This window comes from Cryobacterium cheniae (genome assembly GCF_004403395.1).
Classification (GTDB): domain Bacteria; phylum Actinomycetota; class Actinomycetes; order Actinomycetales; family Microbacteriaceae; genus Cryobacterium; species Cryobacterium cheniae.
Genome location: NZ_SOGN01000035.1, coordinates 1 through 55390 on the forward strand (window position 1 = coordinate 1; position 55390 = coordinate 55390).

The window sequence follows — 55390 nt, forward strand, 5'->3', positions numbered from 1 at the left end:
GCCGGACCGCATCGGGGTGCGCGAGGCGCGCGCCCGGTTCCGCGGCGGGCGCGGCTACCTGGCCGCCTGCACGCTCGGGCTGCCGACCCGGGAAACGGAGGCTGCCCTGCGCGCGGACGCCGACGCGTGGGCGCTGGGAACCGCGTCGGTGGCGGGGTACGCCGCCGTGGTCGAACGGGTTCGGCACGCGTATGCCGGGCTCGTCATGGTGCCGGCGAGCCGGGTCGCGATCGGGTCGCAGGCATCCGTGCTGGCCGGCCTGGTCGCGGCAAGCGTGCCCGACGGCGCCGAGGTGCTCTGCGTCGACGGCGACTTCAGCTCGATGGTGTTCCCGTTCCTCAGCCAGGCGCACCGAGGGGTCACCGTGCGCCACCTGCCTCTGACCGAGCTGGCCACCGGGATCACCGCCGACACCTGGCTCGTGGCGTTCTCGCTCGTGCAGTCCGCCACCGGTGCCGTCGCCGACACCGCGGGGATTGTGGCCGCCGCCCACGCTCACGGGAGCTTCACGCTCTGCGACACGACGCAGGCCGCCGGGTGGATGCCGGTGGACGCATCCGTCTTCGACGCCACCATCTGCCACAGCTACAAGTGGCTCTGCGCCCCGCGCGGCGTGGCCTTTCTGACCGTGGCGGAACGGCTGGGCGCCCTGCTGCACCCGGTGCAGGCCGGCTGGTATGCCGGCCGAGACCCGTGGGCATCCTGCTACGGACCGGGCATGGATCTCGCGCTCGACGCGCGCCGCTTCGACGTCTCCCCGGCCTGGAATGCCTGGGTGGGCGCCGAGCCGGCACTGCACCTGTTCGGCCGACTCGACCTGGCGGAGGTGCGCGACCACGCGGTGGCCCTGGGCGACGCGCTCTGCGCCGGCCTCGGCCTTGCCCCGGCCGGTCAGTCGATCGTGACCTGGCCGGATGCCGGCGGCACTGACCTCGACCGCCTCACCCGGGCGGGCCTGACCGCGTCGGGCCGGGCCGGACGGGCGCGCGTCGCCTTTCACCTCTGGAACGACGAGGACGACGTCGCCGACGCCCTGCGCGCCCTCCGCCCGTAGCCGTACGCACCGCATCCCGACACGGACAACCACCGACGGAGACCCCTCACAACCTCGCCGAACCGTGAGCAACGCCCCTGAACGAGAAGGAAACAGGGGCGAACTCACTGCTCGGCGAGGTTTGGGTGGGTTTGAGGGCGACTACTTCTTCGCGGTGACGGCGGCGATGATCTCGCCGGCGAGAGCGGCGGAGGAGGCCGGGTTCTGGCCGGTGTAGAGGTTGCGGTCGATTTCGGTGTGCTCCCCCCACGCCTCGCCGGCGACGAAGACGGCGCCCAGCTCGACCAGGCGGCTCTGCACGAGCCACTTCGCCTTCGGGGCAAGTCCGCCGAGGGTCTCCTCCTCGTCGGTGAAGCCGGTCATCCGGTAGCCGGTGAAGGGCCAGCTGCCGTCAGCGCGCTTAGCGGCGAGCATCGCGGCCGGGGCATGGCAGACCACGCCGAGGATGAGACCGGAGTCGAGGGTCTCGGTCATGATGGCTCCGGAGACGGCGTCGACGGCCAGGTCTTCCATCGGCCCGTGGCCGCCGGGGTAGAAGACCACGTCGTAGTCGGCGACCGTGATGTCCGCGATCGAGCGCGGCTCGTCGAGTTCACTGCCGATGGTGTCGAGGTAGGCCACGATGGCCGCGGCGCGGTCTTCTCCGCCGGCCGCCTCGGGCGCCAGGCTTCCCGCGTCGATGGTGGGGGCGACGCCGTCCGGCGTTGCGATGGTGATCTGCCAGCCGGCCTCGGTGAACAGACGGTGCGGCTCGGCGAGCTCTTCGGCCCAGTAGCCGGTCGGGTGCAGAGAGCCGTCGTTGAGGGTCCAGTGGTCAGCGGCGCTGACGACGAAAAGTACGGAATTCATGGGTTCTCCAGAGTTTGTGATCGTGTGAAATGGATGATGTCGAAAAAAGTCAGACGTTCGTGCTGACGACCATCTTGCCGGTGTTCTCGCCGCGCATGAGGCCGAGGAAGGCGTCGACCGCGTGGTCGATCCCGTCGACCACGGTCTCGTCGAAGACGACCTCACCCGAGGCCAGCCAGCCCGCCATGTCGGCCGAGAACGCGGGGAAGTGCTGCACATAGTTCCCCACGATGAAGCCCTGGAGGGTCAGCCCGCGGCCGATCATGTTGGCCAGGTTGCGGGGGCCGGGGGCCGCCTCGGTGTTGTTGTATACGGAGATCGCGCCGCAAAGGGCCGCGCGTCCGCCGTCGTTGAAGTTGGCGAGTGCCGCCTCGAGGTGCTCCCCGCCGACGTTGTCGAAGTAGACGTCGATGCCGCCCGGAGCCGCGGCGGCGAGCTGCTCGGCGATGTCGCCGTCCTTGTAGTTGAAGGCGGCATCGAAGCCGTACTTCTCGGTCAAAACGGCGACCTTCTCGGCCGACCCGGCGGAACCGATCACGCGCTTCGCGCCCTTGAGACGGGCGATCTGCCCGACCATGCTGCCCACGGCGCCCGCGGCGCCGGACACGAAGACGGTGTCGCCTTCCTTGAGGCCGGCGACCTCGAGCAGGCCGACGTAGGCGGTGAGGGCGGTCATACCCAGAACGCCGAGGTAGGCGGATAGCGGCACGCCGGGCAGCTCCGGCACAACCCGGAAGCCGGCCGCGTCTTCCTGCACCAGGTCACGCCAGCCGAACTGGTGCACCACGACGTCGCCGACGGCGACCGCGTCAGTGGCGGATGCGACGACGCGGCCGACGGCGCCGCCGGTCATGGTCTCCCCCAGCGCGTAGGGGGCGGAGTAGGACTTGACATCGTTCATCCGGCCACGCATATAAGGATCGACCGAAATGAATTCGTTGGCAACGCGAACCTGGCCCGGGGTCAGCTCGGGCAGGTCGATGCGGATGGTGCCGAAGTCGGCATCCGTCGGCCAGCCGGCGGGGCGGGCGACGAGCTGGACCTGGGTACTGGTGGTGGGCGAGGCCATGGGGGGCTCCTCTGCTATTTCGTAACGGATGGTCTAATATATTGTGTACTGAGCGATACACAAAACTACTCACAGCGAAAACGGAGGAATCACGATGGGACGGCTGCGGACTTTCGAGCGCCAGACCGTGGTGCAGGCGGCCAGGGACCTGTTCTGGGACCGGGGCTTCGACCTGGTGTCACTCTCCGACCTCGAGCTCGTCACCGGGCTCAAACGGTCCAGCCTCTACCACGCCTTCGGCAGCAAACGCGGGCTCTTCGACGCCGCCGTCGAGGACTACCAGGACGCGGTCATCCGCCCGCGGCTGCGTATTCTGACCGGGCCGGGCATCGGCAGGGGGTCGCTGCTCGCCTACTTCGACAATCTCCGGTCGTCGGTCGCCGCCCTGCCGGAGGACTCCCCGCGGCGCGGCTGCCTGCTGGTGAATTGCGCTGCGGGTCTCGCCGGGCACGACGACCCGGCCCGCCGGGTGGTCGAGGGCTACCGAGCCGAGCTCACAAGCACCCTGCAGGACGCCCTTCGCGCGGCCGCAGTCCACGAATCCGGGCCGGACCGCTCCCCCGAGCGCGCGCGCACCCTCGCCTCGCTCGGGATGAGCGCCATGCTGCTCGCCCGGGTCAACGCAAGCGAGTCGGTGTCGCTGCTCGACACGGCGACGGAGCAGATCCGGTCGTGGTTCCCCGAGGGCACCGAACCCGGACCCGCCGCCTGACAGCAGCCGCGCAGTCTGACAGTCAGGCGCGCCGCACCGGGTTCGCCAGCACGCCGATGCCGGCGATCTCGACCTGCACGGCGTCGCCGTCCACGACGGACGCGGACCGGCCGGGGGCGCCCGTCAGGATGACATCGCCCGGCAGCAGGGTGAACACTCCGGAAAGGAAGGAGATCATCTCCGCGACGGTGTGCTTGAGCAGCGTCGCGGTGCCCGTCTGGAAGACCTCACCGTTGATGCGGGACTCGATGGTCAGCCCGGTCCAGTCGTATTCGGTGTCGATGACGGGCCCCAGCGGGCAAAACGAATCGAAGCTCTTGGCCCGCGTGAGGTGGCCGTCGCGCTCCTGCAGGTCCCGGGCGGTGACGTCGTTGGCGACCGTGTAGCCCCAGATGGAGTCCTCGGCATCGGCGACGGACACGTTGCGGGTGATCTTGCCGATCACGATCGCGAGCTCGCCCTCGACGTGCACGTCGTGCGACGGCGCCGGGAGCGTGATCGAGTCGCCGGGGCCGACGACGCAGGTGTTCGGCTTGAGGAAGAACCGGGGCTCGCCCGGTGCGACGGCGGACTGCTCGGCCGCGTCGGCGAAGAAGGACCACGCCATGCCCACGATCTTCGACCGCGGGATCACCGGGGCGAGCAGCTTCACGTCGCGCAGGGCCTCGCGCTGCCCGGTCGGGTCGAAGCCCGCGAACATCGGGTCGCCCTTCAGCACCACGATCTCGTCGTCGTCGATGATGCCGAACGAGATGAGTCCCTCGTGGCTGAAACGTGCGATCTTCACGCTTGTCCCGCCGGGGCGTCGAGTCGGGTGAGCCAGCCGTGGCGGTCGGGCAGACGCCCGTACTGGATGTCGGTCAGCTCCTGGCGGAGCGCCATCGTGATCTCCCCGGCCGGGGCATCCGGGTCGCCGATGGAGAGGTTCGGGCCCTTGAGCTGAGAGATCGGGGTGACGACGGCGGCCGTGCCGCAGGCGAACACCTCGGTAATGGCACCGGATGCAACTCCGTCCTGCCATTCGCCGAGCGTCACGTCGCGCTCCTCCACGGTCAGGCCGCGGTCCCGTGCCAGCTGCAGGATGCTGTCGCGGGTGACGCCCTCGAGGATCGAGCCGGTCAGGCGCGGGGTGACGAGCGTGTCGGTGCCGTGGACGAAGAAGACGTTCATGCCGCCGAGCTCGTCGATGCGACTGCTCGTCTCCCCGTCGAGGAAGAGCACCTGGGCGCAGCCGTTGTCGTAGGCCTGCATCTGAGGCAGCAGGCTGGCGGCGTAGTTGCCGCCGCACTTGGCCGCCCCGGTGCCGCCGCGCCCGGCGCGGGAGTACTCGGTCGAGAGCCAGATCTTGATCGGCGCCACCCCGTCGGAGAAGTAGGCGCCGGCCGGGCTGGCGATCACGTAGTAGCCGACCTGGTGTGCGGCCCGCACACCGAGGAAGCTCTCGTTCGCGATCATGAACGGCCGCAGGTAGAGGCTGGTCTCCGGGGCGGAGGGCACCCAGTCGCCGTCAACGGCGACGATCTGCCGGATCGATTCGATGAAGTCGGCCTCGGAGAGCTCCGGCAGGGCGAGACGGCGCGCCGAGCGCTGCAGACGCTCGGCGTTCTTCTCCGGGCGGAAGGTCCAGATCGACCCGTCGGCGTGGCGGTAGGCCTTCAGCCCCTCGAAGATCTCCTGGCCGTAGTGCAGCACCGAGGAGGCCGGGTCGAGTTGCAGCGGCCCGTAGGGCATGACCCGGGCGTTGTGCCAGCCCTCGTCGAGGGTCCAGTCGATGGCGACCATGTGGTCGGTGAACTTCTTGCCGAAGCCGGGGTCGGCGAGGATCTCCTCCCGCTCGATCTCCGTTCGGGCCGCCGTGGACGGCGTCAGGCTGAACTTCAGCGGGAACGTGGTGGTGCCGGATGTCGTCGCGGGCGCTGCCTGGGTCATTGGATTCCCTTGTCTGTCAGTCGAGTCACGATGGCATCGCCCACGGCGCTGGTGCTCCGGGGGGTGCCGAGAGCCGCACGGGCCACGATGTCGGCGGTCACGGCGGCACTCACCCGGGCCGCGGCATCCGTCAGTCCGAGGTGCTCCAGGAGGAGCACCACCGAGAGGATGGCCGCCGTGGGGTCAGCCAATTGCTTTCCCGCGATGTCCGGTGCCGAACCGTGTACCGGCTCGAACATGCTGGGGAACCTGCCTTCGGGGTTAATGTTCCCGGAGGCCGCAAGACCGATGCCGCCGCTGATTGCCGCCGCGAGATCGGTGAGGATGTCGCCGAAGAGGTTGTCCGTGACGATGACGTCAAATCTACTCGGATCCGAGACCAGGAAAATCGTGGCCGCGTCCACGTGCAGGTAGTCGACCGTCACATCCGGGTACTCGGCCGCGACGGCGATGACGATCCGCTGCCACAGGCTACCGGCGAAGACGAGCACATTGGTCTTGTGCACGAGGGTGAGGTGGCGGCGGGGCCGACCCTGGGCCTGGGCGAAGGCGTAGCGCACCACACGCTCGACGCCAAAGGCCGTGTTGACGGAGACCTCGTTGGCCACCTCGTGCGCGGTGCCCTGCCGGATCGCTCCGCCGTTTCCCACGTACGGGCCCTCCGTGCCCTCCCGAACGACGACGAAGTCGACGTTGCCGGGTGCCGCCAGCGGGCTCTGCACGCCGGGGAAGAGCACGCTCGGGCGCAGGTTCACGTAGTGGTCGAGCGAGAAGCGCAGCTTGAGCAGCAGTCCGCGCTCGATGTTCGCGTTGGCGAGGCGGGGATCCCCCGGCACGCCGCCGACGGCACCGAGCAGGATGGCGTCGTGGCCGGCGATCGCCGCGAGGTCGTCGTCGGTGAGCACATCGCCGGTCTCGAGGAACCGGGCCGCGCCCAGGGAGAACCAGGTGGCGTCGAAAGTGACGTCGTCGGCCGCCGTCACCGCTTCGAGAACCTTGACCGCTTCGGCGACGACTTCGGGGCCGATCCCGTCACCGGGAATGACAGCAAGCTTGATGAGAGGGGACATTCGACTCCGTATGTCTGGAAGTTGGCTGTAGATAAACCCTACTGCGACGCATCGAGTGTCTAAGCTGGACAACTCCTGATAACCAAAAGAAAGCAGTCAGCATGAGTATCGGATTCGGAATCTTCCTCCTCGTCGTCGGCGCCGTCATGGTGTTCGCCCTGAACATCTCCGTGGATTGGATGGACATCGAGCTGGTCGGCTACATCCTGATGGCCGCCGGCGCCGTCATCACCGTCCTCGGCATCGTGCTGCTGACCCGCAAGCGCAGCAGCATCACCACGACCCGCAGTGCCGTCGACCCCGCCAGCGGCGAACAGGTCACGTCTCGGAAGAGCTCCGTCGACGATAACCCGACGAACGGTATCTAGCAGACCGGCGGCTGGCGGCGGCTCACGTGGCCTTGCGCAGGGTGACCAGCGCCACGAACGCCGCCGCCAGCACCAGAATGGTGCCGATCCAGGCCGTGGGCCCGATGCCGCTGGTGAAGGCGTCCCGGGCCGACGCGAGCAGCACCTCGGCCAGACCCGCCGGCAGCCCCTCGGCCACCGCCACCGCCCCGCCCAGAGTCTCCGCCGCCGCCGCGCTCTGCGCCGCGGTGAGCGCCTCCGGCAGCTCGACCGCGCTGCGGTATGACGCCGTCAGGATGGTGCCGAGCACGGTCGTGCCGAGCACGGCGCCCAGCTCGTACGCCGTTTCGCCGACGGCGGATGCCGCCCCCATCTTGTCTGCCGGGGCGTTCGCCACGATCAGTTCGTTCGAAACCGTCTCGGCCGCGCCGATCCCGACACCGAGGGCCACGAAGACCAGGGCGATGCCGGCGGCGTCGAGGTCTGCCCCGCCCAGGGCAGCGGCCGCATAGCCTGCGGCCGAGATCAGTAACGCCACCGGCACGACGAGCGCAGGGCGCACGCGCCGGGCGATAGGCACGATCACCAGACCCGACACGATCATCGCCGCCAGTCCCGGCACGAGCACCAGTCCGGCTTCCAGGGGCGAGAGGGCCAGCACGAGCTGCAGGTACTGGGAGACGAAGAACAGGCCGCCCACGAGGGCCACCACGCTCAGGAGGTTGACGCCGATCGCCCCGCTGAAGGCACCCTGCCGAAACAGCCCGAGGTCGATCATCGGGTGCGTCAGACGAGGCTGGCGGCGCGCGAAGAGGATGCCGGCGGCGAGTCCGAGCACAATCGGTCCGACCGAGAAGGGCGTGGGTCCGTGTTCGGCCAGGGCTTTGATCCCATAGACGATCGGCAGCATGGTTGCCAGCGAGAGCGCGATGCTCGGGGCGTCGATGCGGCCGGGGTTCGGGTCGCGGGACTCGGGCACGACCAGCGGCCCGAGCACCAGCAGCGGCACGAGCAGCGGCACGGCGAGCAGGAAGACGGAGCCCCAGGCGAAGTGTTCCAACAACACGCCGCCCACCACGGGGCCGAGCGCGCTGCCGGCGGCGAACCCGCTCGCCCAGATCGCGATCGCCAGTCGGCGCTGGTTGCGGTCGGTGAAGACGGATCGCAACAGGGACAGGGTCGGCGGCATCAGCATCGCGCCGAAGAAGCCCAGCACGGCACGGTCGACGATGAGCCACTCGACGCTCGGAGCGAAGGCCGCCACCACGGAGACGGCGCCGAAGCCGGCCGACCCGATCAACAACAGCCGGCGGCGCCCGATGCGGTCACCGAGGCTGCCCATGGCCACCAGGAGGCCGGCGAGCATGAGCGGGTAGATGTCGATCACCCAGAGCAGCTGCGTGCCGGTCGGGCGGAGGTCCTCTGAAATGGCCGGCAGGGCGAGGTTGAGCACCGTGTTGTCGATCGAGACCAGGAGCACGGGCAACATCAGCACGACAAGCGCCCACCAGCGGCGGCGGGGGCTGATCGCCCGGCCGACGGCGGCGACGGTGATGGTCTCTCGGACGGAATTCGACACGGCAACGACTGCTTTCGGCTTAAGGAACGGATACTGTACCGTCCAGACGGTAAAGTAAACCGTCCAGACGGTACAGTAGCACCATGAGCTCTGATACCGCAGCCCCGGCCGGGAACGTGCCACACCCCTCCCCCACGCGCGATCGCATCCTGAATGCGTTCGCGCACCTCCTGATCGACCAGGGCGAACGGGCGACCACACTCGAGGCGGTTGCGGCGGCGGCCGGCCTGTCCAAGGGCGGCCTGCTCTACCACTTCGGGGCGAAGGACGCGCTCGTGGAGGGGCTCCTGGCCCGGCTCGACGCGCTCGTCGCCGACGATGTCGAACAGATTCGAGCGGCCCCGGCCGGAGCCGTCGACTACCTGATCCGAACCTCGATGAGCGAGGGAACGGTGCTCGACCAGTCGATCGGCGCGGCCGTCCGGCTGGCGCAGGGGGCACATCCGCTGGCCAATGCGGCCCTGGCCTCTACTCGGCGCCAATGGCTGAGCGTCATCGAGGAGGCGGTGGGAGACCCGGACGTGGCGGAGGTGATCATGCTCGTCAGTGACGGGCTGTACTACGAATCCACGCTCGCGAGCCCCGGCCAGCCTGCCGTCGATGACGCATCGACGACGAGGCTGGACCGGTTGCTCGCGGTGATCGGCCGAATGACCGACGGAACGGCTATTCGGTGATGGAGATTTCGATCATGGCCTCGGCCTCGATCGCGTCGCGCACCTTGGCCAGCAGGCTCGCCGGAACGGGCGAGTCGACCGTCAGCACGCTGAGTGCCTTGCCGCCGGCCACGTGGCGGGCGATCTGCATGCCGGCGATGTTGATCTCGGCGTCGCCGAACTCGCGACCGTAGACGGCCACGATTCCCGGACGGTCCGTGTACAGCATCACGATCAGGTGGTCATCGAAGGGAACCTCGACGTCGTAGCCGTTGATCTCGACGATCTTCTCGATCTGCTTGGTGCCGGTCAGAGTGCCGGACACCGAGACCTGCGAGCCGTCCGCGAGGGCGCCACGCAGCGTGATGACGTTGCGGTACTCCGGCGACTGCTTGTCGGTGATCAGTCGCACGGCGACGCCGCGCTGCTCGGCGAGCAGCGGCGCGTTGACGTAGGACACCGTTTCGCTGACCACGTTGGTGAAGATGCCCTTGAGCGCGGCCAGCCGGAGCACGCTCACGTCGTAGTCGGCGAGCTCTCCGCGCACCTCGACGTCGACGCTGGTCAACGGGCTGTGGGCGCCGAGGCCGGAGAAGACCTGGCCGAGCTTCTCCACCAACGGGATGCCGGGGCGCACGTAGGGGTCGATGACGCCGCCGGCGACGTTGACCGCGTCGGGCACGAGCTCTCCCGACAGGGCGAGGCGAACCGACTTGGCGACGGAGACGCCGGCCTTCTCCTGCGCCTCGTCCGTGGAGGCGCCGAGGTGGGGCGTGGTGATGATGTTGTCGAGGCCGAGCAGCTTCGAACCGGTCGGCGGCTCGCTGACGAACACGTCGAGGCCGGCGCCGGCGATCGTGCCGGCCGTCAGGGCGTCGTAGAGGTCGTCCTCGTTGATGAGGCCGCCGCGGGCCACGTTCACGACGAACGCGGTGGGCTTCATCAGTTTGAACTGCTCGGCGCCGATCATGCCGTTGGTCTCGGGCGTCTTGGGCATGTGAATGGTGATGAAGTCCGACTGCGCGAGGAGCTCGTCGAGGCTGACCGGCACCACGCCGAGCTGCTGGGCGCGGGCGGAAGTGATGTAGGGGTCGTAGGCGATGATGTTCGTGCCGAAGGCCTGCATTCGCGCCGCGATGAGCGCACCGATGCGGCCGAGCCCGATGATGCCGATGGTCTTTTCGTAGAGCTCGACGCCGGTGTACTTGGAGCGCTTCCACTGGCCCTGCGCCAACGCGCCGTGGGCGGCCGGGATGTGACGGGCCAGGCTGATGATGTGCCCGACGGTCAGTTCCGCTGCGGAGATAATGTTGGAGGTCGGGGCATTGACGACCATGACGCCCGCGGCCGTGGCCGCTTTAATGTCGACGTTGTCGAGGCCGACGCCCGCGCGGGCGATGACCTTCAGCAGCGGTGCGGCGGCGATCGCCTCGGCGTCCACCTTGGTGGCGGAGCGCACCAGCACGGCATGCGCCGTGGCCAGTTCGGCGAGCAGAGCGACCCGATCGGTGCCGTCTACGGAGCGAACCTCGAAGTCGGGCCCGAGGGCGTCGACGGTGGCAGGCGATAATTCTTCAGCGATTAGGACAACAGGTTTTGACACGAAAACGGATCCTCCGATTGCAGCAGAAAAGCATGGCTTGCGCCGCGACCGTGGGGCGCCAGATATGAAAACACTCTATCGGCAGGAGAATGGGGCCATGAGCAGCGTTACAGTCACCGACCTTCAGTTCGCCCTCCGCATCGTGCTGGCGGTGATCTTCATCGGTGCCGGAATCACACATTTCGTGCCGCCCGTGGCGCGCACGATGCGGGCGATGATCCCGCCACGACTGCGAACGACGGGGGTGCTGCGCCCCGGCAACCTCGTCATCCTCACCGGGGTCTGCGAGATCGCGGGCGGACTCGGGCTGCTCTACCCACCCACGATTGTGACGTCGGGCGTCTGCCTGATCGTGTTCCTCGCGGCGGTCTTCCCGGCCAACGCCTTCGCCGCAACCTACCCGGACCGCTTCGGCCTGGCCGCGATTCCCCTCGTGCCGCGGCTGGTTGGGCAGCTCGTGCTGATGGGGCTGATCGCCGTCGCGATCGTCTGAGCGCTAGGCGAGCAGGCTGCCCGCGCCGAGCGTGAAGATGTTGGCGGCCATCGCGGCGTTCAGGCAGAGGCCCGCCAGGAACAGCGCAGCCTGGGCGGCGGCGGCGCGGGAACGCCCGAGCCACGCGGCGAGCACGAAGACGAGGAGCGGGCCCAGGATGCCGACGAACAGCACGACGATGCCGAGCCCGCTCAGCTGGGTGTCGAGGCTCTGAGCCAGGAGGTTCAGGCCGACAAGGTTGCCGACGCCCTCCCAGATGTCGTAGGCGTAGAAGAGGCCGAACAGGATCGCGATGCCCGTCGACAGCCAGCGCGGGGCGCGGCGTCGGGACGAGGAGACGGCCGGGGACGAGGTGACGGGTGCGTCGCTCATGCGATGACCCCCGGTCCGGCGATGAATGGCAGCGGCGCGAGCAACACGACTCCGAGGAGCAGCCAGCCGATCCGGGCTCGGGGATGCGTTCTGGTCAGCCAGAATGTCACCGCGAACCAGACCGCGGGTGCGGCCACGGCCAGCCAGAGGCCGAGGGAGAACATGAACTCGGACAACACGTCGGCCTGTGGATTCTGGATGCGCGCCACGCCGATGAACCAGCCGATCGTGTAGAGCAGGTAGATGCCGCCGAAGATGCCGAGCGAGACGAGTGCCAGGGAAGTCGTCGCCGTGCGGGTCAGGGCGGCGTCGGCCGCGTTCTGCGCCTCGACAGCGGATGCCGGACCGGCCACGGTCCATCCCTCGGGCGGTTCGAGGGCGCCGGTGCCGGCATCCGCCGCGGTGCCCGTGGAGGTGCCGGTCTCGCCTCCTTCGTCCCCGGAGACGAGCGTGGGGTCGTCGTCGCCGGCCCAGCCCAGGGCGTCGTCCCGGTTGTCACCGTCGGAGTATCCAGAAGTCATCTCCCCAGCGTACCGAGCCGCCGCGGATATCCCCGCCAGCGAAACTGTTGCCCAAGCGGACGAATGTCGCCGGTGTGCCGGCAACAAATGTCCGACCGGGCAACAGTTGCGCCTGCCGGTGGACCGCTACCGGCTGATCACGACTTTCAGCGCCTTCGTCTCCGCGGCCCGGGAGAAGGTGTCGTACGCCTCCAGGATCTGGTCGAGTCGGAAACGATGCGTGGCCAGCTTGTCGGCGGGAATCTTCTTCTGCGCCACCAGCTTGAGCAGCATCGGTGTGGTGTTGGTGTTGACGAGCCCCATGCTGATGTTGATGTTCTGGATCCACAGGTTCTCCAGGTGCAACTCCACCGGCTTACCGTGCACGCCCACATTGGCCACGTTGCCGCCGGGGCGCACCACCTCGATCGCGATGCCGAAGGTCTCCGGGATGCCGACCGCCTCGATGGCGACGTCGACGCCCGCTCCGTCGGTCAACGCCAGCACCTGCTTCTTCCAATCGGGGCTGCCGGAGACGACGACATCCGTCGCCCCGAACACCCGAGCCTGCTCCAGCCGGTTCAGATCGGTGTCGATGGCGATGACGATTCCGGCGCCGTAGAGCCCGGCCGTCGCGATGGCGGCGAGGCCCACCGGCCCGGCGCCGATCACGGCCACCACGTCGCCCGGCTTGACCCGGCCGTACTGCACGCCGATTTCGAACCCGGTCGGCAGGATGTCGGAGAGCATGACGGCCTCCTCGTCGGTAACCCCGGGAGGCAACAGGTGCAGCGAGTTCTCCGCATAGGGCACCCGCACGTATTCGGCCTGGGTGCCGTCGATGAGGTGGCCGAAGACCCAGCCGGTTCCGGATGCCCCTTCGTCGCCGAGGCAGTGCGAGTACAGTCCGATCTTGCAGTTGGCGCAGTGCCCGCAGGACTTGATGCAGGAGACGATGACCCGGTCGCCCACCGCGAGGGTCTGCACGGCGCTGCCGATCTCCACGATCGTGCCCACTGCCTCATGCCCGAGGATGCGGCCCTCCTGCACGGCCGGCACGTCGCCCTTGAGGATATGCAGGTCCGTGCCGCAGATCGTGGTCGTGTCCACGCGCACGATCGCGTCGCCCGCCCCGACGATCGTCGGGTCGGGCACGTCCTCCCACGCCTTCTGGCCCGGACCGTGATAAACCAGTGCCTTCATGGTGACTCCTTCGTCGGGGATCCGGGTGTTCACCCGGCGCGGAACACGGTACTCCCCTAGCTGTCGTCGAGGCCCGGCGCCGCCTGCGTCTGTCGTCAGGACCGGAACGCCGCGGCCCTCTCGGTACCGTCATAGCCGCCCGTCGGCGGGGCCAGCCCGAACAGCGCACCAACGGTGGGTGCGACGTCGATCGTGCGCGCCGGCTCGGACAGCACTGCGCCGCGAATGACCCGCGGGCTGCCACCGCTGATGAAGAACGGTATCGGCTCCGTGGCAGGGTGCCCGTGATTGCCGGGGATGGGGTTGGACGCGACCCACGGATCAGAGAAACGCCAGCCGGCCCGGCAGAATGCGACGAGATCGCCGGCCTCCGGACCCAGGACCAGCTCGGCCGGGTTGCTGATTGACAAGACGCCGGGATGCGCCGCCACGAGAGAGCGGACCTCTGCCAGCCCGGCATCACGGGCGGCCGCCGGTCCGGTCCAGTAGAGCAGGTCGGCTCCGCCGTTCTGCGCGATCTGGATCTGCCCCCGCAGCTCCGGTCGGGCACTGAGAACCTGGTCGACGGAGATGACGTTCGACGGAATGGACCAGTCCATGGAATGGTCCGCCAGAACGATCAGCACGCTGCTCTCCCATCGGCCGGTGGCCGACAGGTGGTCCACAAAGCGGCCGACCTGGCCATCGGTGCTCCGCAGCGCAGCGCTCCGTGCGGCCTGGACGGTGGTTCCGGTGACATCCGAATGCCCCACCCGGTCGACGTCACCGAGGTTGGTGAACACGAAGTCGGGATCCACGCCGTCGACCATGGCGATCAGGGCATCCATCGTGAAGTTGTCCGGTGCGTGCCCGGTCACCGGGAGGAGCGGGGACGGCTCCCAACGGTAGCTGGCGCGCTCGCCGAAGATACCGAAAAGATACCTCTTGCTGAGTACCGAGCCGGTCGTGAAGCCAGTGTCCCGGAGCCGGTCCAAGAGGGTGGGGAAGCGCAGATCTGTCGGGCGGTCGAGGTCGCGCACGGCGGCGGCGGCACGGTCGTAGACAGCATTGGCCGGTACGCCGGAGCGAGCCGGTCGCACGCCGGTCATCATCATCACGTGGTTGGGGATGGTCTCCATCACCGGCAGCGACCGGGCTCCCGGGAAGTTGGTCCCGGCCGCGCGCAGCGCCGCCAGCCGAGGGGTCAGCCGCGGCGTCATCTCGTCGGGCCGGCATCCGTCCACCACCATGACGTACACCCGAGTGCGGGTCGACGGGTCAGGGCCGACGGCCGCCCGTGCGGAGGCCGGGAAGGCGGTCCCGGCTGCGGCGGACAGGAGGACGGAGGCGCCGCCGACCGCGGCGAGTCGGAGGAATTGGCGTCGGTCCGCCGCAGGGTGGGCGGCATCGGTCGGCAGGCCGTTCACTGGGCGCGCCGGACGGACTGGGTGCCGGCGTCAACCTGCCACGACGTGGCCAGCCTGCTGGTCGCGGCTCTGTCGGTGCGTTCCGACAGCACGTACCAGTCCATCCGCAGGGCTCCCGGCGTGACCTCGAGCACTGAGAATCCGTGGGAGTCGAAATCCAGGTACTTCACGTGCGGGTTCGCGGCCTTGAACGCTTCCTCGACGACGAGGGATGTTGTGCGTGGCGGTGACCCCAGGATGTCGTCCAGGTTGTCGCTGGTCACCGATGTACAGACGAGTTCCGCGGCCACGGACGCGCCGTTGAACGGATAGGTCAGCGGATCCGCCGGCACGTCGCAGGCCCAGCCGGAGTGGATGTCCCCGGTGAGGAAGACCGCATCCGTGATGGCGTTGTCACGCAGGTGGCCGATCACCCGGCTGCGGTCGGCCGTGTAGCCGTCCCACTGGTCCACGTTGTACGGCACGCCGTCGATCGTGGTGGTTCCGAGGAGTTGTTCGACCGCGCCGACTTCCCGCGCGCTGAGCGTCGAAGGGAAGCGCACCGGAGCGATCATGACCGGATTGCCGATCAGTTTCCACTGCGTCGCCGGCGACGAGAAGCCGTTCAGCAGCCACTCCATCTGGGCGTCACCGGTCAGGGTGCGCGCCGGGCTCCCGATTGCGGGATCGACGACGCTGGCCGCCTGTTGGCTTCGGTACGTGCGCAAATCCAGCATGGAGATGCTGGCCAGGGATCCGAACGCGAAGCGCCGGTAGATGTGGCCGCCGGGTTCGAAGCGCACCGGCATCCACTCGGCGTACGCCTGCTTGGATGCGTCGCGTCGGGTCGCCCAGGCGCCTTCCGCACCTTCCGTGTGGTTCTCGGCTCCGCCCGACCAGGCATCGTTGGCGAATTCATGGTCGTCCCAGGTCACCACGAACGGGACCGCGGCATGCAAAGCCTGCAGGTCGAGGTCCGTCTTGTACTGGGCATGCCGACGCCGGTAGTGCGCCAGCGTCGTCATCTCGACCGCCGGATCATGTGGGCGCACCACGACATCGCGCGCCTGGTACTCCCCTGGGGCGTACTCGTACAGGTAGTCGCCGAGGTGCAGGACGATGTCCAGGTCGCCGCGGTCCGCGAGGTAGCGGTAGGCGGAGAAGTAGCCGGCCTGCCAGTTGGCGCAGGACACGACGCCCATGCGCAGCCGGTCTACGGCAGCGCCTGCGGCGGGTGCCGTGCGCGTGCGGCCCGTCGCCGAGGTTGCCCCGGCCGCGTTGAAGCGGTACCAGTAGGTTGTGCCGGGCCGCAGCCCCGTCGGGACCACCTTGACCGTGTGGTCGCGCTGGATTCCGGTTCGGACGGAGCCCCGGGCCGCCACCCGAAGGAAGCCGGAGTCCTCGGCCACCTCCCAGTGCACCTGGACATCGGGGCCGACCCCGGAGCCGGGCTGCGCCTCGGGCGTCGGGGTGACGCGCGTCCACAGCAGTACGCTGTCCGGCATGGGGTCACCCGAGGCAACGCCGTGTGCGAAGCCGGGCCGGGCGGCTGCGGCCCGGGCGGGCTGGGTGTGCGCGGTCGTCGCGGCGGCACCGGCAAAGGCGATGACGCCCGCTGAGCGCAGCAGGTCACGTCTATTGAAAGGACTCATCCCCCCAGTCTGGGGGTGCCTGCCGGCGGCATCCCGCGCTTGTGTCATTGTTCACCTCCTGTTCCGCGAGGGTTCTCCGGAGGTCCCTTGCCCGCCTCGGCTGAGCATCCGACCGCATCCTCCAGTCCACCAAAGGTTTAAACGCGGCAGCGGGGCCAATCGGATGGATTGGCCCCGCTGGTGATACGCGCTGGGGTGTTAGCGCGCGGCTTCGCCGTCGGTGTAGTCGTCGTCAGCGGACGCGTTCCAGGCGAACAGCTTGCGCAGCTCACGGCCGGTGGCTTCGATCGGGTGCTCTTCGCCCTTCTTGCGCAGCGCGAGGAATTCGGGTGCTCCGGCGTCCTGGTCCGCGATGAAGCGGGCCGCGAAGGCGCCGTTCTGGATGTCGGCGAGAACGGCCTTCATGTTCTCCTTGACGTGGGCGTCGATGACGCGCGGGCCGGAGACATAGTCGCCGTACTCGGCGGTGTCGGAGACACTCCAACGCTGCTTGGCGATGCCGCCCTCCCACATCAGGTCGACGATGAGCTTGAGCTCGTGCAGCACCTCGAAGTAGGCGACCTGCGGCTGGTATCCGGCCTCGGTGAGAACCTCGAAGCCGTACTGGATCAGCTGTGACGCGCCACCGCAGAGCACGGCCTGCTCGCCGAACAGGTCGGTTTCGGTCTCTTCGGTGAAGGTGGTCTTGATTCCGGCGGCGCGCAGCCCACCGATCGCCTTCGCGTAGCTGAGGGTGAGCGGCCAGGCGGCGCCCGACGCATCCTTCTCGACGGCGACGATCACGGGAACGCCGCGGCCGGCCTCGTACTCGCGGCGCACGGTGTGGCCCGGTCCCTTCGGGGCGACCATGACGACGTCGATGCCCTCGGGGGCCTTGATGTAACCGAAGCGGATGTTGAAGCCGTGACCGAAGACGAGGGCCTTGCCCTCGGCGAGGTTCGGCAGCACGTCGTCGGCGAACAAGTGACGCTGCACCTGGTCGGGCGCCAGGATGACGATGACGTCGGCCCAGGCGGATGCCTCGCCGGTGCTGAGAACGGTGAAGCCGGCTTCTTCGGCCTTGGCCTTGGACTTCGAGCCGTCCTTGAGGCCGATGACGACCTCGACACCCGAATCGCGCAGGTTCTGCGCGTGGGCGTGACCCTGCGAGCCGTAGCCGATGACGGCCACCTTCTTGCTCTGGATGATCGACAGGTCGGCGTCTTTGTCGTAGTAAATCTCAGACACGAGTAAATGTTCTCCTTGTTGTTGTAGTCGTTGTTGTAGTCGTTGGCCGAGCTTTAGTTTTTGAAGACGCGCTCGCTGATCGATTTCGACCCGCGGCCGATGGCCAGGAGACCGGATTGGGCGATTTCCTTGATCCCATACGGTTCGAGCACGCGCAGCAGCGCCTGCGTCTTACCGGAGTCCCCGGTGACCTCGATCACGACGGCGTCGACGGACACGTCGACGACGCGGGCCCGGAACAGGGTCACGGCTTCGAGCACCATCGACCGGGTCGCGTTGTCGGCGCGCACCTTCACCAGCAGGTGCTCGCGCTGCACCGACTGGGCCGGCTCGAGTTCGACGATCTTGATGACGTTGATCAGCTTGTTCAGCTGTTTGGTCACCTGTTCCAGCGGTGCGTCCTCGACGTCGACGAGGATCGTGATGCGGGAAAGACCCGGGACCTCGGTGTGGCCGACCGCGAGGCTCTCGATGTTGAAACCGCGGCGGGCGAAGAGTCCGGCGACCCGCGTGAGCAGGCCGGGCTTGTCCTCGACGAGGAGGCTCAGAACGTGGGTGCTCACGGGTTATTCCTCTTCCCAGGTCGGGGCGTGGTCCTTGGCGTACTGCACATAACTGTTGCTGACTCCCTGCGGCACCATCGGCCAGACCATGGCGTCACGGCTCACGATGAAGTCGATCACCACCGGTCGGTCGTTGGTCGCGAGCGCCAGCTTGATGGCGTCGTCGACCTGGTCGGGGCTGGTGACCCGGATGGCGAGGGCGCCGTAGGCCTCCGACAGTTTCACGAAGTCCGGCACCATGGCTGAACCGTGACCGGTGTGCAGATCGGTGAAGGAATGCCGTCCGTCGTAGAACAGGGTCTGCCACTGGCGCACCATGCCCAGCGAGGAATTGTTGATGATGGCAACCTTGATCGGGATGTTGTTGATCGTGCAGGTGGCCAGTTCCTGGTTGGTCATCTGGAAGCATCCGTCGCCGTCGATCGACCAGACCACCCGGTCGGGCTCGGCGACCTTGGCGCCCATCGCTGCGGGAATGGAGTAGCCCATCGTGCCGGCTCCCCCGGAGTTCAGCCACGCGTTGGGGCGCTCGTACTTGATGAATTGGGCCGCCCACATCTGGTGCTGGCCGACGCCGGCGGCGTAGACGGCTTCCGGCCCGGTCAGTTCGCCGATGCGCTGGATCACGAACTGCGGGCTCATCAGGCCGTCGGTCGGCTCGGAGTAGCCCAGCGGGAACTCCTCGCGCAGACCCTTGAGGTAGGTCCACCAGGCGCTGATGTCGGGCGTCGTCGTGGTGACGGCGGCCGCATAGGCGACGGCGAGGTCGGCGAGGACTTCCTTGGCGTCACCGACGATGGGAACGTCGGCGGCGCGGATCTTGCCGATCTCCGCGGGGTCGATGTCGACGTGCACGATCGCGGCGTGCGGGGCGAACTCGGAGACCTTGCCGGTGACGCGGTCGTCGAAGCGGGCGCCGAGGGCGATGATCAGGTCGGCTTCCTGCAGCGCGAGCACTGCGGAGACCGTGCCGTGCATGCCGGGCATGCCCAGGTGCTGGTCGTGCGAGTCCGGGAAAGCGCCGCGCGCCATCAGGGTGGTGACGACGGGCGTGTTGCTCAATTCGGCGAAGGCGAGCAGCTCTTCCGACGCGCGGGCACGGATGACGCCGCCGCCCACGTAGAGAACGGGCTTCTCCGCCGCGGCGAGCAGCTGGGCCGCGGCCTGCACCTGCTTGCCGTGGGCCTTGGTGACCGGCCGGTAGCCGGGCAGGTCGAGCTTGGGCGGCCAGATGAACGGGGCGGTCTTCTGCTGGGCGTCCTTGGTGATGTCCACCAGGACCGGTCCTGGCCGGCCGGTGGAGGCGATCAGGTGCGCCGACGCGATGGCCGCGGGGATGTCCTCGGGTCGCCTGACCAGGAAGGAGTGCTTCGTGATCGGCATGGTGATGCCCACGATGTCGGCCTCCTGGAAGGCATCCGTGCCCATCAGGGTGGAGAAGACCTGGCCGGTGATGCAGAGCATCGGCACCGAGTCCATGTAGGCGTCCGCGATGGCGGTGACCAGGTTGGTGGCGCCGGGGCCGGAGGTGGCGATGGCCACCCCGACCCGGTTGCTCGCCGAGGCGTAGCCCTCCGCGGCGTGGCCGGCGCCCTGCTCGTGGCGCACCAGGATGTGCCGGATGGCGGTCTGGCTCATCAGTTCGTCGTAGAGCGGGATGACGGCCCCGCCCGGCAGGCCGAAGACGTCGGTGACACCCAGCAGCTCCAGCGAGCGGATGATCGCGCCGGAACCCGTGAGGATTTCCGGCCCGCCCGGTTCCGGTGCCACGACGGACGAGGCAGGCGAGGGTGATGGCACGGGCGTTTCCGCGGTCATGTGATCAGTTCCCTAGTTCGATGACGAATGGTGAGTGCTAGCCCGTGACGGCGCCGACGGCCGCAGACTGGACAAGCTTCGAGTACTTGGCGAGAACGCCCCGGGTGTAGCGCGGAGGCAGAGGAGCCCAGCCGACACTCCGGGCGGCCAGCTCATCAGGGTCGACCAGTAGGTCGAGCGTGCGAGCTGCGATATCGACCCGTATGAGATCACCATCGCGCACGAAGGCGATGGGACCTGCGTCCACCGCTTCGGGTGCTATATGGCCGATGCACAGTCCGGTTGTGCCGCCTGAGAATCGACCGTCCGTTAAGAGTAGTACATCGGCACCGAGCCCGGCGCCCTTGATGGCCGCGGTGATCGAGAGCATCTCCCGCATCCCGGGGCCGCCCTTGGGTCCCTCGTAGCGGATGACGACGACGTCGCCCTTCTGGATCTCCCCCGCGGTGAGCGCGTCCATGGCGGCCCGCTCGCGTTCGAACACCCGCGCGGGTCCTTCGAAGATGTCGGAGTCGAAGCCGGCGGTCTTGACGACGGCACCCTCGGGGGCGATCGAGCCCTTGAGGATGGTGATTCCGCCGCTGGCGTGAATGGGGTTGTCGAGGGTGCGCAGCACCTCGCCGTCCAGTTCGGGCGGGTCGATCTCGGCGAGGTTTTCGGCGACGGTCTTGCCGGTCACGGTGAGCGCGTCGCCGTGGATGAGCCCGGCCTCGAGCAGGGCACGCATCACGGCCGGGACGCCGCCGTGACGGTCGACGTCGTTCATGACGTACTTGCCGAACGGTTTCAGGTCGCCGATGTGCGGCACCGTGTCGCCGATGCGGTTGAAGTCGTCGAGGGTGAGCTCGACCTCGGCCTCGTTCGCGATGGCCAGCAGGTGCAGCACCACGTTGGTGGAGCCGCCGAACGCCATCGCCACGGCGATCGCGTTCTCGAAGGCCTTGCGGGTCAGGATGTCCCTGGCCGTGATCCCGAGGCGCAGCAGGTTGACGACGGCTTCGCCGGAGCGGTGCGCGTAGTAGTCGCGGCGGCGGTCGGCGGAGGCCGGGGAGGCGGAGCCGGGCAGGCTCATGCCGAGGGCCTCGGCCACGCTGGCCATGGTGTTGGCGGTGTACATGCCGCCGCAGGCACCCTCGCCGGGGGCGAAGGCGCACTCGATGCGCTTGGCGTCGGCCACGGACATCCGCCCGGCCTTGACGGCGCCGACCGCTTCGAAGGAGTCGATGATGGTGATGTCTTTTTCGGTGCCGTCGGAGAGTTTGACCCAGCCGGGGGCGATCGACCCGGCGTAGAGGAAGACGCTGGCCAGGTCGAGGCGGGCCGCGGCCATCAGCATGCCGGGAAGGGACTTGTCGCAGCCGGCCAGCAGGACGGAGCCGTCGAGCCGCTCGGCCTGCATGACGACCTCGACCGAGTCGGCGATGACCTCGCGGGAGACGAGGGAGAAATGCATGCCCTCATGGCCCATCGAGATGCCGTCGGAGACGGAGATCGTGCCGAACTGCAGCGGGTAGCCGCCGCCGCCGTGCACGCCTTCCTTGGCGGCCTGAGCGAGGCGGTCCAGGGAGAGGTTGCATGGCGTGATCTCGTTCCAGGAACTGGCGATGCCGATCTGGGGCTTGTCCCAGTCGGCATCCCCCATACCGACGGCCCGGAGCATCCCACGCGAGGTGGTGGCTTCGATTCCGTCGGTGACGTCGCGGCTGCGCGGCTTCATGTCGATCTCAGTCATGCACTGAGTCTAGAACGTCCGCTGAGGGCGGGCCGTCGCCGGGGACTCACGCTCCGGCGGCGGCCTCACGCTCGGCGGCGACGGCCGCACGCTGGTCGGCGATGAGGCCCAGCACCAGCGGCACGTCTTCCGGGCCGCGCACGCGGTAGCCGGCGAGCGAGTCGCCCGCCCCGATCTTGAGCCCGACGTCGCCGGGCTGCAGCACGGCGAAGGCGTCCTCGTCGGTGGTGTCGTCGCCGGCGTAGAAGACCCGGTCGGCGCCCGTGTGCCGGCGCAGCCGCTCGAGGGCGTCACCCTTGGTGCTGGAGCGCACCGCGAATTCGATGACGTCCTTGCCGTCCCGCACGGTCAGGCCGGGCAGCAGCGCGCCCAGTTCCTCGCGCGCGGTCTTCTGGGCGGCCGCCGCGTTCCGGGGCGTGGCCAACCGGGTGTGCAGGGCGAGGCCGGCCGGTTTGCGTTCGATCCAGGTGCCGTCGATGCTGCCGGAGATGCGCTCGAGCACCCGGGCGAGGTCGGCGAGCTGCTCGAGTTCCGGGGTATCGAGTTCGAGTTTGATGTCGGGGGTGTCCAGCTGCACCTCGATCCCGTGCGAGCCGGTCAGGAGCACGCCGGTCTGCGGCTGCGACACGTGCTGCAGGCTGACCAGGGCCCGGCCGGAGACGAAGGCGACCCGCACGCCCTCGAGGTCGAGCAGGCGCTGCACGGCTTCGCGGGTCCCGGGCACGGCGCGCGCGTCCTCGGGCTTGTCGACGTGCGGGGCGAGCGTCCCGTCGAAGTCCAGGGCCACCAGGATGTTGTCCGCGCGGCTCAGATCCTTCAGCGCGCCGGTGAGGGTGTCCGGGATGCCGGGACGCACGGCGGCTCCCTCGGTCAGGGTGCGCAGGAACGAGGAGGACCAGGCGGCGACGTCGTTGTCGAAGACCTTGCGGCGGAGCGCGCGCATGCGTCGCAGCCGCTCCTGGCGGGGCATCGCGACGGCACGGAGGATGGCGGCCTTCACACCGTCGATGTCGTGCGGGTTGATCAGCACGGCCTGTTTGAGCTCGTCGGCCGCCCCGGCGAACTCGCTCAGCACGAGCACGCCGTCCCGGTCGAAGCGCACGGCCACATATTCCTTGGCGACGAGGTTCATGCCGTCGCGGAGCGCGGTCACCAGCATCACGTCGGCGGCGAGGTAGAGCGCCACCATCTCCTCGCGCGGGTAGCCGTGGTGGTGGTAGCTGATGGCGGTGTGGCTGATGGTGGAGAAGTCGCCGTTGAGGCGGCCGACGGCCAGTTCGATTTCGTCACGCAGGGCGATGTAGGGGCCGACGCGTTCCCGGGAGGGGCTGGCCACCTGCACCAGCGTCACATCTTCCACGCTCAGGCTGCCGTCGGCGAGCAGTTCGCCGAACGCCTTGATGCGGTGGGCGATGCCCTTGGTGTAGTCGAGGCGGTCAACGCCCAGCATGATCGTCTTGGGGTTGCCGAGGTCTTCCCGGATCTGACGCGCCCGCTCCTGGATCTCGGGGCGCCGCGCCAGTTCCTCGTAGGCGGCGGCGTCGATGGAGATCGGGAAGTGCTTGGCGATCACCCGACGGTGCGTGCCCTCGGGCGCGGGAACGTCGATGGCGACGCCGCGGGTCGGATAGCCGTACAGGCGGCGCACGGCGCGGGAGAAGTTGCCGGCGTCGGCGAGGCGCTGGAAACCGATCAGATCGGCGCCGAGCAGGCCGTCGAGGATCTGCTTGCGCCAGGGCAGCTGGGCGTAGATCCCGTACGGCGGGAAGGGAATGTGGTTGAAGAAGCCGATCACGAGGTCGGGGCGCGCGTCGCGCAGCATCCGTGGCACCAGCTGCAACTGGTAGTCGTGCACCCAGACCGTGGCCCCCGGCGCGGCGGCGGATGCTGCGGCGTCGGCGAATCGGCGATTCACCCGCACATAGGCCTCCCACCATTCGCGGTGGAAGCGCGGCGGCGCGATCACGTCGTGGTACAGCGGCCAGATGGTGTCGTTGGAGAAACCCTCGTAGTACTCCTCCAGCTCGGACGCGCCGAGCCGCACCGGGACGATGGAGATGCCGTCGTTCTCGAACGGCTCGAATGTGCGGTCGGCGATACCGGGCCAGCCCACCCACGCTCCGTCGGAGCTGCGCATCATGGGTTCGAGAGCGGTGACCAGGCCGCCCGGTGAGGTGCGCCAGCTCTCGGTCCCGTCGTCGGCGACCTCGATCTCGACCGGGAGGCGGTTGGAGACCACGACCAGCGAGTAGGTGGGGTGCGGGGCGGCGGATGCCGTGGGTTCGGCTGCAGGAGAGATGGGATCGTCCGTTCCGGCGGGCACAGAGCGCGGCCGCCTTGCTGGACTCCAAGGCTACCAGCGGGTTGAAACGTCCTGCCGGGTCGGCGTATCGGTCAGGACCGCCCGGTATGGTGACAACTCAAAGGTAACGAGCGTATTTTGACCGTGTCGTGTTCCGGCGCGAAACCCCAAGACCTGTTCGATCAAAGGCGGACCCATGGACCTGAATTCTCTGTTGAGCTGGGTGCTGATCGCACTCGCGACCATCAGCCTCGTTGTCTCCGTCTCGTTCTTCGTCCTGATTCGGGTGCTCATCAAACGCATCCGTCGTAGCCGCAGGATCTCCGGCGCGGTGCTGCGCTCTCGCACCCTTCTCAGCCGGGGCCCGCAACACAAGATTTTGAAGCTGCAGTTGCGACTGAAGGAATCACTCGACAGCGGGCAGGCGGCCGTCGACCTGGCCGTGCGGAGCGAGGGCCCGCGGGGTGAGCTTCCGCGACTCTTCCGGCGGATTGCGAGCGAAGGCATCACGCTGCAGTCGCAGTTGCGGCTGCTGGCGAGCGAGAACGATGCCGTCCTGCTCGCCGAGGCGCTACCGGCGGCCGGACGCCGCGTCGACCAGGTGGCCGGGTTGGTGGGCCGACTGCGCTCGGCCGTCACGGCCGGTCTCGGAGATCTCAGCGATGACACCCTCGCGACGCTGCACTCCGACGTCGACCACGAGGTTGCCGCGCTCCGAGCCGGAGTTGCGGAGCTGCGCACCCTCAACGGCAACGACGGGTTCCCCGTTCCGCGTCAACCCCTGTCCACGGACCACTTCAGCAAAGGGAACCAATCATGAGCCTCACTTCGCGGCTGCGCGTCATCCTCCGCAGCAAGTCCGACCGGGCCCTGACCCGGCTTGAAGACCCCCGCGAGGCCCTCGATGACAGCTACGAGCAGCAGGTGAAGATGCTCCAGCAGGTGCGGCAGGGGCTGGCCGAGGTCGCGACGGCGAAGAAACGGATCGAGCTGCAGGGCCAGGAGATGGGCGGTCGCTATCAGCGGCTGGGAGACCAGGCCCAGGAGGCTCTGAACCAGGACCGGGAAGATCTGGCCCGGACGGCGTTGGAACGCCGCTCGCTCCTCGAGGGCCAGGTGGCCGCGATCCGGGATCAGTACCTCGCGTTGGCGCAGCAGCAGGCTCAGCTGCAGGACAACGAGCGACGTCTCGCCGAACGGGTCGCCGCCTTCCGCACGGAAAAGGAAACGATCAAGGCCACCTACGCCGCCTCCGAGGCTCGGGTCAAGGCCAACGAGGCCGCGGCGGGCATCGGCTCGCAGGTGGGGGCGGTCGGCGCCGACCTCGACCGGGCCAGAGACCGGGTGGCCCAGATGCAGGCCCGCGCCGCCGCCACCGACGAGCTGCTCTCCAGCGGCGCCCTCAACGATGCCACCGCCGCGCCCGACGCGGACCTCGAGCGGCAGCTGTCGGCCGGTGCGACGAAAGCGGATGTCGACCGTCAGCTTCAGTCGATGAAGAACGCCCGGGCCGCGGACCGGAGCCCCGGCCCCCACCCCGGTTCTCGGGGAGGGACCGACGCCTGGTTGGGCATCGGCGAGGGCACGACCACCCCCTGACCCGGTCCGTCAGGGACGAGACTGCGTCAGGTGCGCGCCTGCGCCAGACCGAACGATCGGGCTCCGCGCCGGCCGGCGACGGTCCAGTACGAGGCCAGCACGCTCACCAGGGCGAAGATCACCAGGATGGCCGCCGGCCCGCCGGCGCCGCCACCTCCCCCGGAAACGATGGCCTGCATCCCCTGTACCGCCCAGGTCAGCGGCAGGAACGGGCTGAGCACCTGGAACGGCGCCGACACCAGCTCGATCGGGTAGAGCCCGCCCACCGCGGTGAGCTGCAGCGCCAGCAGCACCAGGGAGAGCACGATGCCGACCCGGCCGAAGGCCGCCGTGAGGAAGTGGTGCACCGCCGTGAACGTCAAACCGAGGAACACCGCGAAGGCCAGGGTGGATGGCAGGATCGACCACGAGACGCCGAGCGTGCTGTGCAGCAACATCACCACGACCACGGCCTGCGCCGCGGCGATGCCGAACGCGCGGCCGAGGCTGCGGGCCACGAGGCCGCCGGTCGACGCGGTCGACGCCAGTGCGATCGCGGACAGCGGCTTCATCACCAGGAAGATTGCCAGGGCACCGATCCACAGCCCGATCGGCACGAAGACCATGCCGATGACCGGGCCGATCGACGCGAACGCGTTGTCGCGCTCCGCGGTGATGCCGACCGGTTCGGCGACGACCGCCGCGGTCGTCTCCGGGTCGGTGTCGCTGAGCGGGGCGGCAGTGTCCGCGCCGTCTCGCAGCCCACTGGCGAGTTCGCCCGCGCCCGATTCGAGCAGGCGGGCGCCCGCGGCGGCATCCGTTGTTCCGGTGGCCAGTTGCGAAAGGCCGGTGGAAATGCCGGCGACGCCGGTCGCGAGGTCACCGGCGCCGCCGCGCAGGTCGCTGCCGCCGGCGGAGAGCAGGCTCGCCCCGTTGGCGCTCTGGGACAGACCATCCAGTACGCCCTCGATTCCGGGGCCGGCCTCGCTGATGCCGGGGCTCTGCGCGGCGAGGGCATCGAGCCCGCCCTGCAGCTGCAGCAGGGCCGGCGCATAGTCGGCGACCCGCGGGTCGCTCTGCATGGCGGCGTTCAGCTGCCTGAAACCGTCGGCGCTGGCCTGCACCCCGGCCGCGTACGCCGGCAGGCCGGTCGTCAACGGGGCCAGCCCGGCCGCGCCTATGTCCAGTCGGGTCAGGCCGTCGCTGAGGCCGGTGACGCCCCGGGTGTACTCGGTCACGCCGGAGGAGAAGGAGGCGGCGCCGTTCGCCGCCGACGACGCCCCGGATGCCGCTGCGGCCGTGCCGCCGGCCAGCGAATCGAGTCCGGTGGCCACCCCCGCAACCCCGGCCCTGACCTGCGCGGCGCCATCCGCCGCCTGGGTGAGGGACTCGCCCAGCACGGCCAGGTTCGTGTAGAGCCCGTTGAGGTACTGCGAGGTGATCTCACGGCCGAAGACGCCCGACATGGCGGTGCCCACCGACTGGGCCACCGATCCGGCCAGGTACGAGTGCGCGTCGTCCGTGCGGATGCCCAGGTCGGCCTGGATGGGTGTCGCCCCGCCCAGCGAGGTCACCGACGCGGAGAAGTCCTTCGGGATCGTGAGCACCGCGTAGGCGTCTCCGGAGGCCAAAGCCGCCGCGGCATCCTCGGAGTTCGAGATGGTCCAGGCGAACCCGGTGGCCTGGGACCCGTCGCCGGACGGCTTGGTCAGCTCGGTCACCAGCAGGCGGCCGGCGAGCACCGGCTGCTCGGTGCCGTCGGGCAGGGTGGTGGTGACGATTTCGTCATTGTTGACGACGATCGCCGGCAGGGTGTCCACCCGTTGGTCGGCGGTGGCGAGCGCTCCGGCGAAGAGGCCCGCCACCGCGAGCGGCACCACGATCAGGCCCGCCAGCAGGGCTCCGAATGCCCCGCGGCGCTGCCCGGGGGTGCGGCTGAACAGTTTCTCAAGCCTGGTGCTCATCGCTGCAGGGCCTTTCGGTCTCGGGTGCCTCTGTCGAAGGAACCCCGGCCAAGTGAATCGAGGTTGATGGTCTGCAGCGGCCGGGCGCCGCGGTAGACCGGAGTTGCGCCGGGGACGGAGGCGGCACCGAGGATCAGGGTGGTCGATGCCGGCGCGAGGGTCGCGAGCACCTGCACGAGGTCGCGCCCCGCCGGGTCGACGGGCAGCCCCTCGCCCAGGTCGACGACGACGACTCCCGGGGTCTCGGTGAGCGCCGCTGCCACGAGCACCGCGGCGCGGTCGAGGGCGGAGAGCGACGACACGGTCGTGCCGGCCACGATCGGGCCGGCCGGGAGGCCGCTCGAAGCGGTGCCGAGCGCGCCGTTCAGACGCGTGATCCATCCGGCGAGCAGGGAGCGGCGCGACGCGGCGCGGTACCACGGATGCGCCAGGTCCAGCCGTTCGGCCAGCAGTTCCCCCACGGTGAGCCCGTTGTCGCTGCTGTCGCCCACGTCGGCGAGCGCCACCGCGCGGAGGGCGCGGCCGCGCTCGGACGGCAACGGGGAACCCATGACCTGGATGCGGCCGAAGACCGGATCCAGCCGGCCGGCCAGCGTGGCGGCGAGGACGCGGCGGTGGGTGGCGGAGCCGGTCAGCACCACCATCGTGCCGACGTCGACGGCGAGTTCCAGCGGTCCGAATGGGCTCTCCGGCAGCCCGAGGACGGCTGCTTCGGCGGTGATGGCGTGCGTCTGACTGGTGGCCCATTCCTTGTCGGCCAGGTGCTGGCGCAGCCCCTCACCCTCGATGTCGACGTCGGGCAGGATGCGGGAGAGCCAGCGCGGCAACCACCAGGCGGCGTCGCCGGCGAGGGCCATCGCGGCCGGGACCAGGGTCATCCGCACCAGGAACGCGTCGAGGAAGACTCCGACGGCGAGCGCGAACGCGATGCCCTTGATCGCCCCGGTGCCCTCGGGGACGAAGGCGAAGAAGACGAAGAACATGATCAGCGCGGCGGCCGTGACGACTCGGGCCGCGTGGGAGAACCCGTGCACGATGGATTCGCGGGCCAGGCCGGTCTTCACGAACTCCTCCCGCATCCCGGAGACGAGGAACACCTCGTAGTCCATGGCGAGGCCGAAGAGCACGGCCATCAACAGGATGGGCAGGAAGCTCAGGATCGGTCCGGGGGTTTCGACCCCGAGCAGCTCGGAGAACCAGCCCCACTGGAAGATCGCCACGGTGGCGCCGATCGACGCGGCCACCGACAGGAGGAATCCGAGGGCCGCCTTGATCGGCACGAAGATCGAGCGGAACACCATGGTCAGCAGGAGGATCGAGAGCCCCACCACGATCAGGGCGAACGGCACGAGCGCGTTGCTGAGGCGGTTGGAGATGTCGATCGACACGGCGGTCGCTCCGGTCACCGCGATGGGCGTGCCCAGGTCGTCGTCGATCGATGGTGCCAGATCACGGATGGCCTGCACGAGCGCCTTGGTTTCGGGCGCGTTCGGCGCGCTGTCCGGCATGACCTGGATGATGGCGGTGTCGACGGTCGGGTTCGGGGTGCCCTTGCCGACGAAGGCGACGTCGGGGAGAGTGCGCAGGGCCGCGCCGATGGTGTCGAGGTCACCGAAGATATCCGTCGTCTGGGTGATGTCGACGACGACGATGAGCGGACCGTTGTAGCCCGGCCCGAAGCCCTCCTCCAGCATGGTGAACGCCTCGCGTTGCGTCGAACCGGCCGGTTCGGACGCCCCGTCGGGCAGATTCAGGTCGAGGCTGAGGGCCGGGATCGCCAGCGTGCCGAGCACGCCCACGACGAGGAGCACGGCCACGACCGGCGCCCTGAGGACGAGGTTCACCCAGCGGTGGCCAAGGGTGGGCCGGCCGGTGTCGGGCCGGGTGGCCCGGCGGTGCGCGCGGCTGCCGGCTTGGGGTGTGAGGCGTCCCTTGGCGAGGCCGAGCACGGCGGGGAGGAGCGTGACCGCCACGAAGATCGAGATCAGCACGGCGAGGGCCGCGCCGAGCCCCATCACGCTGAGGAACGGGATACCGACCACGAGCAGCCCGAGCAGGGCGATGATCACGGTGATCCCGGCGAAGACGACGGCGCTGCCGGCCGTGGCCACGGCGGAGGCGGCCGAGTCGTGCGGTTCGACCCCGTTGGCGAGCTGCGTTCGGTGCCGCGAGAGGATGAAGAGGGCGTAGTCGATGCCCACGGCGAGCCCGAGCATCAGGGCGAGCATGGGGGCCGTGCTCGAGACGGGCACGAACGCGGAGATCACGGTGATGCCGCCGATGGCGACGCCGACGCCGACCAGAGCCATCAGCAGCGGCATCCCGGCGGACACGAGCGAGCCGAAGGTGATCACCAGCACCACACCGGCGAAGATCAGGCCGAGGACCTCGGAGATGGTGATGCCGAAGGTGGTGTCCTGGAACACCTGGCCGCCGAAGGCGACCTCGAGGCCGGCCTCCTCGGCGATGGCCCGCGTACCAGTCACCTCGGCGAGGGTTTCCGGGGTGACGTCGGTCGACAGACCGGACAGCTGCACCTGACTGAAGGCGCTCCCGGAATCATCGGAGATCGCGCCCGACGCGTATTCGTCATAGGGGCTCAGCACCGAGTCGACGCCGGGAACGGCCGCGAGCTCGGCCGCCATGTCGACGATGGCCGTGCGGTAGGGCTCGTCACTGACGGATGCCCCGTCCGGGGCCGTGTAGACCACCTGCACCGCAGCGCCGGCCGCCTGGGGGAACACCTCGCCGAGCTTGTCGACGGTGTCCTGGGATTCCGTGCCGGGAATCGCGTAGGACTCCTGGGTCTGGCCGCCGAGGGCAACCCCGGCGCCGAGGATCCCGACCAGCAGAATGGTCCAGATACCGAGCACCAGGCCCGCGCGCCGGTAGGCGAAGTGGCCGATTCGATAGAGCAGGGTTGCCATGGGTGCTACTTCCGGGACGGGGTCGTGCGAACGGTGACGGGGGCGAGCAGCTCGGTGATGACGGCCAGCAGCGCGGGCCGGATCTCCTCGGCGGGGGCGATCTCCGCGCCGAGAAAGGTCATGCCGGCGACCAGGGTGTAAGCGGCACCGCCGAGGGCGATGCCGAAACGGATGCGGTCTTCGGTGCTCGCAGCGCCGTGGCAGAGGGTGTCGGACAGGCGCACGATCAGCACGCCGGCCCGGTCGATCACGGGGATGCCGCGCAGGGACTGGGACTGGTTGATGAAGGTGTGCAACTCGAGACGGAATTCGAGGATGAAGTCGATGAAGTCGTTCACGAAGCGACTCCGGGACAGGGCGCTCTCCTCGGTGGCGAGAAACCGTTCGAGGATGGCCTCCAGCCGGTCGACCGCCGGGGTGAGCACCTCGTCGAGGAGCGCCTCCTTGGAGGCGAAGTGGTACAGCACGCTCGACTTCGAGTAGCCGGCCGCGTCGGCGATCTGTTGCAGGGAGGTGCCGGCGAACCCGACCGAGGCGAACTGTTCCAGCGCCGTCGCCCGCAGTTCGAGGCTGGTGCTCTGGCGGTTGTGCGGGGGCTGGGGCAGAACGGGCTCTGGGGTCACTCGTTCACGCTAGCTGACCGATCGGTCAGAGCCTGTCCGATCGGTCAGATTGTCGGGGAACGCGCAGCCGGGCAACTTCCGGGTAGCGTTAGGGCCGGAGGTCTTCATGCGAAAGTACATTTTCAGCAGTGCCATCATCGGCGTGCTCGCCGGCGGATGGAACATTCTGAGCGCCACCCGCTCCGGTCCCCGCGACTGGCGCCTGGCCCTGATGTGGGTCGGCTGGCTGCTCAGCGCGGCCGTCGCCATCGGAACCGTCATCCAGGACGCCGACGATCGCCGAATCGAGAACTAACTCCCCGGTCCGTCGGCGTGTCCGCGCGCCCCGTTCCGGGCCGCGCGGCAGACTGGGGAGTGCACGGGCACGTTAGCCGAAAGGGGCCCCGATGTTTGGTCGACGGCGTCGCGTCACACCGGTTGCACCGGTCACTCCTCCGCCCGTTCCCGAGCTCAGTGACGCTCAGATTTTCGATCTGCTGCACACCGAGATCGCTCGTCTCGTCGGCGCCCAGGGCCAGTGGACCCTGGTCCCTCGCAGCATCGACGACACCGACGTGATCTTCCACGGCCTGAAGGCAAACCAGATCGCCTCGACTCTGGCCACCGTGCTCCGCACCGAGACCGCCGCACTGCGCGGCGAGGTCATCGCGGAGCCCACCGCGCTCCCCTTCAGTCCCGCCCCGATCTCCGTCTGGGCCGATCCAGAACGCGCCGATCCAGAACGCGCCGGTCCAGAACGCGCCGGTCCAGAACGCGCGCCGGCCATCGCCGTGCCGCGCTTCTCCGCCGCTGATTCGAAGGATCGCGCCCGGCTCGTCGCCTGACCCGGCCACCCGCCCTCCCTGGGGTTGAGCCTGCCGAAACCCGGTGCGAATGATCGTCCAGTACCGGTTGTGCACCAGCAGATGATGCGGATGGCAGAGCAGCACGCCGTCAGCCGGATCGGTATACCCGTTGTCCTTCAACCACTCATTGATGTGGTGGGCTGCGGTCCAGGCCGGTGGTTTCTCGCAGTCGACCCAGCGGCATCCGTCGGCGTCGAACTGGATGCCGCGGGTTCCGGTCTCACAGAGCAACCGGTCGACGGTTTCCTGCGAGATCGGGACCGGGTTGACCTCGATCTGCCCGTGGGCAGCCGGTTACCGTGTGAGGCTGATTCGGTGCCGCCTCGGCGTCTGCCGTATCAGTCTCGTGGCGCAGGTTGTGGCTCGCGGCAGGCGTTCGAACGTGCGCCCGCTTCCAGAACGTGCTCCGCGACGGGCGGGACCTCCGGACGCACCGGTATAGAGTTCCGCGCCATTCTTTGTAGGTCTTCTTCGGGATCCGGTCGCCGCCGAATTCTAGATTGAAGAACATGACTGCCAACACCCGCCCTGCCCGCACCCCGGCGCCCCGCATCCTGAGCGTGCGCGATCTCGCTCAGATCGCCATCTTCGCAGCCCTCATCGCCGCGCTCGGGCTGCCCGGCGCCCTGAGCCTCGGGGCTGTGGCCGTGCCGATCACCTTCCAGACCCTCGGCGTCATGCTGGCCGGCGCCGTCCTCGGGGCGCGCAAGGGTTTCTTCGCCGTACTCCTCCTGCTCGCCCTCGCCGCAGCCGGCCTGCCGCTGTTGTCGGGCGGGCGCGGCGGCATCGTCTGGTTCACCACCTCGCCCGCCGCCGGTTACCTCTACGGCTGGCTGCTCGGAGCCCTGGTCATCGGCTACCTCACCGGGCGACTCCTCCCCCGCTACCGGCTCTGGGCGGCGCTCGGGGCCACCGCGCTCGGCGGTGTCGTCGTGGTCTACCTGATCGGCGTGCCCGTCACCGCGATCAACCTGGGGCTGCCGCTCTGGGTGGCCCTGGTCGATGCCGCCAAGTTCCTGCCCGGTGACCTGGTCAAGGTCGTCGTGACCGTGCTGGTGGCCCGCCAGGTGCACAGGGCCTACCCGGGCCTGATCCCCGCGCGCCGTCGCGCAGCCGTAGCCCCTGCCGACGCCACCGCCGGAGCTGTCACCTCCGCGTCATGAGCACGATCGACTTCGACGGCGTCTCGCATGCGTTCGGCGAACGGATGGTGCTGCGGGACATCCGTCTGAGCCTCACCGAACAGCGCATCGGCATTGTCGGGGCGAACGGCTCGGGAAAGTCCACCCTGGTGCGCCTGATCAACGGCCTGATCAGGCCCGACACCGGAACCGTGAGCGTCGGCGGCCTCGACGTGGCCCGGAACGCCAAGGCGGTGCGACGGCAGGTCGGCTTCATCTTCACCAACCCGGACAATCAGATCGTGATGCCCACCGTCGCCGAAGACGTCGCCTTCACCCTGCGCCGCCGCGGGCTGACCCCCCTCGAGATCACAACCCGCACGCAGGCGGCGCTCGAGCGCTTCGGTCTCGACCAGCACGCCGACCATCCGGCGCACCGCCTGTCGGGCGGCCAAAAGCAGTTGCTTGCGCTGGCGGCCGTGCTCGTGGCCGAGCCGGAGATCGTGGTCGCCGACGAACCGACCACGCTGCTCGACGCTCGCAACGCCCGGCGCATCACCGAGCTCCTGCTCGGCCTGAGCCAGCAGGTCATCGTGGTCACCCACCAGCTCGACCTGCTCGCCGCCTTCGACCGCGTCATCGTGATGGAGGACGGCCGGGTGGTCGCCGACAACGCCCCGGATGCCGCGCTCGGCGCCTACCGGGAGCTGCTGGCATGAGCGCCGACACGGTCGGGCTCGCATGATCGGGCTGTACCACCCGGGCCACTCGCTGATCCACCGCGCGCCGATGCTGCTCAAGCTGTCACTCCTTTCCCTCGCGGTGCTGCTGGTCGGCCTGCTCGGCGAGCTCGGGCAGCTGGGCGCCTGCCTGCTCGCCGTCATCGCCCTGTTCCTGCTGGCACGGGTGCCGCTGGGCGCCGCGTGGAAGCAGATCGGGCCGATCCTCTGGATCCTGGTGATCGCCGTGCCGCTCCAGGCGCTGTTCGCCGGCTGGACCACGGCCGGGCTGATGGCCGGACGGCTGCTGATCGCCGTGGCGCTGGCGGCGCTGTTCACCCTGACGACCACGGTCACGGCCGTGCTCGAGGGGTTCCAGAAGCTGCTCCGACCGTTCCGCCGCTGGGTCGACGCCGACCGGGTGGGCCTGCTCCTCGCCCTCACCCTGCGCTGCATACCGCTCGTCGCCGAGATCGTGTCCGAGGTGATCGAAGCCCGTCGGGCGCGCGGCACCCAGGGGTCCCTCCTCGCCCTGGCCGTGCCGGTGGTCGTGCGCTCCTTGTACGCAGCGGATGCGATCGGAGAGGCCCTGGCCGCCCGCGGCCTCGACGACTGAGATTCCCCGGCGGCACGTTTGAAACGACCCCTTCGCGGCAGCTAGGTTGAAACCGACAGCCGCTTCGCGGTTCACCCCGACCGAACAGTCAAGGATCGGAGCCCGATGACCCAGCCCGATAGCACGGACGAGGCGCGACGACGCGGCAGTCTGCGGCGCGGCATCCGGGCCGGTGGCTGGTGGAGCCTGAGCGCTTTGGCAGTCGTCGTCATCGTGTTCCTGGCGTGGGCGAACACGGTGCGGGTGGCCGATCGAGCGGCCGCCGACGCGGTGTTCGCCAACCCGAACGTCACCGTCACCGACAGGTCGACGTCGGTCGTGCTTGCCCCGGCCGACGGCGCCGGGCACACGGGCCTGGTCTTCTTCCCCGGCGCCAGGGTCGACCCGTATGCCTACCTCTACAAACTCGCCGGCACGGTCGAGGCGACCGGGCTGACCGTGGTGATCGCCAAGCCGGTGCTCAACCTCGCCATTCTCGACCGGCGGCCACTGTCGACCTTCACCGACGCGGTCCCCGAGGTGACCACCTGGTACCTGGGCGGCCATTCGGTCGGCGGAGTGCGGGCCTGCCTGCTCGCGGACAACCCCGAGGTGGCCGGATTGGTGCTGTTCGGCAGCTACTGCTCGGCCGCGCCGGAGCGCACCGACCTGCGGGCCCTCAGCCTCAGCGGCAGCGCCGACGGCCTCAGCACGCCGGAGAAGATCGCCGACAGCGCGAATCTGCTCCCGTCCGACACCCGGTTCAGCGAGCTCGAGGGCGCCAACCACGCACGGTTCGGCGACTACGGCACGGAGAACGGCGACGGCGTGGCCACCCGGTCAACGGATGCGGTGGCCGCCGAAATCACCCGCGAACTCTCCGATTTCCTGGCACCACCGGCCCCCTGACCGGCAGCCTTGCCGCGGTTCCGGTCGCGGGGCACACTGAAGCGATCAGCACCTGATGAACCCGATCGTTGGAGGTCGATATGAGCATCCTCGTCATCTGTGATTCGAGCTCGGGCTTCACTGCGAACTCGGGCGCCCCGGCGAATTCCGGCACCACGGAGGCCATCGCCGAGACCATCGCCATCGAACTCGGCGAAGGCACCAGAGCCGTTCCCGTCGCCGGTCTCGGGCTCGACAGCCTGACCGGTGTGGAGTTGCTCGTCGTCGGCCGCCTGGTCGTCGGCCGACGGCCCTCGCCGCGCCTGAAGGCCTTCCTCGCCCAACTTCGCCCCGGCACCCTGCGGGGTGTGCGGGCGGCCGCCTTCGACACCCGGGTGCGCACCGTGCTCCACGGCGATGCCGCCCGAAAGATCTCCCGTGCCCTGGAGAAGGCCGGCGCCCACGTCGTGGCCCCGCCGACCGGCTTCATCGTCGAAGGTCGAGAGGGTCCACTGGCTGCGGGCGAGGTGGACCGGGCCGCTGCCTGGGCCGGTTCGATCGCATCCGTGCTCCGTCACTGAGTGATGCGTCACTGAGTGCTGCGTCACTGAGTGTTGCATCACTGAGTGCTGCGTCACCGGACGTCGAAAGGCCCAGGTCGCGGTGACCTGGGCCTTTCTTCACGCTGTGCGTGTGGAGCGTCGTGTTACTTGCTGGTCAGCGAGTCCACGTACTCCTGGTTCTCGGAGATCCACTTCGCCACGATCGGGTCGTAGTCCTGGCCGTCGTAATCGACGAACATCGCCTTCTCGAGCGAGTACAGCCGGTCGAGGTCCATCTCGAAGCCCTCGATCCACTCGGTGGCCTGGGGGAAGTCCGCGGCGAAGTCAGCACTCGCGTAGCTGTGCAGGGCCTCAGTGCTTTCGAGGGTGCCCTCGGGGTCTTCCAGGGTCTTGATCGGAAGCGAGCCGTAGGCCCAGTGCGGCTCCCACAGGGTGACGACGATGTTCTCGCCGGCCTTGGTGGCCGCGGTCAGCTCGGTGAGCATGGCGGCGGTCGAGGAGGTCAGGTACTCCATGTCCTCGAGTCCGTAGGTGGGGATGACCCGGTCGGTGGTGGCCGTGGTCAGGCCGGCGCCGGGCTCGATGCCCACGATGGTGTTGTTGAACTTGTCCGCGTTGGCGGCGAGGTCCGCGAGGGAGTCGATCGGGGCATCCTCGTTGACCGCGATGGTCAGGCGGGATTCCTCGTTCCACGCACCGAGGTCGACGATGTCATCGCCGTACTCCTTCACGTACGCGGCGTGGGTCTCCGGCATCCAGACATCCATGTTGAGGTCGTAGTCACCGGTGGACAGTCCCGAGTAGACGGGGGCGACGTCGGCGTATTCCAGCTCGGCGTTGTAGCCCTTCTCGTCGAGGATGGCCTTCCACAGTTCGGAGACCGCGACGCCTTCGTCCCAGCCGTTGAAGACGGCGATGGTGATGTCCTTCTGGTCCTTGTTGCCGTCGCCGACGACGGCGGCCTCGGCGGAGGCGCAGCCACTGAGTGCAAGGAGCCCGACGGCTCCGAGGGCGACGAGGGACAGTGATCGGTTCTTCATAGTTTTTCCTTTCATGTCGCCCTGACGGGCGACCGGGGCAGATTCAGGATCCAGGTGTTCGTGTGCGGGGCGCACCGGATCAGGCGGCCAGCGCCTGCTGGGCGCGGCGTTTGCGGGTGTTCCTGATGCGGCCGAGCGGAGTGTCGCCGGTTCCCAGCGCCGCGGTGAGGCGGTCCAGGAAGATGGCGAGGATCACGACGGCGAGACCGGCTTCGAAGCCGAGAGACACGTCGATACGGTTCAGGCTGGCGACGACCTGGGCGCCGAGGCCACCGGCGCCGACCATTCCCGCGATGACGACCATCGACAGGGAGAGCATGATGACCTGGTTGATGCCGGCCATGATGGTCGGCATCGCCAGCGGCAGCTGGATCTGGCGCAGGATGCGCCACGGCGAGGCGCCGAAGGCCTGACCGGCCTCGACGACTTCCCGGTCGACCCCGCGAATGCCCAGCTCGGTGAGGCGAACGCCCGGCGCCATCGCGAAGATGATGGTGGCCACAATGCCCGGCACGACGCCGACGCGGAACAGGATCAGCGCGGGAATCAGGTACACGAAGGCCGGCATGGTCTGCATGAAGTCGAGAATGGGGCGGATGATGCCGGACGCCACCGACGACTTCGCGGCCAGGATGCCGAGCGGCACGCTGAACGCGATCGCGAGCAGGCTGGCCACCAGCACGAGCGCGAGGGTGTCCATCGCGTTCTCCCACTGGTCGACGCCGACGATCACCAGCAGACCGACGATGGTGCCGGTCATGAACTTCCAGCCGCGGGCGGCGAGGGCGAGGCCCGCTGCGAGCAGCACGATCACCCAGAAGGGCGGGGTGATCAGGAGCAGGTCCACGAACTCGTAGGCGCCGTCGAAGACGACCCGGATGAAGTCGAAGAGGAAGCCGAAGGTCTCGGTGACATAGTCGATGAACCCCTCGACGAGGGTGCCCAGAGGAAGTCGGAAGTCGTTCACAGGTCGGCTCCTTCCAGAGCGGTGTCGCGGAGGGTTTCGGTGATCATGTTGACGGAAATCGTTGCCACGGGCTCGATCACGGGTAGTTCGCCCGTGTTCGTGCTCACGTTGCCGAGCGCGGCCAGCAGGGTCACCCGAGGGATGACGCCGAGCAGACGGTTCTTCTCATCGACCACGGCAATGGCCAGGTCGCTGCCCACCGACGGTTCGACCAGGTCGACCAGCGGTGTGTCCGGGCTGACGGAGATCGCATCCGTGCGCACGATGGCACGCAGATCGGTCTCGCCGGCCTTGACCTGCTTCAGCACGTCACGGTCGCGCACCACCCCGGCGAAGCTGCGGTCGCGGTTGAGCACGAAGGTGGCGGAAGTCTGCAGGTCCCGCATGGTGCGGAGCGCCGCACGGGGGCCGCCGGTGATCGTGACCACGGAGCGCACGGGTTCCATCACGCTGGCCGCGGTCAGCACCCGGGCGCGGTCGACATCCTGAACGAACTGGGCGACGTAGTCGTTGGCCGGGTCGGTGAGGATCTCCTCCGGCGTGCCGATCTGCACGATCCGCCCGTCCCGCATGACCGCGATGCGGTCGCCGAGGAACATGGCCTCATTGAGGTCGTGGGTGATGAAGATGATGGTCTTGCCGAGCTCGGCCTGCAGCTCGATCAACTGTTCCTGCATTTCGCGGCGGATCAGCGGGTCGAGGGCCGAGAAGGCCTCGTCCATCAGGAGCACATCGGTGTCGGCGGCGAGGGCGCGGCCGAGGCCGACGCGCTGCTGCATTCCGCCGGACAGCTCGGCGGGCAGGCTGTCGGCCCAACCGTCCAGCCCGACCAGACGGATGATTGTGCGCGCCTTGGCCAGTCGCTCCTCGCGGCCCATTCCCTGCACCTCGAGGCCGTAGGCGACGTTGTCGATCACGGTGCGGTGCGGCAATAGGGCGAAGTGCTGGAAGACCATCGAGATGTTCTTGCGGCGCACCTCGCGCAGCGCGGCAGCGGAGATGCCGGTGATCGACTGACCTGCCACCGTCACGGTTCCGGACGTGGCGTCCAGCAGCCCGTTCAGCATGCGGATCAGGGTGGACTTGCCGGAACCGGACAGTCCCATCACCACGAAGATCTCGCCGCGGCGCACCTCGAACGAGGCGTCGATCACGGCGGCGGTGCCCAGCGAAGACACCTCATCGCGGCTGGCTCCCGCGGTCAGTTTCTTGACGAGCTCGTGCGGGCGACGCCCGAACGCTTTGTACAGTCGATCTGCCTTCACGGCAATGGTTTCGGTCACGGATTCTCCCGGTGCACGCCGGGCGGGGCCGGGTCACGGCCGACGGAACGGATGCACGCTGTGTCGGACGGGTAGGCCGTGATTGGCCTCGACGCAGTGAAAACGTGGGCTGGAACGATCATTGGGATCGCGCCGTCAGAGCCTCACCATACGAAGCGGCCGTCCCGATGGGGCCGTCGGCTGCACGTTCGCGTCCTGGTGAAGGGTCGTTAGACCAGAAACGATCGTAGCACAAGGGGCATTTGCGTCGGATCTCCGGGGGAATCGACGATTTCGGCAGATGAGAACGCAGGCCACCACGCGTTCGCGGCGCAGGCCGGGGAACCCGGCGCACGATGGAGCGTGCGCCCGATTCCCGGGCCTGCGCCGCGGACATCCGTGCCGGGCCGCGCACGGCGACTCGGGGCGGGCTCAGACCTTCAGTGCGGCGGTCTGGGCGACCTTCTCGTTCTCCGCGGCCGTCTCCGCGGTGCTGGGCAGGCCGTGGTGGGCGATCATCGTGGTCTCGTCGAACGGTTCCTCGCGACTGAGAACGCGGTCGAGCTGGGCACGGTCGAGCTCCTTGGTCCAGGAGCCGATCAGCACGGTGGCAACGGCGTTGCCGGTGAAGTTGGTGAGCGCGCGGGCCTCGGACATGAAGCGGTCGATGCCGACGATGAAGCCGACCCCGTCGAGCAGCTGCGGGGCGTGGGCCTGCAGGCCGGCGGCGAGGGTCGCGATGCCGGCACCGGACACCCCGGCGGCACCCTTGGAGGCGATGATCATGAAGGCGAGGAGCCCGATCTGCTCGCCCAGGGCGAGCGGCTGGCCCATGGCCGTGGCGATGAAGAGCGACGCCATGGTCAGGTAGATCGCGGTGCCGTCGAGGTTGAAGGAATAGCCGGTGGGGACCGTGACGCCCACGACGGGCTTGGAGACGCCGAGGTGCTCCATCTTGGCGATCAGCCGCGGCAGCGCAGCCTCGGAGGAGGAGGTCGAGAAGATCAGCAGGTATTCGCGGCCGAGGTAGCGCATCAGCTTGAAGATGCTGACGCCGGTGACCAGTTTGAGCAGCCCACCGAGGATGACCACGATGAACAGGATGCAGGTGGCGTAGAAGGCGCCCATCAGGGTGAAGAGGCTGATCACGGCCTGCATGCCGGTGGCACCGACGACGGCGGCGATCGCGCCGAAGGCACCGATCGGCGCGAGCCACATGACCATGATCAGGATGCGGAACACCAGCGCCTGCACGTGCGCGATGCCCTCGAGGATCGGCTTGCCGGCCGGGCCCATCTTCTGCAGCGCGAAACCGGCGATCAGGGCCACCAGCAGGGTCTGCAGGATGTTGCCGGCGGTCAGCGAGGAGAACAGCGTGGTCGGGATGATGCCGAGGAAGAAGTTCGTCTCGGCGGCTTCCGGCGGCACGAAGGTGGTCGCGTTGATGTCGAGTCCCGTACCGGGCTTGACCAGGTTGCCGACGAAGAGGCCGATGGCCAGGGCGAAGGTGGACATGGTCAGGAAGTAGCCGAGGGCCAGACCGCCGATCCGGCCGACTGTGGCCGCCTTCGCGATGGAGCCGATGCCGAGGATGATCGTGCAGAAGATGATCGGCGAGATCATCATCTTGATCAGGGCGATGAAGATGTCGCCGAGCGGTTTGAGCGAAACGGCGAAGCCGTCCTTGCCGCCGAACATCAGACCGACGATGACGCCGAGGATCACGGCGACGATGACCGCCATGTACAGGTAGTGGGACTTGTCCAACTTCTTCGCGGGCTGTGCAGCCCGAGCGCGAGGCATTGATGCCATAAAAGACTCCTTTGTCTAGTAACTAGGCTGGGGTGAGGCGTTGGTGCGCCCGGGCCATCCGTTGTGGATCTCACACTGGTAGACCGAAGCGCCCGCGTCACGGTTGCGGTCATATTGGTCATGGCCGCGCAAATGGGAGAAGGATGCGATGGGGCGAGGCTGGAGCATTGCGCGCCGCCTGTTCCTGGCGAACGCCCTGCTCATCATCGCGATGACCGTGTTCGTGGGCACCGCCGCCTTCGTCGACGCCCGCGACCGCGGTTTCGTCGCCGCCGAGGAACGGATGCTGTCAGTCGCCACCGCCATCGCCGACAACCCGCTCCTGCTGGAAGCCAGTCGCGCGGCCGATCCGAGCGCGGTGCTGCAGCCCTACGCCCTGCGGGTCACCGAGGATGCCGGCCTCGACTTCATCACGATCATGTCGCCCGACCGCACCCGCTGGACCCACCCCACAGAGTCGGAGATCGGCCGTCCCTACATCGGCACCGTCACGCCCGCCCTGTCCGGGGAGCCGTTCACCGAGGTGACCACGGGCACACTCGGTCCCTCGGTGCGGGCCGTCGTGCCGATCACCGACGAGCAGGGTGCCGTGCAGGGCCTGGTCGCGGCGGGCGTGAAGACGAGCAACCTCTCGATCGCGTTGAGCGCCCGCCTGCCGGCCGTGCTGGGTGTGGCCCTGATGCTGCTGGCCGCCGGTACCGTCGCCGCCTGGCTGCTCGGCCGCTACCTGAGCCGGGTCACCCTCGGCTGGGGTCCCGAACAGCTCGCCCAGCTTTTCGTCTACTACGACTCGGTGCTGCATTCGGTGCGGGAGGGGCTCGTGCTCGTCGGTCTCACGGGTGAGGTCGTGCTCTACAACGACCAGGCCGCCCGGCTGCTCGGCCTGCCGCCGCGCGCACCGGCCGGCGGACGGTCATCCGCTGCCGCCGCGCACGGCCTCGACCGGCTGGATCTTCCCCCGGCGCTCGCCGAGTTGCTGCAGAGCGGCCGCCCGGCCACCGACGAGATCCACGTCACCGATACGCGCGTGCTGGTCGTCAGTCAGCAACCGGCGCTGAAACCGGGAAGCGGCCGCAGCAGGCCCACCCCGATGGGCTGGGTTGCCACCATCCGCGACCACACCGACCTGCAGTCGATGGGCAGCGAACTCCGGTCGATGCGCACCCTCTCGGATGCCCTCCGCGCGCAGACCCACGAGCACGCGAACCGTCTGCACACCATCGTGTCCCTGATGGAACTCGGTCGCGGGGCCGAGGCCCTCGACTTCGCCACCAAGGACCTGGCGCAGAGCCAGCAGCTCACCGACGACATGCTCGACTCGGTGGACGAACCGGTGCTCAGCGCCCTGCTGATGGGCAAGTTCGCCCAGGCCAGCGAGCTGGGTGTGCTGCTCACGGTCGAGGCTGCCGGAACCCTCGCCGAATCCGGGCTGAACGCGCAAGACCTGGTCACGGTCGTGGGCAACCTGGTCGACAACGCGCTCGACGCCGCCGCCGGCGGCGAGGCGCCCCGCCAGGTTCACCTCGCGGTCAGCTCCACTCCCGCGTCGGTGACGATCGAGGTGGCCGACTCCGGGCCCGGCGTCGCCCCGGACGCCGTGACCGACATCCTCCGCCGCGGCTACAGCACCAAGGAGCCCGGCACCTTCGGCCGCGGCCTCGGCCTGGCACTGGTGCGGCAGACGGTCAACCGGCTCGGCGGCAGCCTCGGCATCACCCGCCGGGACGGCGCCGTGTTCACGGTCACCCTCCCCCGGCAGCCGGGCCAGTCCCCTGCGCCGAAACAACCCGGCCTCGCGGCAACGGTGGGCGGATCGCATGGCTGACCGGGACATCCGGGTGCTCGTCGTGGAAGACGAGGCCATCGCCGCCGAGGCGCACACGGCCTACCTCGGCCGCCTGACCGGCTTCGTGCACGCGGGCACCGCCGGCGACGGCCACTCCGCCCTGCGCGCCCTGGCCGCGGCCGTGGCCGCCGGGCAGCCCATCGACCTGGTGCTGATGGACATGACCCTGCCCGATCTGCACGGCCTCGACGTGAGCCGACGGATGCGCGCGGCCGGCCTGACCACCGACATCATCGCCATCACGGCGGTGCGCGAACTGCACATCGTGCGCGGAGCGGTGGCGGCCGGCATCGTGCAATACCTGATCAAGCCGTTCAGCTACGCGACCTTCGCGCAGAAGCTGGTGCAGTACCGGGACTTCCGGCTACACCTGGGAAGCCAATCCGCGATGACCAGCCAGAACGACGTGGACCAGGCGTTCGCGAGCCTGCGCACGCCCACCGAGCTGCCTCGACCGAAGGGTCTGGCGGAGAGCACTCTGGGCGCGGTGATCGAGTTGCTGAAGCTTCAGACCGTGCCACTGTCCTCCAGCGAGGTCACGGAGCAGCTGGGAATTTCCCGGGTGACCGCCCGGCGCTACCTCGAGCATCTGGCCGACACCGGACTACTCGACCGGTCCCCGCGCTACGGCACGCCGGGGCGGCCCGAGAACGAATACGCCTGGCGCCGCTGAGCCGGTCGGTCGGTCGAGCCGGTCGGTCGAGCCGGTCGGTCGAGGGCGCAGCTCAGTGACCGGCGCGCTGCGCCAGGCCGCTCACATAGGCGGCCTGGCCGGCGTGTTGGAGGTCGTCGACGAGCACACTGACCAGGCGCACTGCGAGCGTGACCGGCGGCGTCCACCGGGTGTCGACGACGCGGGAATAGTCCGACTCGGCGAGGGTGGGCAGCCACGCGATGGTGCGGGAGTGCACGGCGTCGAAGTAGCCGCCGAGATCGGATGCGTCCGCGCGCAGCTGACCGACCTCCTCGGCGGTCTGTCCGTACCCGGTGGCGGCGCGGTCGAAAGGCAGTGCGAACCGGTCGGCCCAGCCGCCGCTGATCCAGAGCTGGTCCTCCTGCATGATCTCGCTCAGGTGGTCGTCCTGCACCCGGGTCAGGTGCCAGATCAGCCACGCGATGCTGTTCGCCTCCGAGTGGGGCCGGAAGGTCAGCAGTTCCGCCCCGGCATCCTGGAGCACGGCGTGCACGACCCCGCGGATGCGGCCGTACGATTCGGCGATCAGGTAGCTCGACAGCATCCGAGGTCCTCCGTCTGGTCGTGAGTGAGTCTGGTCGTGAGTCAGCGGGTCTTCGGTGCGTCCCGCTCGGTCGGAGTCAGAGTAGACCGGGCTGCCGGATTGCGCATTCCGCGACCCACCCCTCGGGAGGCGGCCTGGTCAGCCGGGGTCTGGTTCGCCGGGTCGGCTTCGGCGGGGCCGGACCTGTCGACGTTGGTCGAGCCGGTCGGGACCAGGCGACCCATCCGCCGAAGGTTCCCGCGACGCTGGTCGAGCCTGTCGAGACCAGGAGCCAGAGCTAGCGTTTGCTCGGCAGTGCGATCAGTTTCTGCTCCGGATCCACTTCTATTGGCGGCCGGCGCCAGTAGTCGGTCCCGTTGCGGAGGATCGTCCAGTGCTGGTTGTGCAGCAGCAGGTGGTGCGGGTGGCAGAGGAGTACTCCGTCGGCGAGGTCGGTGTAGCCGTTGTTTTTCAGCCATTCGTCGCTGTGGTGGGCTTCGGTCCAGGCGGGTGATCGGTCGCAGTCGACCCAGAGGCATCCGCCGTCGCGTACGGCCATCGCGGCGCGCTGTTTCTCTGTGAAGAGTCGTTCGTCACTGCCGACGTTGATGATCTGGCCTTCTGCGTCGAGCTGGATGCCGCGGGTTCCGGTGTCGCAGAGCAGCCGGTCGATGGTTTCCTGCGAGATCGGGACCGGGTTTCCCTCGATCTGACCGTGAGCGGCGGGCTCGGCGGAATCGGCGGGCTCGGCGGAATCGGCGGGCTCGGCGGGCTCGGCGGGTTCCGTGGCTTTCGGCTGCCCAGCCGGGAGCGCCTTCTCGGTCACGATCACACGCACCGCGGGGCGGCGCCCGCCGAACACCCGGTCGGGGTCGGCCTCACCCGCGATCTTGAGCAGCTGCACCAGGGAGTCCGCGGCGATCTGCTCCGTGCTGCGCGGGTCCTCCTGCAGGCGTTTGGCCCAGGCGGCCCGCTGCGGGTCGACGAACCTCACTCCGCCGCGGCGGGGAGCGGTGATGGAGTCGAAGGTGGAGAGCACGAATTCGCCGTCTTCCGGGGCGAAGAGCCCGTTCAGGCGTACGTTGCCGTTGCTGAGCCGGTAGACCTTCAGGTAGCGGTCGTCGTGGGCCTGTTTCTCGCGGGCGGCGATGCCGGCCTCGTCGAGCCGGTCGCGCATCCGTCTCGCGCGTTTGAAGACCTCGTCGGCGTTCAGAGTCGACGCCTCGGCCAACAGCGTCTCGAGTGCCGCCCCGAGCTTCTCGGCCGTGACCGCGGCATCGATCTGACCGAGCCCGGCCCGGATCGACTCCGCCGCGTCGACGGAGAGGGTGCCGGTTGTCACGGCCCGGGCGATCGGGGCCTGCCAGGGCACCTTTGCGACGAATCCGGCCATGCCGGCGGCATCAATGTCGGGCGACGAGAGGGCGGCTTCGACGAGCTTCTCGGCCGCCTCGGTGTCGGCCATCATGGTGCCGACCGCGACCAGCTTGTACGCGTCGCCCTTCGACGAGCCGGTCCACTTCTGGATCAGAGCCTCCGGGGACAGGAAACCCTGCTGCGCGACCAGACCCGAGTGCCCGAGCTCGGGCCGGGAGCGGCGGGCGATGGTCGCGGCCATCCACGCGGAATGGGTGTCCAGGAGGCGCCGGGCGGCCGCGATCTGCTTCTGCCCTGCCGGTAGCGCGGCGTCGGGCAGGGCTTCATAGTCCGCGCTCGAGGAACCCAACAGGGCCACGGCATCGGCCGCCCGCCTGAGGTCTTCCGCGTGGTTGATCATGAAATGAAAATACCATTTAGAGCACATATAGTCGAGGGTTACTCACCTGCTGTGGACAGTAGTCTCGTATTTCTGTTCAGGTTCAGTCGGTCCCGTGGCTCAGGCTGTGGATCGCGGCGGATGTTCTACGTGCGCCCGCTTCCGGAACGTGCGCCGCGACGCACGGGAACCTCCGGAGGGCGTCTCGCCTGGTCTCGACAGGCTCGATCACCGACTCGCGCGACCACCGACCGGGGACACAAAAAACCCCTCCATCCGGCGAAACCTGATGAAGGGGACCTGTTGGTGCACCCCCCCGGACTTGAACCGGGAACCCACTGTTCAAATCTGGCAACTCACACGAAATAACGACGCATCACGGCACCTCATAAACACCAGATGAATAGCTATTTTCTCGAAATCGAGCTTCGCGTTTGTTCACGGGATCTCACATAGCTTTCGATTGTCATCCTGACCAAATCCTGACTGGATCCGGGAGCCTATTTCTGGATCATGGCGCTCGCCGGGTCTCGCTGCCGCCACGTGTGCTAATCGGTTTTAAGCACACGTGACCGGCGATTAAACGAGCTGGACCCGGCGAGCGCCAAGAGGTCTCAGATGGGCTCACAGGGCCGCTGAGAGGTAGATGCGGCGCTCGCCGGACGGTATGCCGGTCAGAGCTTCTTGAGGCCACATCCCGGGCACTGCCACCAGACTGACAAGCCTCTGCCCACTGCCTCCATACGCACGAGGCAGTCCGGACAGTTCGGCGTGTCGAGGTCGTCTAGGTCGTCCATGCTCGGGAGCCTATTTCATGAATTGCGGCGCTCGCCGGAGTTGTCCACAGGACCGCGCTAGAAGGGCCGGACAATCCCACCGCAGTTGATGACCTCGCCGTTACGGTCTAAAAGCAGCCGCCTGACTGTCAGCGTCCCTCGCCGTGGCAAGACGATTGCGAAATCGTTCCAGGGCTTCTTGATTTCGATTGCCAGCGACCATGTGAGGCGACCAACAGAGCCAGCTTCTGTCGCGGCCCACCAGTGCGTCCCATCGAACGACACCGCCAATTCGTCGTCAAGCCGAACTCCACCCACACGCTCAGTCACTGATGACTGGAGCAACTTATTGACGGTCGGCGTGCCCGCACGATTGAACGCGTCAACCGAGCCGTCCTCGTGGCCGATATACCTGCCACCGTCCTTGTGGACGTTACCGAGCTGAGGCCAGTCGCCTATTTCTCTCATCAGTTGTCACTCCCCATTCAGTCCCGTTTAGCCGACCTTGGTCCACTTCCCACATCGGTTGGACTCGAATACTTCGCCCGCCTTGAGCGTCACGGTCGCTGGTCCATTCACGATTTCATTGTCAACGATTTCAGCGTCACTACCCGTTCCCGATTTCCAGGCGTAGTAGCACCGCGTACTGGTGCTAATCGCGTAGGTGCCCGGTGTGACATTGGTCCCGACCAAGTGCATTCCATCGGAAAACTGGTCCTTTGCAACTTGCTGCGTTGAGGCAGCCAATGCGTCCTGACCCGCTTTCAGCGAGGCCTGATCAGCCAGCAGCGTGGCTTCGGAATCAGCCACAGCAACTTCCCGATCAATCAGCTCAGCGTTTCTGTCCCGTGCATCTTGGACTTTCTCGTTCGCCGCCTGGAACTTGTCCGACATTACTTCGACCTTTTCGGTCAAGTTGGCTTCCATTACGAGGTACTCCTCGGTGGTTGCCACGGCTGGCCGGGTGATGACTCCGAGCACGCCGCCGAGGACTACACCAGCGACCAGAACTGCCGCCGCTGTGATTCCCAATGACCGCGCAGTGTGATTCTTCGCCTGAAGCCACTTCGGGGAATTGAGCCCCTTTTTCCAGTTCCTGCCCGACGACGCGGATTGAGCCGAACCGGTGTGCTCCGGCAGTGCCTTCTTAGATGGTTGTTGCGTATCGTCGGTCATTCGATCCCCCATGTCACTGCACTCACCCCCGAGTGCATACTTACGTGAAATCTACTGTGGGCCGGAATCGGCAGAAGAACTGAGAACACCCCCCAAAACGGGATCCATCAACCAAGGAGGACTGGAACCGGGATCTTGACTCCGTTTCACGCTTCAGTGGCTGCCGGAGCTGTCCTCCCGCGCTCGTCCTCATCGAGGAGGTGACAATCCTGCCGATAGTCTCTGGACATGGCGATAAAAGCGTGGTGGGACGGCCAATTGAGTCAGCGATATTGGATGGAAATAACGGATAGACCCGATCTTGGTGGTGAGCTGACAGCCCCTCAGTACAACATCGCACTCAAACCCGAGTGGTCTTACGAACTTGTGACCCATGTTCGGCCCGGGGATATCGTCATCCACTGGCACAAGAAGCTGGTCGGAGAGCCGGCCATTGTCGGCTGGTCAAGGGCGGTTGGTCCGCTCTCGGAATCGACCATGTCATGGACTTCTCCCGGCGCAAAGGACTCCGCACGGCATCATGTGGATGTCCCGAACTGGATCATGCCGCTTGGGGCGCTGCACCTTCTCGATGCCCCGATTACCAGCGCCGATTTGCAGAGTATCTTCCCGCAGATCGTCTCGACACTAGAAGGTTTCTCCTACGCGCCCTTCTACGTCTACGGGGGCCGTCAGCTTCGAGCGATGCAGTCCTACCTGACCAAGTTTCCGGCGGAGCTGATCCCGGTTATTGAGTCGGTCGGCTCGTTGGAGCTTGATGCCGAGCCGAACGACTTCCCCCTACTCCCCGACACCAAGACGACACCGAACGGCCACGGAGGCGGACAAGGTTGGCTACGTGACGCGAAACTCAAGGTCGCTATCGAGCTACACGCCGTTCAGAAGGCGGTCGAGCACTATGTAGAACTCGGGGCCACAGACATCTTGGAGCTTGGCAAACCCTTCGATATCAAGTTGATGCTTGGCGGTGATGAGCGGCGCATCGAGGTAAAGGGATCATCCGGGGCTGTCGATTCCGTCCTCCTCACACGGAACGAGGTGATCCACGCCCGGGGGTTCGAGAGCATGGACTTGGTCGTCGTGGACGAGATTGAATTCGAGCGACTGAGCAACGGTGAGTACGCAACCAAGGGCGGACGAATTCGCGTCTGGAACGGGTGGAGTCCCTCTGAACAGAGCCTCACTGCCATGTCTTATAAACACGAGCTGAGCCCGTCCGCCCTCGGGAATGGGATCCCGTGCTAGCTCGGCTGAAAGCCGTTGGTGGCCTGTTGCTTGTCTTGGCAGGATTCGGGCTCGGACTTGGCCTCGTCAGCGTGCCATTGAGTCAAACCGGGAAGTGGTTTCTCGCATTGCCACCACAAACAATGGCCGTTGTCGCAAGTGTGTCAGCCCTCTTGATCGTGCCTATCATCACGTACTTCACGACGAAGTCGCTCGAACAAGGCAAGTCCCGTGAGAACGCCGTGCGTCAACAGAAAACGGAATTCTACGACCGGTTGATACAGCAGTTGATATCCACTCTGGGCATTGCGAGCGGAGGAAAGGCGACCTCCGACGAGATGCTGGCCATCTTTGCGAGTGTCCCCGCTCCGCTCCTCACATTTGGTTCTGGGGGTGTTATTCGGGCGTGGAACCACTTCACCCGAGTGGGCCGAGAGAAGAGCGGCGACACCAAGGCGGTGATGATCGCATTCGAGGGCCTTCTCCGAGCAATCCGAAACGATCTCGGCCACAAGGATTTCTTGTACGAGAAGGGCGAACTGATTGGTGTGTTCCTCAAGGACGCAAACACAGTCTTCGGCAGTCCCAAGAAGGCATCTGTCCCCGTGAGGCAAATCCCCACAACGTAGGGCCCAGCCTGCCCGTATGCGATTGACCATTCCGGCAATCAAAGAACGAAGTTCAGGAAGAAATTTTCAGATGCAAACATTTGCCGAACGAAACGGCTACACGGCCAAGAGGTCCGCGATTCAGATTGATTCGTTTGACAGTGAAACTCGAATCGCCATGTGGAACGTCCTTGTGCTATTCCAAGACGACAACTCTGGTCAGCAGTATCGGATGGAAGGCGAAAAGTTCGCCACCGACATCTGGTCGCGGTTTTACAAGCTCCCCTTGGACGAATTCTGGGACTCCGGGCGGGTCTGGCAGATGGTCAAGAAAACCATCCTCGAATCATCGTGGCTTGAGATGTTCAACGTCGTGGAGTTCGTGGTTCGTAACGTGAACAAGAGGTTCAAGCGCCGTTGGTCGGAGGCGCTCTCAAAGGTGTTCAATTCCCTTTTCGAACATCACCTAGTCGGCTATCGCTTCATAGATGAGATGATCACCCCGATTGATTCTCCGGATGCTTTGGCAGCAATTGAGGCTGCTCGGGATGCCACGGACCAGTACGCTGGCGCACGGCACCACCTGAAGACCGCGCTAGCCAAGCTCTCGGATCGAAGTAGGCCAGATTACGCCAACTCCGTAAAGGAGAGCCTGTCAGCAGTTGAGTCGATGGGGGAAGCTCTAACTGGTGAGACGACGCTGGGGAAGGCGCTCGACAAGCTCGCATCAGTTGGGATTGTCACGCATCCAGCTCAGCTCAAGGCCTGGAAGGCGATGTACGGCTGGGCGAGCGATGAAGGCGGGATCCGTCACTCGGCTCAGGCTCCACCCACAGTCGATCAGGCAACGGCCAAGTACACGCTCATTTCGTCCAGTGCATTCATTTCGCTGCTGATCGATGCAGCACTTCACGCGACCGACCGCATTGAGGTCGGCTAGACGGCGAGCTGAGCAGTGGCCTCAGGCCGGGAGCGACCCACTGTTCTCCGTCTCGGAGATACTTACTAGCTCCCGAGGTACTCAGTCTGAGCTGCCAGCTCCTCGCTGGTGCGGTCATAGCCTCTGAGAATATTCATGTTCTTGTGTCCGGAGATTGCGGCCACCTTCGCCTCTGTCACCCCGGCCTGTGCCGAGAGCGTGATGAAGGTGGATCGGAGGCTGTGGCTCGAATAGGCCTGTGCGCCGCTCTCGGTCACGACACCAGCATTCAGGAGCACTCCGCGCACGATGTGGCTAACCGCGTCTGAGGCGTTGCTGAGGCGCTCTCCGACCTGAACGCTGGCTCCCCGCACGTGGGGAAAGAGTGGAGCATCCGGCGTGGCCGCAGCCGTGACCCCGAGCGAGCCGAGATAGTCGATCCAGTCCTGAATGGCGCGTACCGGATCGATCTTCCGATTCGATGCCCGTGCAATCGTGACCTCTCGGCCTTCCCCGGTCTGGTCCGTCTTGCTCCACCGGATCCGCACATTGAGACCATTCACGGCGAGCGCTGAAGTCACGTCCGAAACATTGAGGTCAGCGAGAGACTGGCTCCGGAGCGCCGCCCCGATACCGAGGGCGATCAGGGCACGGTTCCGGAGGTTTTTAGCTGTGCGGCGCTGGAGGCTCCTGTGGACCTGTCCAAGCTGCTCCAGCGTGAGCGCCTGGGCCTTCCGCACGACTGTGGTCTTGCTGGTGCGGGAGATCCCGGCCATGAATGCTTTGACCTCACGGGAGGAGTTCAAGATCATGAATCCCAAGTGGGACTCACGGGATGCGAAGAACTTGATTCCGCTCAGGTTCTTGTTCACCGTGGACACGGACTTCCCATCGTCAGCCAGCGTTTGAAGGTAGGAGAGCACCTGTGCAACGTACAGCCCGGAGTCGGATGCATCCGTGGGGTACAGGCTCCAGCCACGTTCCCCGCAGTAGCTCCGGAATTTCTGCTGGGCAATGTTGTACGCCTTCAGCGTGGACTCAGCCACGGACGCGTCCAAGGTGGCCGCAATGTTGGCGAGGTTGTGAACCGGAGCGGCGGGGAGGAGTGCTGAAGTCATGGTTCAAGATTAACACCTATCCTAGAGAACATCCATTCTCTCGGGTATGTTCTCTACGATTTGTTTACGGAAAAGTGCCCCGGTCCTAATGGAGTCTAAGGACCGGGGCACTGAGGCCAGGTTTCGCGGCTGACCCCGGAAATGGCACAAGCTGACCGTCGAGTACTTGTGCCACTTCCGCAGCTAGCCGATCTTTCTACCTGTTGGCTACGGCGAGCGCCTGTGCTGTTTTCTTGAAATCCCGCAGGGCTGACAACTGCGCGGGAGTGGCGTGGATCCTTCCGGCTGCCACTTCCTCCAGCACCCACAGGAGGTCATTCAGGAGGGCGCGTGCGGCGTTTTGACCAGCGCCCTCCCTGTCGGTCATGTGGAGGCCTGAATCCGCTTCAGGAGCCTCGTGAGGGTGGCGACATCTGTAAACACAAGATTGTCATCCGGCGAGGCCTGACCCTGCCGAAACTGCACTGCAAAGTACAGCTCATTCCCTGCCTGCTCCGCGTCGATTCGTGCCCGGTTGACCTGCTGGCCCGGGAGAAAATCGCGCTCGTGGTGTGTGTTGACGGTCACGCCGTTAGCGCCTTCGGCGGTCTTGGTTCCTAGATCCCTCAGACCCAAGATGTGCCCGGTCTCGAAGTCGGGAGCGAGAGCCTGTGCCATGGTGACTGCGTAGGGCCGTGGTCTGGTCCTGATCCCGGTCTCTGCCGTGATCCAAAGGGAAATGAGCTGACGAAATCTGATCGTCGTTGCACGCGTGCTCGCCATTCTCAGGCTCCCGAATACTTCGTGGTGCTCTGCTTGCTTGCGGCTGGTCCGAACTCCTCTGAGACGGCACGGAGAGCCTCTCCGCGCTCTACTTCGTCAGGCATGGCCCATGCTGCGAGTCGGCGGCGCTCACGCTCTGCGACATGCTCGACTGAGCCGGGAACGAGCACGGTCTCTGAGCTGAGCCACGGTCCTCGTGCGAACATTACTCGGCCAAATTTCTGGACCTGACCGGCTGCATCAAGGTCGAGGAAGCTATCTCCATTGCGGTCTTGGTTCTCAAAGATCATTGCGTCAGTCAGCGTGATGGTCTGGCCCCGCTTCAGTACGGCACCCCCGGTTGTGTAACCGTTGCTCACGGCGACGGTCAGACCGCTCTGGAGGATGTGGATCTGATCTCCAGCCTTCAGGGCTGTGAGAGTTGCGCTCTTTGTGGTGGTCATGATGATTCCTTTCAGTCGTCTGTGTTGGCTGGATAGGGTCCGATACCGAAGTGAACGGCCCCGTATCGTGCGAGCTGTGCGGCTGGATTGTCTGCCAGCTCCAGCCATGAGTGATTTGAACCATCCCAGCTCGCAGTGATCAGCTCCGGGGTGATAGTCAGCTCGTCACCCTGACGAGCGACATGCCCACGGCCCGGGAAATCGAATACCGAAAGGCCGGTAACGAGAAAATGAATGACATCTCCCGGCTGTACGGGGAGATGAGGTGTTTGTGTCATTTTGAAGACCTTTCAAGGGATGTTGCTTTGGCCTGGATCTCCCTGTAGGAGTCAGCAAGTTCTGGGGAGCGCTTCGCAAGCTCATCTATCAAGAGTGATCCCGGTAGTGGATTCTGGGCTATGAAAGCTCCCACTGACCGGAGGAGGGCCTTCGATGCCACGAGGAGATCAATGGTCTCCGTGCTGTCGATTCCCAGTCGCTCCATGAGGGTATTGAGAGCCTTCAGCTCGTGATCTCCGGCCTTCAGAGCTGTGATCGTTGATCCTGTTGCCTGTGCACTCCGGCGAGCGCTGAGAGCGTCGTCTGCGATTGCTTGGATCCGTTCCATCAGGGAAGTGGTGTCGAGTGTCTCGCTGCCTCTGATTGCACCCCGAAGCAGCGGAGCCATATGGGAGCTGATATGCCGATACAGCGAGGACGGAGAAATGGTGAACCTTGCGGAGACCGCTGAGACCGCTGAGACCGCTGAGACTCCCGATATTGTCGAAATTCCCCCGGCACCTGAGACCAGCATTTTCTCGATATTGGAGCGCTCGCCGGAGGTGCACACCTTGCACGGTCTGCCTGCTTTGTTTTCCTGCACACAGTTACTATCGGCACTTTTGACTTTGAGTGAAGAAACTCGCCCCGGGGTACGTTTCAGCACCCGTTAGGAGCTACCTGTTCTCACTCTGAGTTGCCGGTATCGACCGATTGGGGAGATCCCGCACCACGAGTAGGACAGGGAGTCCAACTAGATCTAGCTAGAGACTGAGGAGATCCCGCATGTCTTCTGGCGCGGCCTTCAGGCTGGCCTCCTGCTGCCTCTGGTGACGTGCTGTGGCCTCTGCCATGGTGTGCTGGTGCTCGTGCTCCCTGTGGTCTGCCCCGGCCTGGATGTCTTCTGGTGAGTACATCCCGCGTACCTCTCGCCACTCCGTAGTACGGCCTGCGAAGTCTTCCATTTTCCAGAAACGAGACTTGAGCTGTGCTGTCTCCTGCCTCATGGCATTGACGGAGAGATTGAGCACGTGAGCCAGCTCCGCTGGGGTGATCTCTTCCCTCAGCTTTGCCTTGTACTGGCCCCAGTCGGTCATCTGGTGAGCTGTGGAGCGTGGACCGTCCGGATGTGCACTGCGGGCTGCCTCTACGGCTTCCGCCGCTTGGAGGAGAACCGCGATCTTCCCACTGGCCTCTGTGATGGTCATCTTCTTGAGCATATTCACGAGTGAGGAGGTAGGAGCGATACCAGTACGCACCATCAGATCCTTGAATAGCTGGATCTGATCCTTGGAGGGATAATCCCTCTTACTTCGTCGGCTGGGATGTGCGTCAGATGCTCCGGAGCGGAACGTTTTTGAGTAGGAATCTGAGGAGGAAGGATTAGAGCTGGTTTTCATGAATTACCCCTGTAGGTACACGTGATGTGGAGGGGGTACTGCCCATGGAATTGGAGCTAGATCTCTATCTTCTTCCTGTCGGAAGAAGAACACACCCTTCCCTCAGAGCACCGTCTAGCAGTCTCTGACTCCTGTTCGATTTACAATCCCGGAGGACTCACGAAAGGAGCGGAAGGGGCGATTCGTCGGCTTAGAAGTTTCCACCCTCACTTAGTACTATCGGCACCGGTCATAGGCTGGCCCGGGATTTCCGGAAAGCGTTACCAAGCTGTCACCGTTACCATTTCGTTATAATTGCTGTAGAGTCTTGATCAGCCCCGGCGGGGAGTTTCCACCTAATCGCCGGGGCTTCTGTCTGCCCTGTCGGGCTTGCCAATCATCTGAGAGATAGAAGCCACGGCCACTCTCGGCGCACGAGGCGTTCACCAGCTCGCGCACCACGTTGGGCTAGGTCGTCGTGCGCTCCCCCGCCGTCGCCCAAGCCTCCAGATCTGCCAGCCGGTAACGCACCAGTCGCCCAGTCTTGACGTACTTCGGGCCGGTCCCCCGGTAGCGAAGCTGTGCGAGTGCAGCGGCTGACCTTGACAGGTAGCGGGCTGCGTCATCCGGTCTGAGCAACCGGGGTCTGTCGGGAGTCTGTGGGAAGGTCATATTAATGTTATACGGATGAGAATGGCTATCGAAAAGGCTCAGGCATGAAAGTTTGGATCAATGACCGGTGGAACACGGTAGACGGCACCAAAAACGCCGCTTGGGGCAAAGGCTCGCGCTGGCGCGCAGTATGGATAGACCCGACTAAGGCCGGTAAAGGTGAAACGTCCAAGTCCTTCGCAAAGAAAGCTGACGCTGAGGCCTACCGCGCGAAAAT

The 55390-nt window shown here is 67.0% G+C and carries 57 protein-coding genes (1 of these 57 cut by a window edge); 20 read left to right on the plus strand and 37 right to left on the minus strand.

The genetic code is table 11. The features are described 5' to 3' along the window. The first annotated feature begins 10 nt into the window (after positions 1-10). Positions 11-1054 carry an aminotransferase class V-fold PLP-dependent enzyme gene (locus E3T23_RS06340; RefSeq protein ID WP_134369854.1) on the plus strand — a complete coding sequence of 348 codons (1044 nt, stop codon included), beginning with the start codon at positions 11-13 and terminating at the stop codon, positions 1052-1054. 141 nt (positions 1055-1195) lie between these two features. On the opposite strand, the gene E3T23_RS06345 is transcribed toward E3T23_RS06340, so the two are convergent. Beyond that, on the minus strand, positions 1196-1903 hold the full coding sequence (locus tag E3T23_RS06345) for a type 1 glutamine amidotransferase domain-containing protein (RefSeq protein ID WP_134369547.1): 708 nt from the start codon (positions 1901-1903) through the stop codon (positions 1196-1198). Positions 1904-1952: 49 nt separating this feature from the next. Beyond that, on the minus strand, positions 1953-2972 hold the full coding sequence (locus E3T23_RS06350) for an NADP-dependent oxidoreductase (protein ID WP_134369548.1): 1020 nt from the start codon (positions 2970-2972) through the stop codon (positions 1953-1955). Positions 2973-3066: 94 nt separating this feature from the next. Here E3T23_RS06350 and E3T23_RS06355 point away from each other — a divergent pair, with 94 nt between their 5' ends. Continuing rightward, entirely contained in the window at positions 3067-3684 is a 618-nt protein-coding gene (locus tag E3T23_RS06355; RefSeq protein WP_134369549.1) for a TetR/AcrR family transcriptional regulator, read from the plus strand. A gap of 22 nt (positions 3685-3706) precedes the next feature. Here the strand turns inward: E3T23_RS06355 and E3T23_RS06360 are convergent, their stop codons facing one another. From E3T23_RS06360 to E3T23_RS06370, 3 genes are read right to left on the minus strand one after another with little or no spacing between them, the layout of a single operon-like run. Continuing rightward, a complete protein-coding gene (locus tag E3T23_RS06360) occupies positions 3707-4471 on the minus strand; it encodes a fumarylacetoacetate hydrolase family protein (RefSeq protein WP_134369550.1) in 765 nt (254 codons plus the stop codon). Next, positions 4468-5613 carry a branched-chain amino acid aminotransferase gene (locus E3T23_RS06365; protein ID WP_134369551.1) on the minus strand — a complete coding sequence of 382 codons (1146 nt, stop codon included), beginning with the start codon at positions 5611-5613 and terminating at the stop codon, positions 4468-4470. The genes E3T23_RS06360 and E3T23_RS06365 overlap by 4 nt, the downstream gene beginning before the upstream one ends. After that, the gene (locus E3T23_RS06370) at positions 5610-6683 is read right to left on the minus strand and encodes a 3-isopropylmalate dehydrogenase (protein ID WP_134369552.1); all 1074 of its coding nucleotides are present in this window, start codon (positions 6681-6683) and stop codon (positions 5610-5612) included. The genes E3T23_RS06365 and E3T23_RS06370 overlap by 4 nt, the downstream gene beginning before the upstream one ends. Before the next feature lie 101 nt (positions 6684-6784). Here E3T23_RS06370 and E3T23_RS06375 point away from each other — a divergent pair, with 101 nt between their 5' ends. Continuing rightward, a complete protein-coding gene (locus E3T23_RS06375) occupies positions 6785-7051 on the plus strand; it encodes a DUF6458 family protein (RefSeq protein WP_134369553.1) in 267 nt (88 codons plus the stop codon). A 22-nt stretch (positions 7052-7073) separates the two neighbouring features. Here E3T23_RS06375 and E3T23_RS06380 read toward each other — a convergent pair whose 3' ends face one another. Continuing rightward, positions 7074-8609 carry an MFS transporter gene (locus tag E3T23_RS06380; protein ID WP_420898306.1) on the minus strand — a complete coding sequence of 512 codons (1536 nt, stop codon included), beginning with the start codon at positions 8607-8609 and terminating at the stop codon, positions 7074-7076. 83 nt (positions 8610-8692) lie between these two features. On the opposite strand from E3T23_RS06380, the gene E3T23_RS06385 reads away from it, so the two are divergent. Further along, complete coding sequence (locus E3T23_RS06385; protein ID WP_241977675.1) at positions 8693-9286, plus strand: TetR/AcrR family transcriptional regulator; 594 nt, start codon at positions 8693-8695, stop codon at positions 9284-9286. On the opposite strand, the gene serA is transcribed toward E3T23_RS06385, so the two are convergent. Beyond that, positions 9276-10868 (minus strand): phosphoglycerate dehydrogenase, encoded by a 1593-nt coding sequence (serA, locus tag E3T23_RS06390; protein WP_134369554.1) that lies wholly within the window; start codon positions 10866-10868, stop codon positions 9276-9278. The two genes, E3T23_RS06385 and serA, sit on opposite strands and share 11 nt — an antisense overlap. A 97-nt stretch (positions 10869-10965) precedes the next feature. On the opposite strand from serA, the gene E3T23_RS06395 reads away from it, so the two are divergent. Beyond that, on the plus strand, positions 10966-11361 hold the full coding sequence (locus E3T23_RS06395) for a DoxX family protein (protein WP_134369555.1): 396 nt from the start codon (positions 10966-10968) through the stop codon (positions 11359-11361). 3 nt (positions 11362-11364) lie between these two features. Here the strand turns inward: E3T23_RS06395 and E3T23_RS06400 are convergent, their stop codons facing one another. From E3T23_RS06400 to E3T23_RS06445, 10 genes are all read right to left on the minus strand, one after another. After that, positions 11365-11733, minus strand: coding sequence for a hypothetical protein (locus tag E3T23_RS06400; RefSeq protein WP_134369556.1), 369 nt, complete (start codon positions 11731-11733; stop codon positions 11365-11367). Further along, positions 11730-12254, minus strand: coding sequence for a DNA polymerase III subunit gamma/tau (locus tag E3T23_RS06405; RefSeq protein ID WP_134369557.1), 525 nt, complete (start codon positions 12252-12254; stop codon positions 11730-11732). The genes E3T23_RS06400 and E3T23_RS06405 overlap by 4 nt, the downstream gene beginning before the upstream one ends. Before the next feature lie 126 nt (positions 12255-12380). Continuing rightward, positions 12381-13436, minus strand: a complete 1056-nt coding sequence (locus tag E3T23_RS06410; protein ID WP_134369558.1) for a zinc-dependent alcohol dehydrogenase family protein — start codon at positions 13434-13436, stop codon at positions 12381-12383. Between the two features lie 95 nt (positions 13437-13531). Then, positions 13532-14842 (minus strand): alkaline phosphatase family protein, encoded by a 1311-nt coding sequence (locus tag E3T23_RS06415; RefSeq protein ID WP_241977676.1) that lies wholly within the window; start codon positions 14840-14842, stop codon positions 13532-13534. Beyond that, the gene (locus E3T23_RS06420) at positions 14839-16473 is read right to left on the minus strand and encodes an alkaline phosphatase D family protein (protein WP_134369559.1); all 1635 of its coding nucleotides are present in this window, start codon (positions 16471-16473) and stop codon (positions 14839-14841) included. Before E3T23_RS06420 ends, E3T23_RS06415 begins: the two co-directional genes overlap by 4 nt. A 198-nt stretch (positions 16474-16671) precedes the next feature. Next, positions 16672-17700, minus strand: a complete 1029-nt coding sequence (gene ilvC / locus E3T23_RS06425; RefSeq protein WP_134369560.1) for a ketol-acid reductoisomerase — start codon at positions 17698-17700, stop codon at positions 16672-16674. A 53-nt stretch (positions 17701-17753) separates the two neighbouring features. Continuing rightward, on the minus strand, positions 17754-18263 hold the full coding sequence (gene ilvN / locus E3T23_RS06430) for an acetolactate synthase small subunit (RefSeq protein WP_134369561.1): 510 nt from the start codon (positions 18261-18263) through the stop codon (positions 17754-17756). Positions 18264-18266: 3 nt separating this feature from the next. After that, positions 18267-20081 (minus strand): acetolactate synthase large subunit, encoded by a 1815-nt coding sequence (locus tag E3T23_RS06435; protein WP_134369562.1) that lies wholly within the window; start codon positions 20079-20081, stop codon positions 18267-18269. Positions 20082-20118: 37 nt separating this feature from the next. Further along, a complete protein-coding gene (ilvD, locus tag E3T23_RS06440; RefSeq protein WP_134369563.1) occupies positions 20119-21813 on the minus strand; it encodes a dihydroxy-acid dehydratase in 1695 nt (564 codons plus the stop codon). Positions 21814-21859: 46 nt separating this feature from the next. After that, positions 21860-24136, minus strand: a complete 2277-nt coding sequence (locus tag E3T23_RS06445; protein WP_134369564.1) for a bifunctional alpha,alpha-trehalose-phosphate synthase (UDP-forming)/trehalose-phosphatase — start codon at positions 24134-24136, stop codon at positions 21860-21862. A gap of 175 nt (positions 24137-24311) precedes the next feature. Here E3T23_RS06445 and E3T23_RS06450 point away from each other — a divergent pair, with 175 nt between their 5' ends. Then, a complete protein-coding gene (locus E3T23_RS06450; protein ID WP_134369565.1) occupies positions 24312-24935 on the plus strand; it encodes a hypothetical protein in 624 nt (207 codons plus the stop codon). Further along, positions 24932-25714, plus strand: coding sequence for a PspA/IM30 family protein (locus E3T23_RS06455; RefSeq protein WP_134369566.1), 783 nt, complete (start codon positions 24932-24934; stop codon positions 25712-25714). Before E3T23_RS06450 ends, E3T23_RS06455 begins: the two co-directional genes overlap by 4 nt. Before the next feature lie 26 nt (positions 25715-25740). Here E3T23_RS06455 and E3T23_RS06460 read toward each other — a convergent pair whose 3' ends face one another. The 3 genes from E3T23_RS06460 to E3T23_RS06470 are packed head-to-tail and all read right to left on the minus strand — an operon-like array spanning position 25741 to position 31207. Further along, positions 25741-27657, minus strand: a complete 1917-nt coding sequence (locus E3T23_RS06460) for a YhgE/Pip family protein (protein WP_134369567.1) — start codon at positions 27655-27657, stop codon at positions 25741-25743. Next, positions 27654-30584, minus strand: a complete 2931-nt coding sequence (locus tag E3T23_RS06465; RefSeq protein ID WP_134369568.1) for an MMPL family transporter — start codon at positions 30582-30584, stop codon at positions 27654-27656. Before E3T23_RS06465 ends, E3T23_RS06460 begins: the two co-directional genes overlap by 4 nt. Positions 30585-30589: 5 nt before the next feature. Then, on the minus strand, positions 30590-31207 hold the full coding sequence (locus E3T23_RS06470) for a TetR/AcrR family transcriptional regulator (protein WP_241977677.1): 618 nt from the start codon (positions 31205-31207) through the stop codon (positions 30590-30592). Between the two features lie 106 nt (positions 31208-31313). Here E3T23_RS06470 and E3T23_RS06475 point away from each other — a divergent pair, with 106 nt between their 5' ends. The 7 genes from E3T23_RS06475 to E3T23_RS06505 all read left to right on the plus strand — a co-directional run bounded on the left by E3T23_RS06475 (position 31314) and on the right by E3T23_RS06505 (position 35956). After that, positions 31314-31502, plus strand: coding sequence for a hypothetical protein (locus E3T23_RS06475; protein ID WP_134369569.1), 189 nt, complete (start codon positions 31314-31316; stop codon positions 31500-31502). 91 nt (positions 31503-31593) lie between these two features. Then, positions 31594-32031 (plus strand): hypothetical protein, encoded by a 438-nt coding sequence (locus tag E3T23_RS06480; protein WP_134369570.1) that lies wholly within the window; start codon positions 31594-31596, stop codon positions 32029-32031. 530 nt (positions 32032-32561) lie between these two features. Beyond that, complete coding sequence (locus E3T23_RS06485) at positions 32562-33215, plus strand: biotin transporter BioY (protein ID WP_134369571.1); 654 nt, start codon at positions 32562-32564, stop codon at positions 33213-33215. Beyond that, positions 33212-33892 carry an energy-coupling factor ABC transporter ATP-binding protein gene (locus E3T23_RS06490; protein WP_134369572.1) on the plus strand — a complete coding sequence of 227 codons (681 nt, stop codon included), beginning with the start codon at positions 33212-33214 and terminating at the stop codon, positions 33890-33892. Before E3T23_RS06485 ends, E3T23_RS06490 begins: the two co-directional genes overlap by 4 nt. A gap of 22 nt (positions 33893-33914) precedes the next feature. Then, entirely contained in the window at positions 33915-34508 is a 594-nt protein-coding gene (locus E3T23_RS06495) for a CbiQ family ECF transporter T component (RefSeq protein ID WP_134369573.1), read from the plus strand. A gap of 105 nt (positions 34509-34613) precedes the next feature. Further along, complete coding sequence (locus E3T23_RS06500) at positions 34614-35396, plus strand: alpha/beta hydrolase (RefSeq protein ID WP_134369574.1); 783 nt, start codon at positions 34614-34616, stop codon at positions 35394-35396. A gap of 80 nt (positions 35397-35476) precedes the next feature. Beyond that, positions 35477-35956, plus strand: coding sequence for a flavodoxin family protein (locus E3T23_RS06505; RefSeq protein ID WP_241977678.1), 480 nt, complete (start codon positions 35477-35479; stop codon positions 35954-35956). Positions 35957-36081: 125 nt separating this feature from the next. Here the strand turns inward: E3T23_RS06505 and E3T23_RS06510 are convergent, their stop codons facing one another. From E3T23_RS06510 to E3T23_RS06525, 4 genes are all read right to left on the minus strand, one after another. Next, entirely contained in the window at positions 36082-36978 is an 897-nt protein-coding gene (locus E3T23_RS06510; protein ID WP_134369575.1) for a glycine betaine ABC transporter substrate-binding protein, read from the minus strand. Between the two features lie 79 nt (positions 36979-37057). Next, positions 37058-37945, minus strand: a complete 888-nt coding sequence (locus E3T23_RS06515) for an ABC transporter permease (protein WP_134369576.1) — start codon at positions 37943-37945, stop codon at positions 37058-37060. Beyond that, complete coding sequence (locus E3T23_RS06520; protein WP_134369577.1) at positions 37942-39228, minus strand: quaternary amine ABC transporter ATP-binding protein; 1287 nt, start codon at positions 39226-39228, stop codon at positions 37942-37944. The genes E3T23_RS06515 and E3T23_RS06520 overlap by 4 nt, the downstream gene beginning before the upstream one ends. A gap of 411 nt (positions 39229-39639) precedes the next feature. Beyond that, on the minus strand, positions 39640-41019 hold the full coding sequence (locus E3T23_RS06525; RefSeq protein ID WP_134369578.1) for a cation:dicarboxylate symporter family transporter: 1380 nt from the start codon (positions 41017-41019) through the stop codon (positions 39640-39642). 148 nt (positions 41020-41167) lie between these two features. Here E3T23_RS06525 and E3T23_RS06530 point away from each other — a divergent pair, with 148 nt between their 5' ends. Beyond that, entirely contained in the window at positions 41168-42844 is a 1677-nt protein-coding gene (locus E3T23_RS06530; RefSeq protein ID WP_134369579.1) for a sensor histidine kinase, read from the plus strand. Further along, entirely contained in the window at positions 42837-43538 is a 702-nt protein-coding gene (locus tag E3T23_RS06535; RefSeq protein WP_134369580.1) for a response regulator, read from the plus strand. The genes E3T23_RS06530 and E3T23_RS06535 overlap by 8 nt, the downstream gene beginning before the upstream one ends. Before the next feature lie 52 nt (positions 43539-43590). Here E3T23_RS06535 and E3T23_RS06540 read toward each other — a convergent pair whose 3' ends face one another. From E3T23_RS06540 to E3T23_RS06555, 5 genes are all read right to left on the minus strand, one after another. Beyond that, a complete protein-coding gene (locus E3T23_RS06540) occupies positions 43591-44103 on the minus strand; it encodes a mycothiol transferase (protein ID WP_134369581.1) in 513 nt (170 codons plus the stop codon). Between the two features lie 41 nt (positions 44104-44144). Beyond that, positions 44145-44327, minus strand: a complete 183-nt coding sequence (locus E3T23_RS15180; protein WP_166806224.1) for a hypothetical protein — start codon at positions 44325-44327, stop codon at positions 44145-44147. Positions 44328-44380: 53 nt separating this feature from the next. Continuing rightward, on the minus strand, positions 44381-45859 hold the full coding sequence (locus E3T23_RS06545; RefSeq protein ID WP_166806225.1) for a DUF222 domain-containing protein: 1479 nt from the start codon (positions 45857-45859) through the stop codon (positions 44381-44383). A gap of 833 nt (positions 45860-46692) precedes the next feature. Next, complete coding sequence (locus E3T23_RS06550; protein ID WP_134369583.1) at positions 46693-47082, minus strand: hypothetical protein; 390 nt, start codon at positions 47080-47082, stop codon at positions 46693-46695. Positions 47083-47109: 27 nt separating this feature from the next. Then, entirely contained in the window at positions 47110-47790 is a 681-nt protein-coding gene (locus E3T23_RS06555) for a hypothetical protein (RefSeq protein ID WP_134369584.1), read from the minus strand. Positions 47791-48018: 228 nt separating this feature from the next. On the opposite strand from E3T23_RS06555, the gene E3T23_RS06560 reads away from it, so the two are divergent. Genes E3T23_RS06560 through E3T23_RS06570 form a run of 3 tightly spaced genes read left to right on the plus strand, consistent with a single transcriptional unit; the run spans position 48019 to position 50562 of the window. Then, positions 48019-49035 (plus strand): protein NO VEIN domain-containing protein, encoded by a 1017-nt coding sequence (locus E3T23_RS06560; protein WP_134369585.1) that lies wholly within the window; start codon positions 48019-48021, stop codon positions 49033-49035. After that, positions 49029-49643, plus strand: a complete 615-nt coding sequence (locus tag E3T23_RS06565) for a hypothetical protein (RefSeq protein ID WP_134369586.1) — start codon at positions 49029-49031, stop codon at positions 49641-49643. The genes E3T23_RS06560 and E3T23_RS06565 overlap by 7 nt, the downstream gene beginning before the upstream one ends. A 16-nt stretch (positions 49644-49659) precedes the next feature. After that, the gene (locus E3T23_RS06570; RefSeq protein ID WP_134369587.1) at positions 49660-50562 is read left to right on the plus strand and encodes an AbiJ-NTD4 domain-containing protein; all 903 of its coding nucleotides are present in this window, start codon (positions 49660-49662) and stop codon (positions 50560-50562) included. Positions 50563-50627: 65 nt separating this feature from the next. Here the strand turns inward: E3T23_RS06570 and E3T23_RS06575 are convergent, their stop codons facing one another. The 8 genes from E3T23_RS06575 to E3T23_RS06605 all read right to left on the minus strand — a co-directional run bounded on the left by E3T23_RS06575 (position 50628) and on the right by E3T23_RS06605 (position 55173). Next, positions 50628-51659: a tyrosine-type recombinase/integrase gene (locus E3T23_RS06575; protein ID WP_134369588.1), complete on the minus strand. Its 1032-nt coding sequence runs from the start codon at positions 51657-51659 to the stop codon at positions 50628-50630. A gap of 196 nt (positions 51660-51855) precedes the next feature. Beyond that, positions 51856-52026: a hypothetical protein gene (locus E3T23_RS15185; RefSeq protein WP_166806226.1), complete on the minus strand. Its 171-nt coding sequence runs from the start codon at positions 52024-52026 to the stop codon at positions 51856-51858. Next, positions 52023-52316 (minus strand): hypothetical protein, encoded by a 294-nt coding sequence (locus tag E3T23_RS06580; RefSeq protein WP_134369589.1) that lies wholly within the window; start codon positions 52314-52316, stop codon positions 52023-52025. Before E3T23_RS06580 ends, E3T23_RS15185 begins: the two co-directional genes overlap by 4 nt. 107 nt (positions 52317-52423) lie before the next feature. After that, positions 52424-52864: a hypothetical protein gene (locus E3T23_RS06585; RefSeq protein ID WP_134369590.1), complete on the minus strand. Its 441-nt coding sequence runs from the start codon at positions 52862-52864 to the stop codon at positions 52424-52426. Between the two features lie 11 nt (positions 52865-52875). Continuing rightward, complete coding sequence (locus tag E3T23_RS06590) at positions 52876-53142, minus strand: hypothetical protein (protein WP_134369591.1); 267 nt, start codon at positions 53140-53142, stop codon at positions 52876-52878. Continuing rightward, on the minus strand, positions 53139-53726 hold the full coding sequence (locus E3T23_RS06595; RefSeq protein WP_134369592.1) for a hypothetical protein: 588 nt from the start codon (positions 53724-53726) through the stop codon (positions 53139-53141). The genes E3T23_RS06590 and E3T23_RS06595 overlap by 4 nt, the downstream gene beginning before the upstream one ends. A 160-nt stretch (positions 53727-53886) precedes the next feature. Further along, positions 53887-54522 carry a hypothetical protein gene (locus E3T23_RS06600; protein WP_134369593.1) on the minus strand — a complete coding sequence of 212 codons (636 nt, stop codon included), beginning with the start codon at positions 54520-54522 and terminating at the stop codon, positions 53887-53889. Positions 54523-54969: 447 nt separating this feature from the next. Further along, entirely contained in the window at positions 54970-55173 is a 204-nt protein-coding gene (locus E3T23_RS06605; protein WP_134369594.1) for a helix-turn-helix transcriptional regulator, read from the minus strand. A gap of 44 nt (positions 55174-55217) precedes the next feature. On the opposite strand from E3T23_RS06605, the gene E3T23_RS06610 reads away from it, so the two are divergent. Beyond that, positions 55218-55390 carry the 5' portion of a tyrosine-type recombinase/integrase gene (locus E3T23_RS06610; RefSeq protein WP_134369595.1) on the plus strand. The gene runs 1024 nt beyond the window's last position, so only the first 173 of its 1197 coding nucleotides appear in the window; its start codon is at positions 55218-55220; its stop codon lies beyond the right edge, outside the window.

What these genes read in the sequence shown, in the direction of transcription:
- E3T23_RS06410 (WP_134369558.1), bottom strand. Translation starts at nt 13,436, where the DNA reads ATGAAGGCACTGGTTTATCACGGTCCGGGCCAGAAGGCGTGGGAGGAC.
- E3T23_RS06580 (WP_134369589.1), bottom strand. Translation starts at nt 52,316, where the DNA reads ATGGCACAGGCTCTCGCTCCCGACTTCGAGACCGGGCACATCTTGGGT.
- E3T23_RS06420 (WP_134369559.1), bottom strand. Translation starts at nt 16,473, where the DNA reads ATGAGTCCTTTCAATAGACGTGACCTGCTGCGCTCAGCGGGCGTCATC.
- E3T23_RS06585 (WP_134369590.1), bottom strand. Translation starts at nt 52,864, where the DNA reads ATGACCACCACAAAGAGCGCAACTCTCACAGCCCTGAAGGCTGGAGAT.
- E3T23_RS06350 (WP_134369548.1), bottom strand. Translation starts at nt 2,972, where the DNA reads ATGGCCTCGCCCACCACCAGTACCCAGGTCCAGCTCGTCGCCCGCCCC.
- E3T23_RS06490 (WP_134369572.1), top strand. Translation starts at nt 33,212, where the DNA reads ATGAGCACGATCGACTTCGACGGCGTCTCGCATGCGTTCGGCGAACGG.
- E3T23_RS06590 (WP_134369591.1), bottom strand. Translation starts at nt 53,142, where the DNA reads ATGACACAAACACCTCATCTCCCCGTACAGCCGGGAGATGTCATTCAT.
- E3T23_RS06500 (WP_134369574.1), top strand. Translation starts at nt 34,614, where the DNA reads ATGACCCAGCCCGATAGCACGGACGAGGCGCGACGACGCGGCAGTCTG.
- E3T23_RS15185 (WP_166806226.1), bottom strand. Translation starts at nt 52,026, where the DNA reads ATGACCGACAGGGAGGGCGCTGGTCAAAACGCCGCACGCGCCCTCCTG.
- E3T23_RS06555 (WP_134369584.1), bottom strand. Translation starts at nt 47,790, where the DNA reads ATGACCGACGATACGCAACAACCATCTAAGAAGGCACTGCCGGAGCAC.
- E3T23_RS06455 (WP_134369566.1), top strand. Translation starts at nt 24,932, where the DNA reads ATGAGCCTCACTTCGCGGCTGCGCGTCATCCTCCGCAGCAAGTCCGAC.
- E3T23_RS06465 (WP_134369568.1), bottom strand. Translation starts at nt 30,584, where the DNA reads ATGGCAACCCTGCTCTATCGAATCGGCCACTTCGCCTACCGGCGCGCG.
- E3T23_RS06545 (WP_166806225.1), bottom strand. Translation starts at nt 45,859, where the DNA reads ATGATCAACCACGCGGAAGACCTCAGGCGGGCGGCCGATGCCGTGGCC.
- E3T23_RS15180 (WP_166806224.1), bottom strand. Translation starts at nt 44,327, where the DNA reads ATGGGTCGCCTGGTCCCGACCGGCTCGACCAACGTCGACAGGTCCGGC.
- E3T23_RS06540 (WP_134369581.1), bottom strand. Translation starts at nt 44,103, where the DNA reads ATGCTGTCGAGCTACCTGATCGCCGAATCGTACGGCCGCATCCGCGGG.
- E3T23_RS06450 (WP_134369565.1), top strand. Translation starts at nt 24,312, where the DNA reads ATGGACCTGAATTCTCTGTTGAGCTGGGTGCTGATCGCACTCGCGACC.
- E3T23_RS06460 (WP_134369567.1), bottom strand. Translation starts at nt 27,657, where the DNA reads ATGAGCACCAGGCTTGAGAAACTGTTCAGCCGCACCCCCGGGCAGCGC.
- E3T23_RS06570 (WP_134369587.1), top strand. Translation starts at nt 49,660, where the DNA reads ATGCGATTGACCATTCCGGCAATCAAAGAACGAAGTTCAGGAAGAAAT.
- E3T23_RS06475 (WP_134369569.1), top strand. Translation starts at nt 31,314, where the DNA reads ATGCGAAAGTACATTTTCAGCAGTGCCATCATCGGCGTGCTCGCCGGC.
- E3T23_RS06530 (WP_134369579.1), top strand. Translation starts at nt 41,168, where the DNA reads ATGGGGCGAGGCTGGAGCATTGCGCGCCGCCTGTTCCTGGCGAACGCC.
- E3T23_RS06535 (WP_134369580.1), top strand. Translation starts at nt 42,837, where the DNA reads ATGGCTGACCGGGACATCCGGGTGCTCGTCGTGGAAGACGAGGCCATC.
- E3T23_RS06385 (WP_241977675.1), top strand. Translation starts at nt 8,693, where the DNA reads ATGAGCTCTGATACCGCAGCCCCGGCCGGGAACGTGCCACACCCCTCC.
- E3T23_RS06505 (WP_241977678.1), top strand. Translation starts at nt 35,477, where the DNA reads ATGAGCATCCTCGTCATCTGTGATTCGAGCTCGGGCTTCACTGCGAAC.
- E3T23_RS06400 (WP_134369556.1), bottom strand. Translation starts at nt 11,733, where the DNA reads ATGAGCGACGCACCCGTCACCTCGTCCCCGGCCGTCTCCTCGTCCCGA.
- E3T23_RS06510 (WP_134369575.1), bottom strand. Translation starts at nt 36,978, where the DNA reads ATGAAGAACCGATCACTGTCCCTCGTCGCCCTCGGAGCCGTCGGGCTC.
- E3T23_RS06600 (WP_134369593.1), bottom strand. Translation starts at nt 54,522, where the DNA reads ATGAAAACCAGCTCTAATCCTTCCTCCTCAGATTCCTACTCAAAAACG.
- E3T23_RS06405 (WP_134369557.1), bottom strand. Translation starts at nt 12,254, where the DNA reads ATGACTTCTGGATACTCCGACGGTGACAACCGGGACGACGCCCTGGGC.
- E3T23_RS06605 (WP_134369594.1), bottom strand. Translation starts at nt 55,173, where the DNA reads ATGACCTTCCCACAGACTCCCGACAGACCCCGGTTGCTCAGACCGGAT.
- E3T23_RS06345 (WP_134369547.1), bottom strand. Translation starts at nt 1,903, where the DNA reads ATGAATTCCGTACTTTTCGTCGTCAGCGCCGCTGACCACTGGACCCTC.
- E3T23_RS06355 (WP_134369549.1), top strand. Translation starts at nt 3,067, where the DNA reads ATGGGACGGCTGCGGACTTTCGAGCGCCAGACCGTGGTGCAGGCGGCC.
- E3T23_RS06375 (WP_134369553.1), top strand. Translation starts at nt 6,785, where the DNA reads ATGAGTATCGGATTCGGAATCTTCCTCCTCGTCGTCGGCGCCGTCATG.
- E3T23_RS06550 (WP_134369583.1), bottom strand. Translation starts at nt 47,082, where the DNA reads ATGAGAGAAATAGGCGACTGGCCTCAGCTCGGTAACGTCCACAAGGAC.
- E3T23_RS06480 (WP_134369570.1), top strand. Translation starts at nt 31,594, where the DNA reads ATGTTTGGTCGACGGCGTCGCGTCACACCGGTTGCACCGGTCACTCCT.
- E3T23_RS06495 (WP_134369573.1), top strand. Translation starts at nt 33,915, where the DNA reads ATGATCGGGCTGTACCACCCGGGCCACTCGCTGATCCACCGCGCGCCG.
- E3T23_RS06525 (WP_134369578.1), bottom strand. Translation starts at nt 41,019, where the DNA reads ATGGCATCAATGCCTCGCGCTCGGGCTGCACAGCCCGCGAAGAAGTTG.
- E3T23_RS06485 (WP_134369571.1), top strand. Translation starts at nt 32,562, where the DNA reads ATGACTGCCAACACCCGCCCTGCCCGCACCCCGGCGCCCCGCATCCTG.
- E3T23_RS06395 (WP_134369555.1), top strand. Translation starts at nt 10,966, where the DNA reads ATGAGCAGCGTTACAGTCACCGACCTTCAGTTCGCCCTCCGCATCGTG.
- E3T23_RS06365 (WP_134369551.1), bottom strand. Translation starts at nt 5,613, where the DNA reads ATGACCCAGGCAGCGCCCGCGACGACATCCGGCACCACCACGTTCCCG.
- E3T23_RS06575 (WP_134369588.1), bottom strand. Translation starts at nt 51,659, where the DNA reads ATGACTTCAGCACTCCTCCCCGCCGCTCCGGTTCACAACCTCGCCAAC.
- E3T23_RS06370 (WP_134369552.1), bottom strand. Translation starts at nt 6,683, where the DNA reads ATGTCCCCTCTCATCAAGCTTGCTGTCATTCCCGGTGACGGGATCGGC.
- E3T23_RS06560 (WP_134369585.1), top strand. Translation starts at nt 48,019, where the DNA reads ATGGCGATAAAAGCGTGGTGGGACGGCCAATTGAGTCAGCGATATTGG.
- ilvD (WP_134369563.1), bottom strand. Translation starts at nt 21,813, where the DNA reads ATGACTGAGATCGACATGAAGCCGCGCAGCCGCGACGTCACCGACGGA.
- E3T23_RS06435 (WP_134369562.1), bottom strand. Translation starts at nt 20,081, where the DNA reads ATGACCGCGGAAACGCCCGTGCCATCACCCTCGCCTGCCTCGTCCGTC.